The organism is Bacillus sp. KS1 (genome assembly GCF_020075515.1).
In the GTDB taxonomy this organism is placed as follows: Bacteria; Bacillota; Bacilli; order Bacillales; family Bacillaceae; genus Bacillus; species Bacillus velezensis.
This window is the reverse complement of the sequence record NZ_JACAWW010000022.1, coordinates 115,344-172,065: the sequence shown is the minus strand read 5'-3', so window position 1 is coordinate 172,065 and position 56,722 is coordinate 115,344. Positions and strand designations below refer to the sequence as shown.

Annotated in this window: 65 protein-coding genes, 1 other RNA gene and 1 pseudogene (2 of these 67 only partly in view); 7 read left to right on the top strand and 60 right to left on the bottom strand. The window is 46.5% G+C overall.

Annotated elements, in window-relative coordinates:
• Positions 1–226, bottom strand: the start of a protein-coding gene (locus tag HWY38_RS17550) for an ATP-dependent DNA helicase (protein ID WP_224182281.1). Its footprint begins 1,694 nt before the window's first position; only the first 226 of its 1,920 coding nucleotides appear in the window; its start codon is at positions 224–226; its stop codon lies off the left edge, out of view.
• Between the two features lie 103 nt (positions 227–329).
• Positions 330–521, bottom strand: coding sequence for a hypothetical protein (locus tag HWY38_RS17545; RefSeq protein WP_003153550.1), 192 nt, complete (start codon positions 519–521; stop codon positions 330–332).
• A 165-nt stretch (positions 522–686) separates the two neighbouring features.
• Between HWY38_RS17545 and HWY38_RS17540 the strand changes: the two genes are divergently transcribed.
• Positions 687–839, top strand: a complete 153-nt coding sequence (locus tag HWY38_RS17540) for a YpzG family protein (protein WP_003153548.1) — start codon at positions 687–689, stop codon at positions 837–839.
• Between the two features lie 40 nt (positions 840–879).
• Here HWY38_RS17540 and HWY38_RS17535 read toward each other — a convergent pair whose 3' ends face one another.
• The 9 genes and pseudogenes from HWY38_RS17535 to HWY38_RS17495 form a co-directional block, all read right to left on the bottom strand.
• Entirely contained in the window at positions 880–2,046 is a 1,167-nt protein-coding gene (locus tag HWY38_RS17535; protein WP_015417697.1) for a class I SAM-dependent RNA methyltransferase, read from the bottom strand.
• Positions 2,047–2,143: 97 nt separating this feature from the next.
• Positions 2,144–2,525, bottom strand: an RNA gene (rnpB, locus tag HWY38_RS17530) — RNase P RNA component class B.
• Positions 2,526–2,580: 55 nt separating this feature from the next.
• Positions 2,581–2,880 (bottom strand): cell division regulator GpsB, encoded by a 300-nt coding sequence (gene gpsB / locus HWY38_RS17525; protein ID WP_003153541.1) that lies wholly within the window; start codon positions 2,878–2,880, stop codon positions 2,581–2,583.
• 79 nt (positions 2,881–2,959) lie between these two features.
• Complete coding sequence (locus HWY38_RS17520) at positions 2,960–3,508, bottom strand: DUF1273 domain-containing protein (protein ID WP_038458945.1); 549 nt, start codon at positions 3,506–3,508, stop codon at positions 2,960–2,962.
• 88 nt (positions 3,509–3,596) lie between these two features.
• On the bottom strand, positions 3,597–3,833 hold the full coding sequence (gene cotD / locus HWY38_RS17515; protein ID WP_003153539.1) for a spore coat protein CotD: 237 nt from the start codon (positions 3,831–3,833) through the stop codon (positions 3,597–3,599).
• 83 nt (positions 3,834–3,916) lie between these two features.
• A pseudogene (locus HWY38_RS17510) lies at positions 3,917–4,024 on the bottom strand (hypothetical protein); the annotation flags it as partial.
• Positions 4,025–4,145: 121 nt separating this feature from the next.
• Positions 4,146–5,384 carry a ribonuclease H-like domain-containing protein gene (locus tag HWY38_RS17505; protein ID WP_224182280.1) on the bottom strand — a complete coding sequence of 413 codons (1,239 nt, stop codon included), beginning with the start codon at positions 5,382–5,384 and terminating at the stop codon, positions 4,146–4,148.
• Positions 5,385–5,403: 19 nt separating this feature from the next.
• Entirely contained in the window at positions 5,404–7,650 is a 2,247-nt protein-coding gene (locus HWY38_RS17500; protein ID WP_224182279.1) for a DEAD/DEAH box helicase, read from the bottom strand.
• A gap of 98 nt (positions 7,651–7,748) precedes the next feature.
• Positions 7,749–8,255, bottom strand: coding sequence for a PTS glucose transporter subunit IIA (locus tag HWY38_RS17495; protein ID WP_045208018.1), 507 nt, complete (start codon positions 8,253–8,255; stop codon positions 7,749–7,751).
• A gap of 138 nt (positions 8,256–8,393) precedes the next feature.
• Here HWY38_RS17495 and HWY38_RS17490 point away from each other — a divergent pair, with 138 nt between their 5' ends.
• Positions 8,394–8,807: an Hsp20/alpha crystallin family protein gene (locus HWY38_RS17490; RefSeq protein WP_224182278.1), complete on the top strand. Its 414-nt coding sequence runs from the start codon at positions 8,394–8,396 to the stop codon at positions 8,805–8,807.
• A 29-nt stretch (positions 8,808–8,836) separates the two neighbouring features.
• Here HWY38_RS17490 and HWY38_RS17485 read toward each other — a convergent pair whose 3' ends face one another.
• Positions 8,837–9,304, bottom strand: a complete 468-nt coding sequence (locus tag HWY38_RS17485) for a YppG family protein (RefSeq protein WP_045208019.1) — start codon at positions 9,302–9,304, stop codon at positions 8,837–8,839.
• A 186-nt stretch (positions 9,305–9,490) separates the two neighbouring features.
• Here HWY38_RS17485 and HWY38_RS17480 point away from each other — a divergent pair, with 186 nt between their 5' ends.
• Positions 9,491–9,673: a YppF family protein gene (locus HWY38_RS17480; protein WP_003153532.1), complete on the top strand. Its 183-nt coding sequence runs from the start codon at positions 9,491–9,493 to the stop codon at positions 9,671–9,673.
• Between the two features lie 38 nt (positions 9,674–9,711).
• On the opposite strand, the gene HWY38_RS17475 is transcribed toward HWY38_RS17480, so the two are convergent.
• Both HWY38_RS17475 and HWY38_RS17470 read right to left on the bottom strand, forming a co-directional pair.
• A complete protein-coding gene (locus tag HWY38_RS17475) occupies positions 9,712–10,080 on the bottom strand; it encodes a YppE family protein (RefSeq protein WP_029326132.1) in 369 nt (122 codons plus the stop codon).
• 45 nt (positions 10,081–10,125) lie between these two features.
• The gene (locus HWY38_RS17470) at positions 10,126–10,371 is read right to left on the bottom strand and encodes a DUF5446 family protein (protein WP_014418233.1); all 246 of its coding nucleotides are present in this window, start codon (positions 10,369–10,371) and stop codon (positions 10,126–10,128) included.
• A gap of 205 nt (positions 10,372–10,576) precedes the next feature.
• On the opposite strand from HWY38_RS17470, the gene sspM reads away from it, so the two are divergent.
• On the top strand, positions 10,577–10,681 hold the full coding sequence (gene sspM, locus HWY38_RS17465; RefSeq protein WP_003153525.1) for an acid-soluble spore protein SspM: 105 nt from the start codon (positions 10,577–10,579) through the stop codon (positions 10,679–10,681).
• Positions 10,682–10,724: 43 nt separating this feature from the next.
• On the opposite strand, the gene HWY38_RS17460 is transcribed toward sspM, so the two are convergent.
• A complete protein-coding gene (locus HWY38_RS17460) occupies positions 10,725–11,687 on the bottom strand; it encodes a DUF2515 domain-containing protein (protein WP_224182277.1) in 963 nt (320 codons plus the stop codon).
• Between the two features lie 41 nt (positions 11,688–11,728).
• On the opposite strand from HWY38_RS17460, the gene recU reads away from it, so the two are divergent.
• Positions 11,729–12,337 (top strand): Holliday junction resolvase RecU, encoded by a 609-nt coding sequence (gene recU, locus HWY38_RS17455; RefSeq protein WP_012117837.1) that lies wholly within the window; start codon positions 11,729–11,731, stop codon positions 12,335–12,337.
• Positions 12,338–12,375: 38 nt separating this feature from the next.
• On the top strand, positions 12,376–15,162 hold the full coding sequence (locus tag HWY38_RS17450; protein WP_224182276.1) for a PBP1A family penicillin-binding protein: 2,787 nt from the start codon (positions 12,376–12,378) through the stop codon (positions 15,160–15,162).
• 77 nt (positions 15,163–15,239) lie between these two features.
• Here the strand turns inward: HWY38_RS17450 and HWY38_RS17445 are convergent, their stop codons facing one another.
• The 18 genes from HWY38_RS17445 to HWY38_RS17360 form a co-directional block, all read right to left on the bottom strand.
• Positions 15,240–15,731: a YpoC family protein gene (locus HWY38_RS17445; protein ID WP_007612186.1), complete on the bottom strand. Its 492-nt coding sequence runs from the start codon at positions 15,729–15,731 to the stop codon at positions 15,240–15,242.
• A complete protein-coding gene (gene nth / locus HWY38_RS17440) occupies positions 15,728–16,387 on the bottom strand; it encodes an endonuclease III (protein ID WP_007612187.1) in 660 nt (219 codons plus the stop codon). The genes HWY38_RS17445 and nth overlap by 4 nt, the downstream gene beginning before the upstream one ends.
• 18 nt (positions 16,388–16,405) lie before the next feature.
• Positions 16,406–17,104 carry a DNA replication protein DnaD gene (dnaD, locus tag HWY38_RS17435; protein WP_003153516.1) on the bottom strand — a complete coding sequence of 233 codons (699 nt, stop codon included), beginning with the start codon at positions 17,102–17,104 and terminating at the stop codon, positions 16,406–16,408.
• Between the two features lie 94 nt (positions 17,105–17,198).
• Positions 17,199–18,491 carry an asparagine--tRNA ligase gene (gene asnS / locus HWY38_RS17430; protein ID WP_003153515.1) on the bottom strand — a complete coding sequence of 431 codons (1,293 nt, stop codon included), beginning with the start codon at positions 18,489–18,491 and terminating at the stop codon, positions 17,199–17,201.
• A 134-nt stretch (positions 18,492–18,625) separates the two neighbouring features.
• Positions 18,626–19,807, bottom strand: a complete 1,182-nt coding sequence (locus tag HWY38_RS17425) for a pyridoxal phosphate-dependent aminotransferase (RefSeq protein ID WP_007612190.1) — start codon at positions 19,805–19,807, stop codon at positions 18,626–18,628.
• Between the two features lie 22 nt (positions 19,808–19,829).
• On the bottom strand, positions 19,830–20,315 hold the full coding sequence (tseB, locus tag HWY38_RS17420) for a cell wall elongation/penicillin-binding protein regulator TseB (RefSeq protein WP_224182275.1): 486 nt from the start codon (positions 20,313–20,315) through the stop codon (positions 19,830–19,832).
• Between the two features lie 9 nt (positions 20,316–20,324).
• On the bottom strand, positions 20,325–20,495 hold the full coding sequence (locus HWY38_RS17415) for a YpmA family protein (RefSeq protein WP_003153512.1): 171 nt from the start codon (positions 20,493–20,495) through the stop codon (positions 20,325–20,327).
• Positions 20,496–20,642: 147 nt separating this feature from the next.
• Positions 20,643–23,429 (bottom strand): ATP-dependent DNA helicase DinG, encoded by a 2,787-nt coding sequence (gene dinG, locus HWY38_RS17410; protein WP_224182274.1) that lies wholly within the window; start codon positions 23,427–23,429, stop codon positions 20,643–20,645.
• A gap of 121 nt (positions 23,430–23,550) precedes the next feature.
• A complete protein-coding gene (gene panD / locus HWY38_RS17405; RefSeq protein WP_003153510.1) occupies positions 23,551–23,934 on the bottom strand; it encodes an aspartate 1-decarboxylase in 384 nt (127 codons plus the stop codon).
• Between the two features lies 1 nt (position 23,935).
• Complete coding sequence (panC, locus tag HWY38_RS17400; protein ID WP_061862322.1) at positions 23,936–24,796, bottom strand: pantoate--beta-alanine ligase; 861 nt, start codon at positions 24,794–24,796, stop codon at positions 23,936–23,938.
• Between the two features lie 3 nt (positions 24,797–24,799).
• A complete protein-coding gene (panB, locus tag HWY38_RS17395; protein ID WP_224182273.1) occupies positions 24,800–25,633 on the bottom strand; it encodes a 3-methyl-2-oxobutanoate hydroxymethyltransferase in 834 nt (277 codons plus the stop codon).
• A gap of 244 nt (positions 25,634–25,877) precedes the next feature.
• Complete coding sequence (locus tag HWY38_RS17390) at positions 25,878–26,855, bottom strand: biotin--[acetyl-CoA-carboxylase] ligase (protein WP_224182272.1); 978 nt, start codon at positions 26,853–26,855, stop codon at positions 25,878–25,880.
• Positions 26,840–28,030, bottom strand: a complete 1,191-nt coding sequence (locus HWY38_RS17385; RefSeq protein ID WP_224182271.1) for a CCA tRNA nucleotidyltransferase — start codon at positions 28,028–28,030, stop codon at positions 26,840–26,842. Before HWY38_RS17385 ends, HWY38_RS17390 begins: the two co-directional genes overlap by 16 nt.
• A gap of 4 nt (positions 28,031–28,034) precedes the next feature.
• Positions 28,035–29,168 carry an N-acetyl-alpha-D-glucosaminyl L-malate synthase BshA gene (bshA, locus tag HWY38_RS17380; protein ID WP_224182270.1) on the bottom strand — a complete coding sequence of 378 codons (1,134 nt, stop codon included), beginning with the start codon at positions 29,166–29,168 and terminating at the stop codon, positions 28,035–28,037.
• A complete protein-coding gene (bshB1, locus tag HWY38_RS17375; protein WP_003153501.1) occupies positions 29,165–29,878 on the bottom strand; it encodes a bacillithiol biosynthesis deacetylase BshB1 in 714 nt (237 codons plus the stop codon). The genes bshA and bshB1 overlap by 4 nt, the downstream gene beginning before the upstream one ends.
• Entirely contained in the window at positions 29,871–30,284 is a 414-nt protein-coding gene (gene mgsA / locus HWY38_RS17370) for a methylglyoxal synthase (protein ID WP_224182269.1), read from the bottom strand. The genes bshB1 and mgsA overlap by 8 nt, the downstream gene beginning before the upstream one ends.
• A gap of 23 nt (positions 30,285–30,307) precedes the next feature.
• Positions 30,308–31,111 carry a 4-hydroxy-tetrahydrodipicolinate reductase gene (dapB, locus tag HWY38_RS17365; protein WP_101669898.1) on the bottom strand — a complete coding sequence of 268 codons (804 nt, stop codon included), beginning with the start codon at positions 31,109–31,111 and terminating at the stop codon, positions 30,308–30,310.
• Between the two features lie 8 nt (positions 31,112–31,119).
• Positions 31,120–31,455, bottom strand: coding sequence for a nucleotide pyrophosphohydrolase (locus tag HWY38_RS17360; protein ID WP_003153495.1), 336 nt, complete (start codon positions 31,453–31,455; stop codon positions 31,120–31,122).
• A gap of 142 nt (positions 31,456–31,597) precedes the next feature.
• Between HWY38_RS17360 and HWY38_RS17355 the strand changes: the two genes are divergently transcribed.
• Positions 31,598–32,470 carry a YitT family protein gene (locus HWY38_RS17355; protein ID WP_003153493.1) on the top strand — a complete coding sequence of 291 codons (873 nt, stop codon included), beginning with the start codon at positions 31,598–31,600 and terminating at the stop codon, positions 32,468–32,470.
• Between the two features lie 23 nt (positions 32,471–32,493).
• Here HWY38_RS17355 and HWY38_RS17350 read toward each other — a convergent pair whose 3' ends face one another.
• The 27 genes from HWY38_RS17350 to mtrB form a co-directional block, all read right to left on the bottom strand.
• Positions 32,494–33,669: an oxalate decarboxylase family bicupin gene (locus tag HWY38_RS17350; protein WP_038458962.1), complete on the bottom strand. Its 1,176-nt coding sequence runs from the start codon at positions 33,667–33,669 to the stop codon at positions 32,494–32,496.
• 29 nt (positions 33,670–33,698) lie between these two features.
• On the bottom strand, positions 33,699–34,481 hold the full coding sequence (gene ypjB / locus HWY38_RS17345; protein WP_007612217.1) for a sporulation protein YpjB: 783 nt from the start codon (positions 34,479–34,481) through the stop codon (positions 33,699–33,701).
• 67 nt (positions 34,482–34,548) lie between these two features.
• Positions 34,549–35,142: a DUF1405 domain-containing protein gene (locus HWY38_RS17340; protein ID WP_224182268.1), complete on the bottom strand. Its 594-nt coding sequence runs from the start codon at positions 35,140–35,142 to the stop codon at positions 34,549–34,551.
• 107 nt (positions 35,143–35,249) lie between these two features.
• The gene (locus tag HWY38_RS17335) at positions 35,250–36,017 is read right to left on the bottom strand and encodes a menaquinol-cytochrome c reductase cytochrome b/c subunit (protein WP_007409471.1); all 768 of its coding nucleotides are present in this window, start codon (positions 36,015–36,017) and stop codon (positions 35,250–35,252) included.
• 31 nt (positions 36,018–36,048) lie between these two features.
• Positions 36,049–36,723, bottom strand: a complete 675-nt coding sequence (gene qcrB, locus HWY38_RS17330) for a menaquinol-cytochrome c reductase cytochrome b subunit (protein ID WP_003153485.1) — start codon at positions 36,721–36,723, stop codon at positions 36,049–36,051.
• 1 nt (position 36,724) lies between these two features.
• A complete protein-coding gene (locus HWY38_RS17325; RefSeq protein ID WP_003153484.1) occupies positions 36,725–37,228 on the bottom strand; it encodes a ubiquinol-cytochrome c reductase iron-sulfur subunit in 504 nt (167 codons plus the stop codon).
• Between the two features lie 137 nt (positions 37,229–37,365).
• Positions 37,366–37,812, bottom strand: coding sequence for a YpiF family protein (locus HWY38_RS17320; RefSeq protein WP_224182267.1), 447 nt, complete (start codon positions 37,810–37,812; stop codon positions 37,366–37,368).
• A gap of 54 nt (positions 37,813–37,866) precedes the next feature.
• Positions 37,867–38,406, bottom strand: a complete 540-nt coding sequence (locus tag HWY38_RS17315) for a ReoY family proteolytic degradation factor (protein WP_003153482.1) — start codon at positions 38,404–38,406, stop codon at positions 37,867–37,869.
• Between the two features lie 73 nt (positions 38,407–38,479).
• On the bottom strand, positions 38,480–39,751 hold the full coding sequence (locus tag HWY38_RS17310; protein ID WP_224182266.1) for a tetratricopeptide repeat protein: 1,272 nt from the start codon (positions 39,749–39,751) through the stop codon (positions 38,480–38,482).
• 316 nt (positions 39,752–40,067) lie between these two features.
• A complete protein-coding gene (aroA, locus tag HWY38_RS17305) occupies positions 40,068–41,354 on the bottom strand; it encodes a 3-phosphoshikimate 1-carboxyvinyltransferase (protein WP_224182265.1) in 1,287 nt (428 codons plus the stop codon).
• Positions 41,355–41,365: 11 nt separating this feature from the next.
• Positions 41,366–42,481 carry a prephenate dehydrogenase gene (locus tag HWY38_RS17300; protein WP_224182264.1) on the bottom strand — a complete coding sequence of 372 codons (1,116 nt, stop codon included), beginning with the start codon at positions 42,479–42,481 and terminating at the stop codon, positions 41,366–41,368.
• Positions 42,482–42,532: 51 nt separating this feature from the next.
• Positions 42,533–43,615: a histidinol-phosphate transaminase gene (gene hisC, locus HWY38_RS17295; RefSeq protein ID WP_224182263.1), complete on the bottom strand. Its 1,083-nt coding sequence runs from the start codon at positions 43,613–43,615 to the stop codon at positions 42,533–42,535.
• An 11-nt stretch (positions 43,616–43,626) separates the two neighbouring features.
• A complete protein-coding gene (gene trpA / locus HWY38_RS17290) occupies positions 43,627–44,424 on the bottom strand; it encodes a tryptophan synthase subunit alpha (protein WP_014418254.1) in 798 nt (265 codons plus the stop codon).
• Positions 44,417–45,619, bottom strand: coding sequence for a tryptophan synthase subunit beta (gene trpB / locus HWY38_RS17285; protein WP_224182262.1), 1,203 nt, complete (start codon positions 45,617–45,619; stop codon positions 44,417–44,419). The genes trpA and trpB overlap by 8 nt, the downstream gene beginning before the upstream one ends.
• Entirely contained in the window at positions 45,600–46,253 is a 654-nt protein-coding gene (locus tag HWY38_RS17280; protein ID WP_224182261.1) for a phosphoribosylanthranilate isomerase, read from the bottom strand. The genes trpB and HWY38_RS17280 overlap by 20 nt, the downstream gene beginning before the upstream one ends.
• Before the next feature lie 4 nt (positions 46,254–46,257).
• Positions 46,258–47,010 (bottom strand): indole-3-glycerol phosphate synthase TrpC, encoded by a 753-nt coding sequence (gene trpC / locus HWY38_RS17275; RefSeq protein ID WP_224182260.1) that lies wholly within the window; start codon positions 47,008–47,010, stop codon positions 46,258–46,260.
• The gene (gene trpD, locus HWY38_RS17270; protein ID WP_044802149.1) at positions 47,003–48,019 is read right to left on the bottom strand and encodes an anthranilate phosphoribosyltransferase; all 1,017 of its coding nucleotides are present in this window, start codon (positions 48,017–48,019) and stop codon (positions 47,003–47,005) included. Before trpD ends, trpC begins: the two co-directional genes overlap by 8 nt.
• A complete protein-coding gene (gene trpE / locus HWY38_RS17265) occupies positions 47,991–49,538 on the bottom strand; it encodes an anthranilate synthase component I (protein ID WP_224182259.1) in 1,548 nt (515 codons plus the stop codon). The genes trpD and trpE overlap by 29 nt, the downstream gene beginning before the upstream one ends.
• A 223-nt stretch (positions 49,539–49,761) precedes the next feature.
• Positions 49,762–50,145 carry a chorismate mutase gene (gene aroH / locus HWY38_RS17260; protein ID WP_224182258.1) on the bottom strand — a complete coding sequence of 128 codons (384 nt, stop codon included), beginning with the start codon at positions 50,143–50,145 and terminating at the stop codon, positions 49,762–49,764.
• Positions 50,142–51,230, bottom strand: coding sequence for a 3-dehydroquinate synthase (gene aroB / locus HWY38_RS17255; protein WP_224182257.1), 1,089 nt, complete (start codon positions 51,228–51,230; stop codon positions 50,142–50,144). Before aroB ends, aroH begins: the two co-directional genes overlap by 4 nt.
• Positions 51,230–52,402 carry a chorismate synthase gene (gene aroC / locus HWY38_RS17250; protein WP_224182256.1) on the bottom strand — a complete coding sequence of 391 codons (1,173 nt, stop codon included), beginning with the start codon at positions 52,400–52,402 and terminating at the stop codon, positions 51,230–51,232. Before aroC ends, aroB begins: the two co-directional genes overlap by 1 nt.
• 71 nt (positions 52,403–52,473) lie before the next feature.
• Positions 52,474–53,244 carry a protein-glutamate O-methyltransferase gene (locus HWY38_RS17245; RefSeq protein WP_224182255.1) on the bottom strand — a complete coding sequence of 257 codons (771 nt, stop codon included), beginning with the start codon at positions 53,242–53,244 and terminating at the stop codon, positions 52,474–52,476.
• A gap of 189 nt (positions 53,245–53,433) precedes the next feature.
• Entirely contained in the window at positions 53,434–53,880 is a 447-nt protein-coding gene (gene ndk, locus HWY38_RS17240) for a nucleoside-diphosphate kinase (protein ID WP_007409456.1), read from the bottom strand.
• Between the two features lie 120 nt (positions 53,881–54,000).
• Entirely contained in the window at positions 54,001–54,963 is a 963-nt protein-coding gene (hepT, locus tag HWY38_RS17235) for a heptaprenyl diphosphate synthase component II (RefSeq protein ID WP_003153454.1), read from the bottom strand.
• A 28-nt stretch (positions 54,964–54,991) separates the two neighbouring features.
• A complete protein-coding gene (gene menG, locus HWY38_RS17230; protein ID WP_003153453.1) occupies positions 54,992–55,693 on the bottom strand; it encodes a demethylmenaquinone methyltransferase in 702 nt (233 codons plus the stop codon).
• Positions 55,694–55,698: 5 nt separating this feature from the next.
• The gene (gene hepS / locus HWY38_RS17225) at positions 55,699–56,454 is read right to left on the bottom strand and encodes a heptaprenyl diphosphate synthase component 1 (protein ID WP_007409455.1); all 756 of its coding nucleotides are present in this window, start codon (positions 56,452–56,454) and stop codon (positions 55,699–55,701) included.
• A 156-nt stretch (positions 56,455–56,610) separates the two neighbouring features.
• Positions 56,611–56,722: the final stretch of a trp RNA-binding attenuation protein MtrB gene (gene mtrB / locus HWY38_RS17220; RefSeq protein WP_003153449.1), read on the bottom strand. 116 nt of this gene lie beyond the right edge of the window; only the last 112 of its 228 coding nucleotides appear in the window; its start codon lies off the right edge, out of view; it ends in the stop codon at positions 56,611–56,613.

Here is a 56,722-nt window from a genome sequence, read left to right as displayed (position 1 = left end):
GCAGATACACCAGCGTTTTCCCCGTACCGACTCCTGCCTCAGCGAACATGACCTTTTTCTCTTTAAATGCCCGTTCAAGCTGAAACGCCATAAATACCTGCTCATCCCGAAGGTCAAAGCCTTTCTCGGGAAGGATATCGTAAAACACGTCACCAATCCAATTGTTCAATTCTTCGTAAAAATTCTTTTCTTTTGTTAAAGCAAAAGGCAAACGTGATGTTGTCACCCAACTCCAACCCCTAACTATTCGGCATTCAGACCATCTATAATATCATTTAACCCTTTTCAATACAACAAAAAAACTTGGCCTCGCCAAGTTTTTGCCATTATCATTTCCGGTTAATGATATGTGTACATAGGAACGGATGGTCTGTTGAATGTGTATGTTTTACCGCATTTTCAAGTTCTTCCTGTGCGTGTGTCATGGCGGAAGGACCGAACTCCGCTCCGGCTTCCTCCAGCCGGAAAGCAGTTGCGTCTAACGCCTTTTGTATTTTACTGAAGTGCTCGCTGTTCAGCATAAAATAGATCACCTCTCAAATAGAAATAATCATCATTCTATGCCGATGCTTCACTTTCTATACATGCCATTCTGAATGATCCGCACCTGACCTGCACAAACTACAACAGATATTCGATTGAATATCCATCTTCACAAAATTATTCTATCCGGGAGTGATGGTTACATGAGTTATAAAGATCGATTAGATCAGCATTCTGAATTGTTTCATCACAATTGGACGCGGCCGAAACGCTCTAAATCGCAAGTGAACGGCCACACCGAAATGTCCCAGACCAACATTATTTTACGGAGCAACGCAAAAGCGCACCGCTGGTAATGGCAGAATAAAACGTAAAGATGCCGGAGAAGACGCTGTTTCAGGCGTCTTCTCTTTGTTGCGGCTTTTTCCGCTGCGGCCGCACTTTAGCCCAGTACTGATAATAATCCGTTTTGATAAAACCGTTAAAGAGCTTCCGTTTTTTGGTTGCTTTTCTTCCGTAGACCTCTTCAAATTGTTCATTTGACGTTAACATGTAGACAGACCATGTATCAAGAGATTCAAATGCCCGGCCCATTTCTTTATACATCTGCTCGACTTCCCTTTTTTCGCCGAGCCGTTCGCCGTACGGAGGGTTTCCGACGATTACGCCGTATTCGAGTTTCGTCGTAAAATCCTGCACCCGCATTTGTTTGCATTCGATCAGGTCACCAAGTCCCGCTTCTTCTGCGTTTTCTTTGGCGATGTTTACCATCCGGTGATCCACGTCACTGGCAAAGATCTGCAGCGGCTGATCATAGTTCGCCTTTTCTTCCACTTCAAGACGCGCCTTGTCCCACAGTTCTTTTCCGATCCATTCCCAGTCTTCTGAAACAAAATCACGGTTAAAACCGGGAGCAATGTTTTGTCCGATTAAAGCGGCTTCAATGGCGATCGTGCCGGAACCGCAGAACGGATCAACGAACGGACGGTCAGGCGTCCAGTTGGTTAACTGAATTAACGCAGCAGCGAGCGTCTCTTTAATCGGAGCTCCTCCCTGATCAACCCTGTATCCTCTTTTGTGAAGGCCTGTTCCTGATGAATCCAGTGTAAGTACGGCTTTATCTTTTAAAAGGGAAATCTCCACCTTATACTCGGGGCCCGTTTCTTCAATCCATTCATTTTGTTTTCCTGATTGAAGTTTCAGCTTTTCCGCTATCGCCTTTTTGACGATCCGCTGGCAGTCAGGCACACTGGCAAGCACTGATTTCACGGACTTTCCGATAACGGGGAACTTGGCGTTTTCCGGAATGTACGCGCGCCAGTCAATCGCTTTTGTTTTTTCAAACAGCTCATCAAACGTTTTCGCCTGAAACTCGGCGACCTGTACCTTGATGCGGTCAGCCGTCCGCAGCCATAAGTTAGCGCGGCAGATCGCAAGCGCATCTCCTTCAAAAATGACTTTTCCGTTGTCTACTTTGCATTCATAACCTAAATCACGCACTTCTTTGGCGACGATCGCTTCGATTCCCATCGGCGCCGTCGCTATTAGTGTGTACTTCTTCATCGTATCACCCTGTCTCTTTTTAAGCTTTCGTTTCATTCAAGATAAAAGCTCCCCTTTTAAGGAGAGCTCTAATTTGTCATATCAATAATGTTTAACGTTCTGTAAGCCATGTTTTGTTCCGTCGTACTGCAATCGGCTCATCACCTCGTACTCAGGCGGCAATCATCTATCTACAGAAAGTATTCTGTCCTTCTATCTGTTCAGTTCCTTCAAGAAGGTTCCCCTACCAAAATTTGGGTTTCTCGCTCGAGGGGTTTACCGCGTTCCACTCTCACCATTTCTGATGAGACTTCGTCACTGTGGCACTTTCAAGGATACTCAGCCATATCCGGAGACGTAGGCTTTTTTCCTGCCGTCAGCCTATCAAGGCTGCCCTAGCTTATTTCTTCGCTAGGCACGAACACTACGGGCATCTCAGCACCGTGCGAGCATGGACTTTCCTCTACAGATTCAAAGATCTGCAGCGATTACCCGAACGTTAAGAACACTTGTTCATTATAAAGCAACTTGTCTCATTTGACAAGTGCTTCTGCCTTATTCGTCATAAAGTTTGCTGCCGAATACATGTTTCTCAAGGTTGGACAGCCTTTTCAGAATGTCAAAGTTGGTTGTATTGGACTGCACCGGCTGTTTTTTGCTTGCTTCTTCAAGCTGTTTTTTCAGCTGCAGATTTTCTTGCTGCAGTTCTTCAATTTCTTGATGAAAGGTTTCATAATCCTTAATAATCATATCTAAAAATTTGTCAACGTCTTCTTGTCTGTAACCTCTAACGCCTGTTTTAAATTCTTTTTCCAAAATGTCTTTCGCAGAAAGCTTTACTTTATCAGCAAGCATCTTTTTCACCTCATATCGTGAATCATCATGTTATATTTTATTCAGAAACACGTCCCGTTGTCAAATATTCTCTGACGTGTTATGTAAAGAAATCTTCTTCTTCAACGGCGGCACGGAGATCATCCATCGTAATTGAATAAATCGGATATCCGTCTGTTTCACGGCGTTTTTCTGCCTGCTGCAGCATATATTTCGGCGATCCTTCCATTTCAGGGTCATATAAAAGCAAAAGCGCATCTGACTTTTCAATAAAGAACGCGTTTTTCTGCCGGAATTGGAGCGGACTTTCGTACGGCCGATGCGTCAGGCTCTCCTCATAATCTGCCTGAGCAAGCACCGCTTCATACATTTCTTTATTCGGATCCTTCCACTTTTCCTCCTGGCCGTAGAAAGGTGTGATAACGGCAACCTTTAATTCCGGATACTCTTCTCTGAGATCGTACGCCGTTTCTGCCGCCCAAAGCTCAGTCCCCAGCTGTCCGGATATGAGAATCCATTCCAAGCCTTCGTCAATAAAGCTTCTGAGTCTCGTTTCTATCGCCTTTTTTATATAAACAAGCGCCCGGTCATCCTGTTTAAAAATCCCGAGTTCAAACGGCTTGTATCCTGTTACGGCTAATACTTTCAATTGATCACCTGCTTAAAAAATGGGGCTCCCCATCGGGCCCCATTTTGATTTGCTGATATCCTAACCGATCTTGCTTAAGCGTTCAATACTAATGATCGCAGCAAGGGCTTCCGCACTGAAAATGCTGGTGAGTTGTCGGGTCAACATTTGAAAAAGTGTGCGGATAGTAATGAACGTGCTCAAAGTTGTGGTGATTTACGTTAGTTGTATGTTGCGGATGAATATGCGGCACAACCGTGTTAGAAAAGCAATGGTGTTCACAGCAATGAGTCGGATGGACAATCGGCGGCATCACGTTTGGTCTGCAACAATGATGATGAAACATGCTAAATCCCCTCTCCATTAACTTTTATTACACTGTTAGGTTATGAAGAAAAGAGGGTGCATGTTCTAATTCAATCACCCAATTTAAAAGTGCGTCAGCAAACTGTCTTTAAAATTCGAAAATACAAACGCAATCAAAAAAACCACGACAAAGAACAAGTAAAAAACACCTTTATACATACCAACTCTCCCCTATAAATAACTAACGCTATTTTACAAGATGCGGCACCATTCTACAACAAAATCGATGCGGATTCAGAAAAAAATATTTTTGGCGAAACAGCTCGGCTTTTGCGCTTTCCCGGGCAATATTTCAAGAGGAATATTTCCTCTTGAGCCGGGCAATTCTCACATGGAGCTTCTCGGCTTCTTTTTCCGATATTTCCCCGTCTTCTGCCGCCTGCTGCGCGACCTGCAGAGCTTTTTTGTAATCTTTTGCGTGATGCTCAAAATAGATCGCCAGCTCTACCGCTGATTGGTGTCTGCATATGTGAAGAGCAGAGCCCGTCAGTTTTTCCCAAAGGGGCACGGCGTCTTGCCTGCGGTTTTGTTTTTTATAAAGCATTGCTAAGTCAAAAAGGGCCCGATCCGAATCTTCAAAGGCTTTGCCTTGCAGTGCTTCCAGCTGTGAAACAGCCCGATCGGTTTCTTTATGAGCGATAAACCATTTCGCCATGGCGTATGCTTCCTGATGTTCTGACGTCTGATCAGAAGATGCAAAAATCTTTTTTGACATATGGATGTAAAGAGCGATGAGGGAAAGCACATCTTGTTCATTATGCGAGAGCACTCCCTTTAAAAGAGCCGGGTCCTCCGCCTTTAAAAATTGAAAATACAGCATCGGCGCCAAATAACCAGGTGTGTCTTCGTCCCTTTTAAAAGCAAGCTCTTCATTTTCAACCGCTGAAAGCGATACACGCTCTAATTTATGTTTCCAAAGCCGTCTCGCCCCATGCAGAAGATCAAAGTGTCCGAAATCAGGAAGTTTCGGAAGCCTGTCCCGCAGCAATGTATGCCTAGTTTTTACCTGAGGCCAGTCAAAGGCTTTTCCGTTATACGTAACAAGGGACGTAATGTCAACCTCACTTAAAAAGCTTTTGTAAAGAGCCGTCTCGTTTCCCGGTTTAGGAAGCAGATGCTGTTTAACCGCGACACGGTCTTCATACACTCTTGCATGACCGAGCAAAAAGATCATATTGCCGGCCCCGCCGCCGAGGCCGGTCGTTTCAGTATCAAAGAAGAACAGCTGGCTTTTTTCGTATCCTTCTGCTGATAAAGTATGTGTCAAACCGCCTTTATTCCATAATGCCAAGACGTCATCAAGCTCACTGAAGCTGTACCGTCCGTGACGGTGCGAAAGCGGATAGACGGTTTCGCGGATAAGACAGTATTCATCCTCAAAAAAGAAAGGCTTCACTCCGAATGCCTCCCATTCTTCTCTAAATGGGACTTGAATATCCGGGACCGAAAGTTGTGAATCTGCCGGCTTTTTTTCAGCTTCCGGCACATTCAGGTGGTTTTTCATCCGCTTTAATTTATTTTTCAAGGACATCTTTCGTCCCCCTTTTCTTTTACACGTAATTCAAGAGCCGGAGTATCGCTTTCTTTGCATCTATTCCTTCTATTTCGGAGCCGATGCAGGAAGGACATCCGTCTTGACATGGACATTGTCTGATCAGGCGCTCAGCCCCTTCATTGATTTCATCAAATCGCTTATATACTTCATCAGCAAGTCCGATTCCGCCTGGATAATGATCATACAGAAAGATTGTCGGAAGTCCGGTATGTGCGGCTTTGATTTGCGGCACGACATGCACGTCATTTCGGTCGCACATGACGTATACAGGCACGATATGCTGCAGGACGTGGGCAATGCCTAAAAGCAGCTGTTCAAGCGTTTTTTCGCCGATCTCCGAATCCGTCTCTTTCAATTCAAGCCAGGCAGCACTGGTATGCAGTTCTTCTTCTGGAAGATGAATCGGCCCTGATCCTATATTTTCAAATGTCGTCATTTTAATTTTTTTAAATATTGTCGGAAGTGCGTTCACGGTTACATCGCCGAAATGTAAGGCCGTTTTCTTTCTGCTGTCCGTTCTGTCAATGTCCAGCACTTTCAGCTGCACCGCTAAATTGGCATCTGTATAATATTCGACATCGACCTTTCGCACGTACGCTTTTTTATGATCCCAATCAAGCTTTTCAACCTGGTACTGCACCCCTTCATGAAGATAAATCGCTTCATCATGAAGAAGCGTCATCGCGCTGAAGCGGTCCATTTCTCCGATTATTTTTACATCAGCCGTCTCTGACCGGTCAACGATGACCACGTTTTCCTGTGACGCCGAACGGAGACTGATGTTGGAGGCGGGAAAAGATTCGCTCGCCCAGTGGTAGCGTTCGCGGTTTTCGTGAAGCACCCCTTCTTCCTCTAAATACTCAAGAATGTCCCTCGCATCATTTTCTCCGAATGTTTCATCGGCTCTGAAAGGCAGCTCATACGCGGCGCATTTCAGGTGATCGACCAGTATAATGAGATTATCGGGATTAATCCTTGCAGATTCAGGCGAGCGTTTAAAGAAATAATCAGGATGGCGCACAATATATTGGTCAATCGGATCAGAGTTCGCCACCATTACGATAAGCGCCTCTCCCTGCCGCCGTCCGGCCCGGCCCGCCTGCTGCCATGCGCTCGCGACACTGCCCGGGTACCCCGTCATCACGCAGACCTGAAGCTGGCCGATATCAACGCCGAGCTCCAGCGCGTTTGTGCTGACAACCCCGAGAATGCTGCCGTCTCTTAACCCCCGCTCTATTTCTCTTCTTTCTTTCGGAAGATATCCGCCGCGATAACCTCTGACAGACTTTGAGCCGATTTCTTTTTTTACGATCTCCTGAATGTGGCTTAAAATAATTTCAACCCGGACACGGCTTCTGGCAAAAACAATCGTCTGGATCTTATTTTTTAAAAAAGTTTTGGCAAGTTCGTTCACTTCCACGGTGGCGCTTTTTCGAATATGCAGCGGTTTATTTACAATCGGAGGATTGTAAAAAGCAAAGTGCTTTCTTCCGGCCGGGGCGCCGTTGTCGTCAATCAGGCGCACAGATTTCCCCGTCAGCTGCTCCGCCAACTCCCTCGGATTGGCGATTGTGGCGGATGTACAGATAAATGACGGCTTGCTTCCGTAAAAAGCGCAGATTCTCATTAAACGGCGGATGACGTTCGCCACATGGCTGCCGAATACGCCGCGGTACGTATGTAATTCATCAATGACGATATATTTCAGGTTTTCAAACAGACTCACCCATTTTGTATGGTGGGGAAGAATGGCTGAATGAAGCATATCAGGGTTTGTAATCACAATATGCCCGGCCTTTCTGACTTTCTGCCTGATGGCCGGAGACGTATCTCCGTCATAGGTGAAGCTTTTAATGTCCATACCCGTCTCGTCTATGATTTCGTTCAGCTCGCTTTTTTGGTCCTGCGCGAGCGCCTTTGTCGGAAATAAATAAAGCGCGCGGCTTGAGGCATCTTCCGCGATAGACTGAAGAACCGGAAGATTATAGCACAGTGTTTTTCCGGAGGCCGTCGGTGTGACAGCTACAATGCTTTCCCCGTTTTGAACCGTCTGAAAAGCGGAGTATTGATGTGTAAAGAGCCGCTCGATCCCCCTCTTTTCGAGAGCCGCCCGAATGTTCGGATCTACTTGCTCCGGCATCGGCATGGTTTTCGCCTCCCGCGGTTCCTCTTCATGCCAATGCACAATATTTTCATGATTTTTTAATTCCTGAATCAGTTCGTTCAGTGATTTTTTCTTCATCGTTCACACCTCTTTATGAGGTACAGTTTACCGAATATTTGTTTGCCTGGCTAGATGAAAATCCTGCACAAGAAAAAAAGCAGGGAATCAGCCCCTGCCTACTTCATTTTTATCGTAAAAAGCTCTGTTTGTCCTTTTTTCGCTTCATTTGCGCCTGCAAATTGCAAAGGTTCTGCGGCATCGCCATTCATAATCACCATAGGGATGACGGTGCTGCTTGCTTTTTCTTTTATTAAATCCAGCCGGCACGTTAAAAGCAGATCGCCTGTTTTCACTTTGTCTCCTTCTTTTACATGCGCTTCAAAGCCTTCACCGTTCATATTGACGGTATCCAAACCGACATGTATCAAAAGTTCCGCTCCGGAAAGGGTGCGGATGCCGACAGCATGTTTTGTATGGAACAGCTGAATCACTTCTCCCTCAACCGGTGAAACAATGTCTCCGTTTGCAGGCTCGACGGCAATCCCGTCCCCCATCATTTTTTGTGAAAATACGGGATCCGGCACTGAAGCCAAATCCATCACCATTCCGTCAGCCGGAGAAAAAATCACTTCCTCGGCCGGCTTTTTCCGGCTGTCTCCCAATCCGAATAATTTTTTCAGCAATGTGTTGTGCTCCCCTTCCTAAATGTGAATCCGTTACCAGTTTATTCTCCACTATTTAACCATACTTTCTTTTTTCCTTCAATTCTTAACCATACGGCATAACATCGCATAGTCTGTTTGTAAAAAGGCGGTGGTCATATGGATCAATCACAAAACGATAAACTTGATCCGCAAAGAAATGAGGACATCATCAGCCATGCGATGGACCAATTTTTTCACTCAGGTCCCTTCGCAGAATTGATGCATGGTTTTCAGCACCTTGTCAATTCGGCTTTTACTGAAGCGCAAGTGACGATTGACGTCAGAGAAGAGCCGACGGGCCTCGCGGTTGATATCGGCGTTCCCGAGACGTTCCGTGACGGGGATATGCTAGTGGAAACGAAAGGGTGCTACCTTCACGTTACAATCCGTTACGATCATAAACAGGCTCATTCATCCCATGTGTCTTCAAGCATGACAAGAACCGTTGTCCTCCCGTATAAGGTGAGTGAAGAAGATATGGAAACATCCTGGAATGAACAGACGCTTACCCTCTTTTTCCCTAAAAAATAAGCATGAATGATGGATATCATTCATGCTTTTTATTTGAAGATACTGGTGAGGCCTTTCACCAGCGATCCGACCTGATTTACGGCGCTTACCATCTGCCCCGTTGTATCCATCATTTTATTAAAGTCAAACTGTCCGTTCGTTTTTTTAAACTGGGAGAGTATGCCTGAGAATTGGGAAGACTGCTGCTGATTCGGTCTGGGAACGGGGTAAGGATTCACAAACCCCGGCTGCCCCCCGGGCATGGCTGCCTGAGGAGGAGGGGGAGCAAACGGCTGCTGCATATGACCGTATTCCTGATTCGGATAAAATTGCTGCGGGTACTGCCCTTGCTGTTGATATGGCGGAGGCTGCAATGGCTGTATCTGCTGCGGATACGGCGGCTGTAATGGCTGTATCTGCTGCGGACTCGGCTGTTGCAGCGGCTGTATCTGCTGCGGGTAGAAATATCCCGCCGGCTGCTGGTACATATTTTGATATGGCTGTGCTCTCCATTGCATATGACATTCCCCCTTGTCTCTCACTAAGTTTCTGCTATATATGTATGAATTCCGCCTTGGTTATGTGCTTTCGGAGATTCTGATCTTTGTCAAATGCTGTCGAAAGTCTTAATTTTTTAAAAACAGAAAAAAGTCGAATCGTTATGTTACCATAATCTCAACATACATGAGAGGGGATGCACCATTATGAACGTATCATACTTAAGAAAGCGTTTTGCTGAAGTGAAAAAATATGAAACAGATTGTGCAGATAAACTGATGGACTTTGCAAAATTCCTCTATATTCAAGGCCATCTCACCGCAACCGAATTTCGAAACAGTATGAAGGTTCTCGAAGCAAGTGGAGCAGAAAACCCGGCGTATGAATAACATACCCGACCCCTTTATATAAAAGAAGGCAGCCGTTTTCAGCTGCCTTCTTTTTCAATTTCATCCCTTAATATACGAAGCGTATATAAAACAGATTCAGTTAAATCCCTGTATCTTTTTTTATGAATATGATGAACATATGATTGGAGCATCAGCTCTCCGAAATTTTCTGTAACGGCCTGAATTTGTGCGTGATGAACGTATTTCGGACGGTTTTCCTGAATAAACGCAAGCGCTGCTTCTGTCCAAAGCGCGCAAAGCCGGTCTCTTTTTCCAACATCGGGTTTAATAATCTCAAAAAAATCATATGAACGGCCTGACTCTTTTCCATCCTGATACCTTTTTTCGGCTTCCAGAACCGCCTCTATCATTTGTTCTGTCAGCTCCAATAACGACTGTGTCTGCAAACGGACTCACCTCAGTACATATGGTACCAAAGTTTTTGCATAAAATCAGCTGATCCGGCAGGCTCTCGGCAAATCCTTTTTACGCCGGTCAGCCAAAAACAGGTCATCAATACAAACATGAAGCTCCCGCGCCTCTTCCTCAAGGCGGGAAAGTTTCTCCTGCCTGATTTCTTCAGCTTCCGCCTGACAGGATCTGACTGCTTGGGTAAGCGTCTTTTCAGCAGCAGAAATCCGGATTTCGATATCAGAAAGCAGACGGAGAATATCAGCCTTGCTCGTGTAAACAGACATTCATGTTCCTCCCTTTTATCACTTGCGTCTCTTTAGAATATAATTCTCGTTTTCATACCGCTCTCCTCTGCACATGACAAAACTAGAAGCAGTTCGGCAAACAAACAGAGATTATCCTAAAAGGCGTGCCTTTCGACAAAAAAGTGCCGCAAACTTTGTATGAACCGGCACGTTAATGCAAACGATACAGTTGAGGAGGTGCCGTATGAAAACGAGACCGAAAAATGCAGGTAAACAGCAAAAAACCGAAGCAAAAACGACTGATACGCTTGATAAAAAATTAGGCGGCCCAAACCGCCCTTCCACGTAACACATCAGCAGCCCGAAACCCCAGCGAACGGTTTCGGGCTTTTTCATTTCTTCAGCCACTCTTTAACTGCGAAGAGCGCATGGAGCTCCCGTCTTTTCTGGAAGTACCAGTCCGTCAGTTCAAGCTGTTTCGGCATTTTCTCCTGTAAGAAAGCCCCTTTTCTTAACCTTTTTTGAAACCAATCCGCCCTTTCGCCGTCTAATGGGTGGGCAACAATGGGATAGGTTGTCCTCAGCATCGGTGATGTTCTTTTTTTGATGCCGATCATTTTCTCCATATCAAAGCGTGAACCGGTATGAGGAACGGTATCAAGAAAACGGTAAAAAGAAGCGTGAAGATCAGGGCTGAACAGAAGGCGGGCCAGCTGTTTTCCGAGCGTAATTCTCTCTTCGGTTTTTGAAAACCGTTTAACGGAAATTCCGTATAAATGTCCGTTAAATGAAGGGAATATCACCGTATTAAAGTGAAACCAATCACTTAAATAAAAAGGAATCGTGCCAAAAACATTCTTTTTAAACGAAGGATTTTGTATAATAGGTGATTGGATAGTGTTTTGTTCATTTATAATAAGAGCATACATGAGCCGTTCCGTATCTCCGTCACGCCAAAAGCGGAACCATTCTTCCTGCATAAAAGCCGAGACGCGGAAATAAGGAAGATGACGGAATAGAGGTTCGCCGATTTGTTTTGACCACTGGTAGACCAGAAGCTGAGGATAGGCATCAGAAAAAATCAGCCAATTTGCCCTTTCATACGAAAGGAAAAACCAGTTTTTCTGACTGCTGTCAAGGCCCTCCTGATAAAGGACGCCTCTTAAATCAGTCATCGACCAGCCCGCATTGCGGGACACAAAGGATGCCAAAAGCGGCCACTTGATCTCAGGATGGCGGTCATAATATGCTTTATAGGCATTCGTCCGGGAAATATTATCGGCATTTTTTATTTTCGTCTCTTTTTCGATCAGGCGAAGAATGGCGGTTACGGTCTGTCGTTTATGCACGTTCATTCACTTCCGTCACTATTAGTTTGATAAGGAGGATGGAAAAAGTGATTCGGTACCCGAATGGAAAAACTTTTCAGCCGAACAAAACGGTTTCATCCCAAAACAGCCAGAAACGGTCTCATTCATACAGTAATCGCGGCATGACCCTCGAAGACGATCTGAATGAAACGAATAAGTATTATCTGGCTAACCAAATTGCTGTCATTCACAAAAAGCCGACACCCGTCCAGATTGTAAACGTCCACTATCCGAAAAGAAGCGCCGCAGTCATTAAGGAAGCTTATTTTAAACAGTCTTCCACAACCGACTACAACGGCATTTATAAAGGACGCTACATTGATTTTGAGGCAAAAGAAACAAAAAACAAAACGGCATTTCCCCTGCAGAATTTTCATGATCATCAGATTGAACATATGAAGCAGGTGGTCAGGCAAGACGGCATTTGTTTTGTTATTATATCCGCTTTCGGAAAGGTTTATTTCCTCGAAGCCGACAAGCTGTTTGTCTTTTGGGAGAGAAAGGAGAACAATGGCAGAAAATCAATTCGCAAAGACGAATTAGAAGATGCTTCCTTTCCGATTTCCCTTGGATACTCACCGAGAATTGATTATATTAGTATTATTGAACAGCTTTATTTTTCGCAGGAACAGTAGACTGAGCGAAAGGTTGATAAACGAAAGGTTGAGATGTTATGTCAGATCAATTTACGAGCCGTGAAGAACGCCGTAAGGCAAGGCAGACGAAAAGCACTAAGCCCTCTTCACCGAAAAAAGGCAAGAAACAGCGTAAAGGCGGTTTATTCAAAAAGATTGTGCTGTCCTTGGTTATTCTGTTTGTCCTTGGCATAGTCGGCGGAGCGGCGGCATTTGCCGTTTTGGTTTCCGGCGCGCCGTCTTTGGACGAAGCCAAGCTGAAAACGCCTTACTCTTCAACGATTTACGATAAAAACGGAAAAGAAATCGCGGAAGTGGGCGGTGAAAAACGAACCTACGTCCCGATTAAGGATATACCCGATGTTGTGAAAGAAGCATTTATCGCAACTGAAGACGCCCGTTTTTATAAGCACCACGGTATAGACCCGATCCGGATCGGAGGCGCCTTGGTCGCCAACTTTACGGATGGGTTCGGTTCAGAGGGAGGAAGCACAATCACCCAGCAGGTTGTGAAAAACTCGCTTTTGACCCATCAGAAAACGATTAAACGGAAAGCACAGGAAGTGTGGCTTTCACTGCAGCTGGAGCGCCATTATTCTAAAGATGAAATCTTAGAAATGTATTTAAACAGAATTTATTTCTCACCGCGTGCCTACGGCGTCGGTAAAGCGGCTGAAGAATTCTTCGGCGTAAAAGACTTGAGCAAGCTTACGGTTGAACAGGCGGCGACGCTTGCCGGAATGCCGCAAAGCCCGACTGGATATAACCCGGTTAAAAATCCGAAGGCTTCCGAGAAACGCCGAAACATTGTTCTCAGCTTAATGGAAAAACAAGGATTCATTTCAAATTCTGAATACCAGAAAGCAAAGAAAGTTTCCATGAAAGATGAAGGCGTCGTCAGCCAAAAAGAATACGATAAAAAGGACACAAATAAATACAGCGCTTTTGTCGAAGAAGTTATGAAAGAAATTGAGACAAAAGAAAAGAAAGACGTCGATATTTCAACTGACGGTCTAAAAATTTATACGACTCTTGATACGAAAGCACAAGATTATCTTGATCAATTGATGAACGGCGACACAGCCGGATTTACCGAAGGCATGCAAGGCGGCGTCACGCTCCTTGATACGACAAACGGAGAAATCCGCGCCATCGGAGCAGGACGGAACAGAACTACAGGCGGATTTAACTACGCGACAGATACTAAACGCCAGCCAGGTTCGACGATTAAACCGATTCTTGATTACGGCCCGGTCATTGAAAATAAAAAATGGTCGACGTATGAGCAGATTGATGACTCGGCTTATACGTACTCTGATGGCACTCCGATACATGATTGGGACAATAAATACAGAAATATGATATCAATGCGAGAGGCCCTCGCGGACTCACGTAATATTCCTGCTTTAAAAGCATACCAAGCAGCAGGGAAAGATAATGCCGTCGACTTCGCAAATGACTTAGGATTGGGATTAAACAAAGATAGTGTAACGGAATCTTATTCGATCGGCGGTTTTGGAGCTGATAATCCGGGGGTTTCTCCAATGACAATGGCGGGCGCCTACAGTGCTTTCGGAAATAACGGTACGTACAATGAACCGCACGCGGTCACATCGATTGAATTTAATGACGGCACTAAGCTTGATTTAACACCAAAGCCGAAAAGTGCTATGAGCGACTACACGGCGTTCATGGTTACAGATATGCTCAAATCAGCTGTCGAATCAGGAACAGGTAAACTGGCCCAAGTACCGAACGTGGAAGTCGCCGGTAAAACGGGTACGACAAACTTTACTAAAGGTGATATTCAAAAATATAACATTGCTCCGGGCGGAGTCCCAGACTCATGGTTTGTCGGATACACCCCTCAATATACAGCGGCGGTTTGGACCGGAGTTGAGTCTGGCAACAAAGCAGGCAAGAAATCACTGTCTTCTGCTGACCAGCAAGTCGCAAAACGGATTTTCCAAAAGCTGATCTCATACGTTGATGACGGTAAAGGAAGCTTCAAGCAGCCTGACAGCGTCGTCAAAGAAACGGTTGAGAAAGGCTCGAACCCTGCCGCTTTAGCCGGACCGAATACACCGGATGATAAAAAAGTGACGGAGTACTTCGTGAAAGGAACGCAGCCAACTGCCGTTTCTAAAACGTACACGAAAGAAAAAGCCGATAAACCGACAGGATTGCAAGTGAAATACGACAAAGATAAAAAATCATTAACCTTAAGCTGGAATTATGACGGTGATGCAACATTCAATGTCAAACAATCCGTTGACGGCGGAAGCTACAGTGACATTCAAAACAGTTCGGCAAAAGAAGCCGTCGTCTCAGATGTCACACCAGGCTCCACATACAGCTTCCAGGTGACAGCGGAAAACGATGACGGAAAAAGCGATACGGCATCAGCTTCTTTCAAAGTCCCGAAAGATGAAGAAGATGATGCGGATAAAGATAAAGCGACTGACGATGAACAGAAGTCTGATGAAGATAAAGACAAAAAAGACAAGACGCAAACTGATGATTCAAACACAGATGACAATCAGACAGATACGTCCGACGGATCGGATCAAACACCAACTGAGGACCCGGATAAAAATCAGGATCAATCCGATAAGGATCAAACAGATAACAACAATCAGAATCAGCCCGGTAACGGGACCGATAACAACGGACAGCAAGATAACGGCTCTGATAATGATTCCGATTCCGGTTCAGACGGCTCAAATAAACCTGACAGCGGTCAAACGGACAAAAACAAAGACTCATCTTCAAATATCAACGGGCAGTCCAATTCGTCAACCATCCAGTCAAATTCCGCTCATTAGCGGACGAAATCCTTCACCTCAAACAGGTGAAGGATTTTTTTCATACAAAAAAACCTCCTTATCAGAAAAGGAGGTTTTTAACATTTGTTCATGGCTTCATATTTATGATATTGTTTCTTCATCTCCGTCATCAATTCATCAAGCTGAATAAACGAGTGATATTGAGTCGGTTTTGTTAAAATAAACGCCATTCGCTCCGCCCAATTGATCGGTTCGGCGGGAAAATGCTTTGTTTCAAGCACAGACCAATCAAGTGATGTGACCCGCTCCCCTGCCGTCCAGTGAAAAGCGGCAATCAGACAGGCAATTCCCTTCAGCATGTCATTTTGATCACATCTCGATTTTCTTGTTTGAAAAACGGGAAGCAGCGTTTCTTTCGTTTCGTTCCAAATCTGAAATAGAAACGGGACATATTCGCCTCTTTCCCTCCATGGCTGCACGGTTGGCTGACCGCTGAAATCCATATACAGCGGATGGCGGCGCAGCGCCGTTTTGATCTCAAGGCTTTCCAAGTCCGTAAGGCTGCGCAGGTATGTTTCATAGCCTGCCAGAATGTCAATCGCCGTCACCGTTTCACCAGCCCTTTTTTGTCACGTTTCTGCCCTTCTCTGCATAGCGGAAGCAAAGGACATTCCGCACAGCGGGGAGATTGCGCTTTACAATGATACCTGCCGAAAAATATTAATCTGTGGTGCGTAACAGACCAATCCTCTTTCGGCACTTTTTTCATTAATGTTTTCTCTACTTCCAAAACAGAGTCCTTCCAGCGGCAGATACCGAGCCGTTTAGAGACCCGCTCCACATGAGTATCTACTGCAATCGCAGGTACGCCGAAAGCAACAGACACGACCACATTTGCCGTTTTCCGTCCGACACCCGGCAGATTCACAAGCTCATCCCGGTCTTTCGGCACTTCTCCGCCGTACTCTTCGATGATCATTTTGCTCAGCTTTTGAATATTTTTGGCTTTATTACGGTACAGGCCGATTGATTTAATATCCTGCTGGAGTTCTTCCAGCGATACGGCAAGATAATCTTCGGGCCGTTTATATTTTTGAAATAGCGTTTTTGTCACTCTGTTGACGAGAGCATCCGTACATTGCGCGGATAATGCGACTGCCACAACCAATTCGAAAGGATTTGAATGGACAAGTTCACATTCTGCGTGCGGAAACATATCGCCGATTTTTTCAAGACAATATTCAATCTGCTTTAAATTTAACACGTTTCTCCCCTTCTCATGTTATTGTTCCAGCCAATTGTAAAAAGGCACCTGCCTCGTATACTCTTTTTGCGGATCATTTTGTTTCGTTTGAACTCGCCGGAATTTTTGGCTGTGCGCCTTCGCCTGCTCAACCGTTTTGAAGCCGTTCTTTTTCCATTCAAATAAAATCCGGTCAATATAGCGAAAACTGAGTTTTCCCGATAAAACGGCTTCTTTTAAGGCGTGTTTAATCAGAATCGCATCATGCTGATCCTGATCCTGCCATATGGCCAGCGTCTCGCATTCAAGGGGCGACAGCGGTCTTCCGAACTCTTCTTCAAAGATGGTATACAGGCTTTTTTGTTCTCTTTCTGACGTTCTTTCCTGCGTTTCATTTTGAGAATGCTGCATGTAATCATACAGCTTCGCCCATAACGGCTGCAGAGAATATTTTTCAAACTTTATGCCGTTATGGTCTTCACATTCTTCAATAAACAGAAAACCTTTTTGAATAAACATTCTCAGACAGCTTGTACATTCTTCAGCAGAGATGGACATGCCTGATTGAAGTTCAAACGGCGTCGGAAAATAAGAGCCCTTTTCCAAATGCATTTTAATCTTCAAAAGCAGAATCAATTCGGTTTCATTCAGCCCGAGCTGCCGGTAATGTGTCAGCAGCAGGTTGGGAATGCTTGAAATGCCGAGTTCCTGCATATCTATAAATTGCTGTTTTTTCATCCTTACACCTCTTACTGTAAAAGGTTATCTCCGGGAGCTTTCCCCTTTACTTAGAAAAAGTCTCCCTTGCAGGAGACTTCGTTTTTTAAAACTATTACGGATACAGACGGTTCAGAAGTCTCGGGAATGGAATCGTTTCACGCACGTGAGGCGCTCCGCTGATCCAAGCCACTGTCCGCTCAAGTCCAAGGCCGAAGCCGGAGTGCGGAACAGAACCGTATTGTCTGAGTTCAGCATACCATTTGTAAGCATCTGAATCCAGACCGTGTTCTTTTAATCTTTCTTCCAATAAATCCATATCATGAACGCGTTCTGAACCGCCGATGATTTCCCCGTAGCCTTCAGGAGCAATTAAGTCGGCACATAACACGACATCGTCACGATCTTTGGCAGGCTGCATATAAAACGGTTTTAATGACGTCGGGTAATGAGTGATAAACACAGGTTTGTCATAGCTTTCTGCGATCGCTGTTTCATGCGGCGCACCGAAGTCATCTCCCCACTCAATATCGTCAAAGCCTTTTTCTTTCAGGAATTCGATCGCTTTATCGTACGTAATGCGCGGGAATGGCGCTTTGATTTGTTCAAGCTTCGATGTGTCTCTTCCTAATGTGTTCAGCTCGATCTTACAATGTTCCAGCACACTTTGTACGATGTATGCAACATAATTCTCCTGAACTTCAAGGTTTTCTTCAAATTCAACAAATGCCATTTCAGGCTCAATCATCCAGAATTCAATGAGATGGCGTTTCGTTTTCGATTTTTCCGCTCTGAACGTCGGTCCGAAAGAGAATACTTTTCCGAGCGCCATTGCAGCTGCTTCCATATACAGCTGGCCGCTTTGAGACAGGAAGGCGTCTTCATCAAAATATTTCGTCGCGAACAGTTCAGTCGTGCCTTCCGGAGCGCTTCCCGTCAAAATCGGCGGATCAACTTTCACGAAGCCTTCTTTGTTGAAAAATTCATAAGTCGCACGAATGATTTCGTTGCGGATTTTCATAATTGCGTGCTGGCGTTTCGAACGGAGCCATAAATGTCTGTGATCCATTAAGAATTCCGTACCGTGCTCTTTAGGCGTAATCGGATAATCAGTCGCTTCATGAATGACTTCAATGGATGTAACAGCAAGCTCATAGCCGAGCGGTGAACGCTCGTCCTCTTTCACAATTCCTTTTACATAAAGTGACGTTTCCTGTGTCACTGATTTCGCGATTTGGAAGATGTCTTCTTCTACTTCAGCTTTAACGACAACTCCCTGAATGAAGCCTGTACCGTCTCTCAGCTGTAAAAATGCGATTTTACCGCTTGAGCGTTTATTAGCGACCCAAGCTCCAATCGTTACTTCCTCGCCTGTGTGTTTATACACTTGGTTGATTGTTGTTTTCAAACTCTTTCCCTCCAGAACAAGAAAGACATTCAGGAATCTGCCTGAATCTCTTTTTTCATCACTTTATTATACCCGTTCTACTCTAACGGGGTCAATGCAAGTGAAAAGCGGCTTTAAAAGCCGCTTTTTCAGAATCAGCTGTGTTTTTCCGTGAAGCGGCGGATTCTTTCGACCGCTTCTTCTAAAAGATCAAGTGACGTTGCGTAAGATAAGCGGACGTTGTCCGGTGAACCGAAACCCGAACCCGGCACGATGGCGACTTTTTCTTCTTCCAGAAGCGCCTTGACGTATTCATCGACATCTTTGAATCCGCAGTTTTCTGCGGCCGCTTTGGCGTTAGGAAACAAGTAAAACGCCCCTTCAGGCTTGACACAGGTGAATCCGGGAATTTCACTGAGCTGAGCGTAAATGGTGTTCAGTCTGTGCTCAAATGCCTGTCTCATCTCTTCCAGCGGCTCAGCCGGCCCGTTATAGGCCGCAATGGCGCCGTATTGAGCGATAGACGTCGGATTTGATGTGCTGTGGCTCGCAAGGCTCGTCATCGCTTTAATAATCGTCTCCGAACCCGCCGCATAGCCGATCCTCCAGCCCGTCATGCTGTGAGATTTCGACACGCCGTTAATGATGATCGTCTGCTCTTTCAATTCATCTGAAAGCTGTGCGATTGAGACGTGTTTTTTTCCTCCGTATGTAAGCTTCTCATAAATCTCGTCAGAAACGATCAGAATGCCGTGCTCCAGACACACTTTTCCGAGTTCCGCAAGCTCTTCTTTCGTATACATAACACCTGTCGGGTTGCTCGGTGAATTGATAATGAGCGCTTTTGTTTTCTCGGTGATAGCCTGCTTCAGCTGCTCCGGTGAAATTTTAAACTGATTGGATTCCAGCCCTTCTGCATAGACGGGACGCCCCCCTGCCAGTTTCACCTGCTCAGGGTAGCTGACCCAGTAAGGAGTCGGTATAATCACTTCGTCCCCTTCATCGAGAATGACCTGAAATAATGTATACAGAGCGTGTTTCGCTCCGGTGCAGACAATGATTTCTGACGGCTTATATTCAATCCCCTGGTCGTTTTTGAATTTTTTTGCGATACTGTCTTTCAGCGCCGGCAGACCGCCTGAAGGCGTATATTTCGTATGGCCTTCATTCATGGAACGCACCGCGGCATCTATAATGTGCTGAGGCGTATTAAAATCCGGTTCTCCTGCTCCGAGGCCGATGACATCATGGCCTTCTGCTTTCAGCTCTTTCGCTTTTGCAGTAATTGCTAGTGTTGCAGACGGTGTTAATGCGGATACTCTTTTTGCCAATTTCAACTTGAACTCCCCCTAATACGTCTCACGGTGTGATGTTTTTGAGAATCTTGCCGCTTGTAAAGTCCACATAGCTGAAGCTATATTGCCCGCTTTTGTTGATATAGGTCACTTCCCATAACGGAACATTGTTTTCTCTCGCCGGGTGAACGCCATTCAGCTTGGAAACAAGCCCTTCGTCCCGAACGATCTTGGCAGCCTTGCCGCTTGAAATGCCGTCACTGGCTTTTTTTGAGAGAATTTTTGCTTTTTTGTCGGCCGGAACCCATACATACATATCTTTTCCATGTTTATCCGTTCCGGTAACAACATAATATTTCTGTTTGCCGACAAAGGTCTCCACTTTCTCAGCATCTGTCAGCTCCGTTTTTTCTTTAGCGGCTGCGGCAGCTGTTTCGTGGCCTTCTTCTTTTTGGGCCATTGCAGATTTAAAAATGCTGGCCGAAAATAAAAGAACTGCTAAAAAAATAATACCAAATACGGCTGTAAATATTAATGCTTTTTTTCTCATCTTTTTCACCTATGTGCGATAAATGGTGAAGACCGCTTCATTTTGATTTTCTTCGTCTAGCGCAAGGCCGAACATCAGATTGTCCCGTTTCAAAGTCCGGTTTAATGTATCGACAATTTTATATAAATCATCTGAATGCTCCACATTAATCGTTGACAGAATTTCAATTTTGCTTTCCATTTTTATACCCTCCATCGGTCGAACAAATTTTGTTAGTCATAACGGGATGCGCCCGCGGCATAATAAAATCACAAGGCGGCATGAACCCGCTTTTACTATAAAAACAATTCCTCATCCCACACCACGAAAGCCGCGTTTATGCGGCTTTTATTCCGTTTGGCTGACATAAGCCGCCATTTCGGCATCCGTCAGTTCCAAAAGAGATGAAGTCGGGAGCGCTTCAAGAAACAGCCGTCCGTATCCCGCCGTTTTTACACGCTGATCTAAAAGAACGATTGTTCCCTTGTCTCCCGCCGTACGGAGCAGGCGCCCGATCCCCTGTCTGAACGTTAACACGGCCTCAGGCAGGGAAATCGTCTGAAACGGATTTTTCCCCTGCTTCTTGGCAAATTCGCATTTTGCGGCATGAAGCGGATTGTCAGGCGCCCTGAAAGGAAGTCTTGCGATCATGACGGTTGACAATTCATCCCCCGGAAAATCAACGCCTTCCCAGAAATGATTCGTCCCAAGCAAAATCGCCCGGCTTGCCGTTTTAAAGGTTTTCATTAATTTACCGGGACTCCCGCCCGAAATACCTTGGGCGAGAAGCTGAATGCCTGATATCTCCATACTGAGTTTCAGTTCCTGATACACTTTTTTCAGCATATCATGAGACGTAAACAGGACAAGGATCTTCGGCTGTTTTCCCTTTGACATGATTTCTGCATACTTGGCAATATGCTCAATGACTTCCCGCTCTCCGTCATATTTAACGGATTTCATCTCTTTCGGAATGATGACGTTCATCTGATCATCGTAAGAAAAAGGAGACGGGATGCTTTTGGTGCGCGGATAAAAATCCGCAAGTCCGAGCCTTTCAATCATAAATTGAAAAGACTGCTCCACCATTAAGGTCGCTGATGTGAGCACAACGCTTTTTTTGCGGGCGAAAAATTGGTCTGCCAGCATTTCACCGGGCTCCAAAGGCTGCGCATAGATGCTGACTGCATTTTTTGCGCCCTTCGCATCAATTTCAACCCAAACGGCTTCTTTCTCATCATTTTCAAACAGCAGCCTGCTGAACGTATCGCGATATTCTTTCAGCCCCCTGATACACTTTACATATTCGGCCGCTAAAAAAGCCGCTCCGCTTTTCATCTGTTCAAGCTTTTGATGTAACAATTTCTCCTGTACTGAAAACATGTCAAGCAGCTGATCCAGCATCGCGCAAAGCCGCTCCGCTCCGTCCGTTATCATGTGAAACCCTTTATCCTGGCTTTTATGATTGAGACTATAGACGAGACGGTTCAGATCGTCTTTAGGTTTTCTTCGTTTGACAAAAGAATGCACTGAACTGAAAAATGCGTCGCTTTCCGATTGAATATGCTTCATCCACTCATCGGCGTCAAAAAAACTTTCCGCCGGCAGTTCATACGTATAAAACAGTTTTCTCATCCGCTTTAACAGTCCGTGTTCCTTTAAGGTGCCGATTCGGCTGAGCTTTGTGTGCAGTCCGATATATGAAGCTCTCTTCCCCAGGTGCTCGCTGGCGGCGCGTTCGAAATGATGCGCTTCATCAATGATGATCGTTCCGCTTGCAGGCAGTTTTTTCGTTTCACTGCTTTGATCTGAAAACAGCAAAGCATGGTTTGTGATAATCAGATCTGCGGCCTGCGCTTTTTCTTTAGCCCGTTCATAAAACCCGGCAGCCGAGTCCTTCCCTTTTTTAAAAAAAGAATTCTCATCGTAAGCCATGCGCTCCCACAGCAATCTGCCGCCTGATGGAAGATTCAGCTCAGCGGCGTCGCCCGTTTCAGTCTCCGTCAGCCAGACGAGAAGCTGCGCTTTCGTCAAAACCGCATCATAGTTGTCATCTTCCTCATGCAGAATATGTTCAAACTTAGGCAGGCACAGATAATGTGATTTCCCTTTTAAAATAGCGGCTTTGACCGGCCAAGGAAACATACGCTCCAAAAGCGGAAGATCTTTAGACACGATCTGCTGCTGCAAAAGAGTAGAGTACGTGCTGATAATCACGGGAGTCTGCTCCGCTTTGGCAAATAAAACAGCCGGAACGAGATAACCGATCGTTTTTCCGATGCCGGGTGCCGCTTCAATCAGCGCATGCTCCCGATTGCGGAAGGCGCCAAGCACTTCATCCATCATCGAAAGCTGCCCTTTCCGCTTTTCATAGCGGGGGATGATGCCGGATAAGATCTGTTCTTTTTCTTCGTTCCACTTTTCAAGGTCAATGGCCGCATTCACCGGACGGGAAACCGGAATGTGATCGGGCTCTTTAATTGAAAAAGAGGCGTATGGAATGCAGCTCTTTTCTTCCGCCAGCCTGCTTTCATGTATAAAAGAATCCAAAAGCAGCGTCAAATCGCTGATAAAATGCTGTGAAAGCCTTTTAAGCTGCTTTAATGTCGGTAAAGGCAAATGTTTCAGTTTATGTAAAATGTCTAAAAAGACCAGTCCCGTAACCTCCGCATCGCTGTCTGCGCGGTGAGGGCGGTCATGAACAATATTCAGCTCCGCGCACAACTCACCGAGCTTATATCCTTCAAACCCCGGGAAAACAATACGCGAAAGCTCAACCGTATCAAGCACTTCACAATCCGGCAGCTCATAGCCCGCTTCGCTCAGTTCATGCCGGACAAATCCGAGGTCGAAATGAATATTGTGGGCAACAAAATACGCGCCGTCAAGCAGATGAAAAATCTCCTCTGCGACCGCTTCAAACGGCAGTTCATTTTCAACCATTCCGGACGAAATTCCGGTCAGCTGTTCAATAAACGGCGGAATGACCTGATTCGGATTGATATATTTTGAAAACCGCTCAGTTATTTGTCCATTTTCAATGACAACCGCTGCGATTTGAATGATTTTATCGCCCTTTTTCGGCGAATTTCCTGTTGTTTCGACATCTATGACAACGAACCGTTGTTTGTTCATTAAAATGGACACCTCAATTCTTGCATACGAGAAAAGTGTAACACGTTTTGTTGAGAAATGGAGCGGAAAAACAGCTTTTGCCCCCAAATCTTAAAAGAAAACCCCCATGAAGGGGGCTCTTTTACAAAATCGTGTGTGCCGGCTCCTGGCCCAGCATCTGCTCGATTTTATTCTGATCATCCAGAACAGCCACCTTCGGCTGATGGCTTTTTGCTTCCTGATCAGACATCATTTGATAAGAAATAATAATGACTTTATCTCCTTCTTGGACGAGACGGGCGGCTGCTCCGTTTAAACAGATGACGCCGCTCCCCCGCTTACCGGGAATAATATACGTTTCAAGTCTCGCTCCGTTGTTATTATTCACAATCTGAACTTTTTCATTAGCGAGCATTCCGACGGCATCTAAAAGATCTTCATCAATCGTAATGCTGCCGACATAGTTTAAATTGGCTTCCGTCACGGTAGCTCGGTGCAGTTTTCCGGCCATCATAGTGCGGTACATATTATGATCTCTCCCATTCATCAATATCAATAATGATATTATCAATCAGTCTGGCTTTAGAAAATTGGACGGCGCAGGCCAGAATGACCTTGCCGTTTAATGTTTTAAGCGGAGTCAGCTCCGGATAAGCGTACAGTTCGGCATAATCAATGACGCCGCTTGTGTTTTCGATGATATCGGTGACGGTTTTTATAACGGTTTCCGGATTTCTTTCACCGTCTCTGATCAGTTCGGCACCTTGCTGCAATGCTTTATAGATCATCGGCGCTTCTTTGCGTTCCTGCTCTGTCAGATAGACGTTGCGAGAGCTTTTGGCAAGTCCGTCTTCTTCTCTGACCGTGTCAACTGCAACCAATTCGATATCCATAAAGAAATCCTCAATCAATCCGTCCACAACCGCTGCCTGCTGGGCATCTTTCAGGCCGAAGTAGGCGCGGGTCGGTTTAACGAGATTGAAAAACTTCGTCAGGACAGTGGCCACTCCGTCAAAATGGCCGACGCGGGAGGCGCCGCACAACACGTCAGTTCTCCTTTTCACTTGCACGGCAACATTTTGCTCGCCTTTATACATGTCACTTGGAGACGGCGTAAACAAAACATTTGCCCCCGCCTGTTCTGCAAGCCGGGCATCGCGCTTTAAATCCCGCGGATATGCTTCGTAATCCTCGCCCGGTCCGAATTGAGTCGGATTGACAAAGATGCTCATCACGACAATATCGTTTTCTTTGCTTGCTTTTTCAACCAGCGTCAGATGTCCTTCATGAAGAAAACCCATTGTCGGGACGAATCCGATCGTCCGGCCTTCTGAGCGGTATTGTGCAATCAATTCTTTCAGCTGTTGAGTTTCTGTCAGTTGTTTCATCGCTTACTTTCCTCCGTACAAGCCTTGCAGCACAGTTTGATTTATCTGAAAGGAATGCTTTTCTTCCGGGAAAACCCGTTCTTTCACATCACTGACGTAATCGCTGAGGGCCGACTCAATCGTGCCGTCGATTTTGGCGTATTGCTTCACGAACTTCGGTGTTCTGTCCACGCCGTGGCCGACGACGTCATGATAGACAAGGACTTGGCCGTCCGCTTTTGAACCGGCTCCGATTCCGATGACGGGAATGGATACTTCTTCTTTTATTTTAGCAGTCAGTTCAGCAGGCACGCATTCAAGCACGAGCATCATTGCTCCCGCCTGTTCGCATTTGATGCTGTCTTCAATGAGCTTTTTCGCGCTTTGCTCATCTTTCCCCTGCACTTTATATCCGCCTAATACGCCGACAGACTGCGGTGTGAGGCCTAAATGGCTGACGACGGGAATTCCGCCGAGAGTCAGAGCGCGGATGGATTCGAAAACGCCGTCTCCGCCTTCCAGCTTTAACGCGTCCGCGCCGCTTTCCTGAATAATGGCCGCGGCGTTTTTCATTGTATCTTCTTTTGAAAGGTGGTAAGACATAAACGGCATGTCAGTTACGATAAACGTATTTTTCGCACCGCGTTTTACCGCTTTTGTATGGTGAATCATGTCACTGACCGTTACGCCGACTGTTGAATCGAGTCCGAGCACGACCATTCCGAGCGAATCCCCGACTAAAATCATGTCGACTCCCGCCTGTTCCGCAAGCTTTGCCTGCGGATAATCGTAAGCGGTCAGCATCACGATCGGCTCTCCGTTTTCCTTCATTTTCATGAAATCCAGTTTTGTTTTCATTCTGTTTCTCCTCCTCTAAACGGTGAGGAGATGAGCCGCCAATTCTTCGCAAGCAAAAAAGCCTTCTGTAAAATAAGAAGGATCCCCACTTGTTTAACGTTCGGCGAATGTCATCCCTCTGTCCCAGTCCTTTTTTGGATCAAGGCAGACTTTTCGTAATCTCTGTTCTGCTGATCAGGTGCAGTTCATTATGATACTGCCCATAGGAAGTATACCAAATTCACGAGGCTTGTACCAACTAAGATTAATTGAGCTCAATATCGGCAGAATATATCTTCTTTATGCCGTCTTTCGTTTCCAAGAGAAGAACTCCCTCATCATCAATGCCGAGCGATTTCCCGTAAAACGTCCCTTGCAGCGTTCTCGCTCTGAGCTCGTTCCCCAGTCCGACCGCATAGCTTTCCCATAACAGCTTGATCGGTGTAAAGCCGTGGTTCAAGTAATCCTGATAGCGTTTTTCAAAAGTCAGCAAAATCTCTTGTATCAGACCCGCTCTGTCAATTTTTTCGCCGGCTTCCATGCTGAGGCTTGTCGCAATGTCCTGAAGCTCGCCGGGAAAATCTTTTTCCTGCTGGTTCACGTTGATGCCGATCCCGAGAATAACCGAACGGACACGGTCTTCTTCCGCCTGCAGCTCAGTTAAAATCCCGACGGCTTTTTTGCCGTGAATCATTAAATCATTCGGCCATTTAATGGCGGGCTGTACACCTGTAAAAGCCTCGATGGCCTGTACGACCGCAACGGCGGATAACAGGGTGAGCTGCGGCGTTTTTTGCAAAGGAACGTCGGGTCTCAGAATGAGGCTCATCCAAATCCCGTTTCCCTCCTGTGAATGCCATACTCTGGCCATTCTTCCTCTGCCTGCCGTTTGTTTATCGGCGACTACGAGCGTTCCTTCCGGCGCGCCGTCATTGGCAAGTTCATGAGCGGTTTTTTGGGTGGATGGCAGGACGTCCCGGTAATGAAGCTGTTTGCCCAAAACCTCTGTTTTCAGCCCGAAACGGATTTCGGATTCACTGAGTTTCCCCGGTTTTTTAATGAGCCTGTACCCTTTTCGTCTGACCGCCTCAACCTCATAGCCCTCTTTGCGGAGCTCCTCTATATGTTTCCAAACGGCGGTTCTCGAGCAGCCGAGCGCGTCACTAATTTTCTGCCCGGAGATAAAGCCGTCACCCGCCTCAGAAAATAAATCAATTAATCGGGTTCTTAATGTTGATCCCATGATGCGAGCCACTCCTTTATGTCATGTTTTCGGTTAGGGAGCTTCCCTGCCAATACCGCTTCTTCAATCCGGCGAAGTTCTTCGGCCACCCATTTACCCGCGCGGCGGTTTCTGAGCTCAATCAGATCAGCACCTGAAATGTCGAGGTCTCGAAGACTTTTGATCGGCAGCTGCTCATACAGGCTCTGAACCTCTTTCAGCTTTTGTTCATCAACCGTCTTATGCTTTTTCAGCATTTCGATTTTAATGGCTGAAAACAGCGCATCTCCAGCCCGGTACATCGCCTGGGCTTCAAGCTGCGCCGGATAAACGCTTATGATCTGCACTGCTTTTTTTATGACTTTCCCCGGCAGTTTCCATTGTTTTAAAAACGGTTCGACGCTTTTCGGACAAAGACCGAGAAATAATAACAGCGCTGCCCAGCGTTCTTCGCGTGCATCTAAAGAAGAAAACGGAAATCCGCTTGCTTCAAGCATTTGCTGCTCATAACCGGAAAGGCCGGGCAGCTCTTGTATCAGACCTGTTTGCACCATCGTTTGAATCGCTTCTTGTGAGGAAACGCCCTGCAGCAGCTTTTCAAACTCGACGGTCTTTCGTTCTACTGATACATGTGCCAAAAGCTCCCTGTCTTTCATGATGGCCTCTCTTGTTTCTTTTTCTAACAGAAAACCGAGCTGACTCATAAAGCGGACGGCTCTCATCATCCGCAGAGCGTCTTCCCGAAAACGGTCTTCAGGGTTACCCACCGTTCGGATCAGCTTTTGTCCGATATCATGTGCGCCTCCGAAATAATCAAGCAGCTCTCCTTCGGCAGACATCGCCATCGCATTAATCGTTAAGTCTCTCCGCTTTAAGTCTTCTGATAAAGAAGTGATGAACCGCACAGCTTCAGGGCGCCGGTAATCCTTATATTCTGATTCGGCACGAAAAGTGGTGACTTCATAGGTTTCATCTTCCCACAGGACGATGACGGTGCCGTGCTCTTTTCCTACATCGACAGTCCGCTTAAAGAGACGCTCCACCTCATTCGGCGAAGCGCTGGTTGCGATGTCCACATCACCTATTTTTCGTTTCATATAGCTGTCTCTGACGGCTCCCCCGACAAAGTACGCCTGATGGCCCGCCTTCATCAGATGATGAAGGATGGGGAGGGCTTTGACAAATTCCTGTTCCATAAGATCACTCCGGTCCTGCCAATTCGTCATAAATCCGTTCATACTGACTGACGATTCTTTGCGAAGAAAAGGCGGTCTCCGCCATTTTCAGCGCATGATCAGTCAATCGTTTGCTGAGCTGTTTATCTTCTAAAACGGCAAGCGCTTTTTCAGATGCCGCCTGAATATCGCCGACTTCCACCAGAAAACCGCTTACTTGATCTTTAATCACTTCCGGGATTCCGCCGATATTTGTTCCGATGCACGGCACGCCGCAGGCCATCGCTTCAAGGAGGACGAGTCCGAAACTTTCTTTTTCAGACAGAAGAAGCTTAAGATCGCTGATGGAATACAGCTCTTCCACCCTGTCCTGATTTCCGAGGAGCAGCACTTGATTCTGCAGTCCGTATTTTTCGACAAGCTGCCAAGCGACGCACTTTTCCGGCCCGTCGCCGACAAGCAGGAGCTTCGCCTTTGTTTTGGCTGCGATATTACGGAAAACGCGGATGACATCTGTAACACGTTTTACCTTTCTGAAGTTCGAGACATGGATGACGACTTTTTCATCCGGCAAAATACCATGTTTCTCTTTTATACTTTCTGTATTTTTCTTAAGATAAACACGTTCATCAATAAAGTTGTAGATGGTCTCAATTTTTTTATCCGGCTTGATTAAGTCATAAGTTTCTCCGGCAAGCGCGGTTGATACCGCAGTCACTCTGTCAGACGCTTCGATGGCAAAACGGATTAAATCTTTTAATGACGGATCATATCCTAAAACGGTGATGTCTGTACCGTGAAGCGTCGTCACGATGCCGATGTCGCGCTTGAGCATCTGTTTGGCGAGATAAGCGCATACCGCATGCGGCAGCGCATAATGCGCGTGAATGATATCAAGATTTTCCCTTGCGGCAACCTCGGCGATTTTGCTCGCCAGCGTAAGGTCATAAGGCGGATATTTAAATACCGCGTATTGGTTGACTTCCACCTCATGAAAATGAATATTCGGATGATATGTATTTAATCTGAACGGGATGCTTGATGTGATGAAATGAACCTGGTGCCCTTTTTCCGCAAGCAGCTTGCCGAGTTCCGTCGCAATAATACCCGAGCCTCCGACACTCGGGTAGCATGTAATCCCTATTTTTAATGGTCTCATTGTCCGCCCCCAAAAACATCATCATTCAAAACGGGAAGCTGTTTTGAAAAGAAGCCTTCGGCATACCCCGTCCCGGCTTCTTTGCCATACAGTCTTTCCCGCGCTTCCACCATTTCGATATAACCGTTGGTCAGCGGTGTGTTCACTGACTGCGCCGTAGGAATAAACTGGCTTTGATAGGCGTGCAGGCTTTCTTTTTTCAGATCGATGGTTTCCGTTATGTCGATTACAAAGTCCGGACGGTGAAACCCGTTGATCATATAATAGTATACGCGCTGAGCCTTATGTGCCGGCAGTTCCTGGTGATCTCTGTATTTATGAATTCCCGCCGAGAACACCGCTTCTTCGACCAAAGCCGCCGCATTGCCGTGATCAGGATGGCGGTCTTTCGGATAAGGCATGAAAACGGTTTTCGGCCGGCAGGCTCTGATGACACTGACAATCCGGCGGATGCCGTCCTCACTTTTCAAAAGCCCGCGGTCGGGAAGCGTAAGCTGGATTCTCTCTTTTACGCCGAGAATTCGTGCCGCCTCTGCCGCTTCTTCTTTTCTTATCCCTACCGTTCCGTTGGATGATAGTTCGGCCTCGGTCAAATCGCATATCACCGCGGTTTTTCCTTGAGCCGTAAATTTTGCGATCGTGCCGCCCATACCGATCTCGACATCATCACTATGGGCGCCGAACGCCAGAATATCAACGTGTTCAGACATTCGGCTCTCCTCCGCGCACAAGATTGCGGAAATCAAATGCCCCGCCGTCCAGCGTCCGGACGAGGATTTCCGCTGTCCCCATATTTGTAGCGAGCGGGATCGCGTATACGTCACACAGCCGGATCAGCGCCGAGACATCCGGTTCGTGAGGCTGCGCAGTTAATGGATCGCGCAGAAAAATGACGAGATCCAGGGCATTTGCTGCAATCAATGCGCCGATTTGCTGATCTCCGCCGAGCGGGCCGGATTGAAAACGTTCAACAGACAATCCGGTCGCTTCCTGGATTTTCAGGCCCGTCGTACCTGTCGCGTATAACTCATGATGGTTCAGTATATCTTTATATGCGGTCGTAAACTGAACCATATCCTGCTTTTTTTTATCGTGAGCAATCAAAGCGATTTTCATTTGATGTTCTCCCCCTTGCCGATTCAGTCGATAATATTTTCGAGTCCGTATACAAGCTGGTCGATTTTCATCACTTGCTCCACTGACAGCTTCACTCCTGACATAAAGGAAGCCCGGTTATAGGAGTCGTGGCGCAGTTTCAGCGTCTGGCCGTCCATGCCGAACATGACTTCCTGGTGGGCGATAAGGCCTGGCAGACGCACGCTGTGAAGGCGGATGCCGTTTAATTCAGCACCGCGGGCGCCCGGCAGAATTTCTTTTTCATCAGGATGGCCCTGCTGCTTTTCTGTACGGACGCTTGAGATCATTTCCGCTGTTTTCAGCGCCGTTCCGCTCGGGGCATCCAGCTTTTGATCGTGATGAAGCTCAATGATTTCTACATCTTCAAAATAGTTGGCGGCCATTTGTGAGAACTTCATCATCAGCACCGCGCCCAATGCAAAGTTCGGAGCGATGATGGCGCCGATTCCTTTCTCTTCAGTCAAGCCTTGAAGTTCCTCTAAATCGGCTTCAGAAAATCCGGTCGTTCCCACAACGGGGCGGACGCCGTGTTCAAGAGCGGCTTTCGTATGTTTTTTGCCGATTTCAGGCGTTGTCAAATCGATCAGCACATCCGGTTTTGTTTGTTGGAAACATGCGCGGATATCCGTATAAATAAGAGCGTCTGAATCAGCTGACATCACTTCCCGCAATGTTTGCTGATCGTATGTATGGTCAATGGCGCCGACAAGCTCAAAATGAGGCGTGCGGACGGCAAGTTTTACGGCCTCCTGGCCCATTCTGCCTCTCGGTCCGGCAATGACGACTTTAATGGTTTCATTTGACATGGTTTCTCCTACTTTCCTTCTTCTTTTCTAGTCCAGCGGTCTTTATCACGTGTATTAAATTTATGCATGACGCGGTTATGAGCTTCCTCCAATGAAATATCAAGGGAGTTGGCGAGGCAGATCAGGACGAACAGCACATCGCCCATTTCCTCTTCCATGCTTTTCTCATTTTCCGTCGTTTTCTTCGGCTTTTCCCCATAATAATGGTTGACTTCTCTTGCAAGTTCGCCCAGTTCTTCCGTGAGACGGGCCATCATGGCAAGCGGGCTGAAATAGCCTTCTTTGAATTGGCCGATATATTCATCGACCTCAGCTTGTAAGTCTTTCATCGTTTTGTCACTCACTGTGCGAATACCTCCTGTCATCTCTTCCATGTTAGCTAATTCAAGTACATTTGACAAATGTTAAAAACGGCAGTTTGCTGTTTTCTTTTGTATCCACTATAATATTTACGCAATCTTATGGAAGGAAAAGGGGTTTGATGCAATGCTTGGAGAAATCAGAATCAAAAACATTTGCTTTATTTTAATCGGCGCCGCTGTTTTTTCATTCGGACTGGTTCACTTTAATATGCAGAACAATTTGGCGGAAGGCGGATTTACCGGCATTACGCTGCTTTTATATGCGTTATTCCACATCAGCCCTTCTATTTCCAACCTGGTATTAAACATTCCTATCTTTTTCATCGGCTGGCGTATGCTCGGCCGGACGATGTTTGTCTATACCCTGATCGGCACCGTCTCACTTTCTGTTTTTCTGAGTGTTTTTCAGCGCTACGAAATTCATATGCCGCTGTCCCATGATTTAGCGCTGGCCGCCTTATTCGCCGGTGTATTTATCGGCGCGGGTCTCGGCATTATTTTTAAATACGGCGGCACGACGGGCGGGGTCGATATCATCGCCAGGCTGATCAACAAATTTTTCGGAATCCCGATGGGCCGGACGATGTTTGCCTTTGACGCCTGTGTCATTTTGCTTTCTTTGTTTACGTATCTTTCTTACAAGGAAGCGATGTACACGCTTGTAGCCGTTTTTGTCGCTGCGAGATTGATTGATTTTATCCAGGAAGGCGGCTATGCCGCAAAAGGGGCAACGATTATTTCTTCGAAAAACGATTTGATTCAGCAAAAAATCATTGAAGAGATGGAGCGCGGCGTCACCGTTTTAAAAGGACAGGGATCATATACAAAAGAAGACAGGGACGTTCTTTACTGCGTCGTTCCGAAAAACGAAATTGTGCTTTTGAAAAGCGTCATCACTTCCGTTGACCCGCACGCCTTTGTTGCAGTAAGCGACGTCCATGATGTGCTCGGCGAAGGATTTACGCTTGACGAAAATAAAAATCCGATCAGACGATAATAAAAAGGCGGCTTTTGCCGCCTTTACTGTTCGTGTTTCCATTTGACAACCGGTGATTTTTTCTTTTTCAATCGGCGGGCGAATGCCGGACTGACATTGAGCGTCTGCTCGACGAAGCGCTGCGGCGTCAGTGCCAGCCATTGGTTTAAAGAGACGTCTTCGAAACGGTCGCTTTTGAAGATTTCCAGAAAGCGAAGCACGGTGTCACCGGTATTCTGAACATAATGTCCCATTGCAAAAGGAACATATCCTACGTCACCTGCTTGATAGTTAAATGTCCGCGCTCTTCCTTCCGCCGCAAACACCGTCATTTTCGCTTCTCCTGAAAGATAATACTGCCACTCATCCGTATTCGGATGCCAATGCAATTCTCTCATGCCTCCGGGTTCGACTTCCACAAGAGCTGCGGCAATCGTTTTTGACACCTTAAACGTTTTTGAATCGACAATCTTTACTCTTCCCCCGCTGGTAACAAGAGGCTCCTGCCGGGAAAGCTTGTAGCTGAACGGCTCCAAAACGGTGCCTTCCGGGGAAGAAACTGCTGACTGTTCAATCGGGGGAGGCGGTTCCAGCTGAAACATGTAACGCTCTTTCTTGTGAATGTAGGCCAAGTCATATCCGGGAACACCGAAGTTCGCCTCCAGCACGCTGCGCGGGGTATGGGCAAACCAGTCCGTTACTGAAAAGGTGCTGTTTTCTGAAAAAGAGCCGTCATCAAAGACAAGCAAAAACTCACTGCCCCGTTCCATCCCTTGAATGGAATGAGGAATGCCGGAAGGAAAATACCACAGATCCCCTTCACTTACGTTATCAATAAAATTCCGCCCATTTTGATCAACCGCAGTTAAACGGACTTCTCCGTTAATCACATATCCCCATTCGGCTTCTTTATGCCAATGAAGCTCCCGCACAGCTCCCGGTTTCAGTCTCATGTTCACCGCCGCGATGTTTTTGGATACCGGCAGTTCCCTGACCGTCACCTCTCTGGACCATCCGCCGTCTTCAAGCCTCATATGCGTATCAGAAAATGAGAATTTCAAGTTTTGAACCGTTCCTGCATCCGTTGAGGGCGGAACGAGCATGTCAGGATTCTGGAAGTCACGCGCGAGGTTTCGCGGTCCTTCGTCAGTCGCCCCTTTTCTGCCTCTGATCGGCTGCGGGAGGTGTTTTGAAGCCAATTGCTGGATGAGTTTTTTCACTGACTTAGCTCCTTTACAGCAATTTCTGTTTATTTAGACTTAGGATACTCACGCTTTTTCTCTTTCTTTTTTTCCGCTCTGTATTTTCGGTAGCCGACATATGTCAGCGCAGTAATAATGATACCGCCTGTTGTCAGAATGACCCAGAGCAGCGAAGGGTCAGCGTCATCCCGCTCCACCTTGTCAAAAACCCGCTTTAAATCCTGCTGCAGGAGCGTCAGACGCTCAAGCTTTGTTCCTTTTGTCATCTGCTGAAACCCGTCCTGCTCAATCACCTCGATATGTTTCGCCACCGTATCAAGCTGGCCGGCCGACACATCCATTGTCAGGCTGGGATAAATTAAATCATATAATGATATAAATTCATTCCACTTTTCATTGAAATTTTCACTTCCGTTTCCGCTGACATCTTCTTTTAAGGCGCTGAATGTCGCCATAATCGGTCTTTCAAGCGACCCCCACAGCGGATCGGAGTGGTCTTCCATCGCATCCATTACCAACCTGAACTGGGCGGCAGCCCGGATTTTTTCGGTATCTGAGGCGTCTGCCTGTTTCAGAACGCGCACTAAATCATTGAAACCCAGAGTCACCTGCCTGACTTCGGCGCCGCTCAGTGAGTTTACGTGTGTCATTTTTTTCTTAAAGTAGCCAAGCACTTGCAGAGCCTCATCATACTGCGAATGCCGCGTCATCTGGAAAACGGTATCCGAAAGGTCGTTCAGTTCCTTGAGACCGCCCTCATCTTCAGCTTTGGCAGTTGTGATGAAACACATAAGAGCAAGTAAAAGACAGATTGTCAGCTTTCGTTTCATAGAGGTCCCTCCCACTCCTTCTCTTTACAGAATATGAGGAGCGGGACAAGGTTAGACCAAGATTCTATCAGTGTAAGTCAAGCTTTATCCGTCTTTTGGAAATCACCAAATAGTATGCAAGGCCGAGTGAAAATATGCTCAGCCAGAATGTAGCATAGCCGATCTCTTGCATATAGTCATTGAGCATTGAGTAGCGGGGCATCATGCCGAAAAGATAATCAATGACATCATTATGAAGCGTCCAAACAGCGGCAACGGCAAGATGCCATAACCGGAACCGAAAATACGGGCTGTATAAAACGCCTTGAACGGCCATGGCAAAATGTGAAGCAATCAGCATGTACCCTTCCCAAGGCATCTGCCCCATTTTGACCAGCACAAAGACATTCATTCCGACCGCCCACAGCCCGTATTTTACAAGGGTTACAAGAGCCAGCGCTTCAAACAGCGGCGCGTTTCTTCCCATGAGAAATGCCAGAAGCACGAACAGGAAAAAAAACGTCGCCGTCGGGCTGTCAGGCACAAATATCAGAAATCGGAACGGCGTGTCCGCAAGCTGCGGCAAATACCAATAATAGCCGTACACCGTACCGATAAAATTAACGGCAAGAACAAGCAGAAGCATGCCGCGCAACCCTAAAAGATAAGAAATCCACCTCATACCATCAACTCTCAGTCCGTAAAAAGTATGTATCATGCAAAAAAAGCTGACATCCGGTCAGCTCTTTTCATAAAAGTATATCCTGCTATTGTCTGCTTCACAATACGTTATTTCGCTGTCGTTTCAGAAATGAACTTCGCCAGCTGATCAAGCTGTTTGTCATTCCCTTTAAAAATACCGGCTGGCATCTGCCCTTTCCCTTTGACGGCGATTTTTTTAATTTCTTCCGGGCTCAGCCCGTTATCGACCAGGGACGGACCGGCGCTTCCGCCTTGAAGATTATCCCCGTGACAGGAAATACAGCCTTGTTCTTTAAATACCTTATAACCGTCTGATTCAGTATCAATGGCGGCTTCTTTTTTAATTTTCCCTTGCTCCTCCGCCTTCGCCCAGTCATGCGTCGCGACTGACTGCCACGTTAAAAAGACCGTAGCGCAAAGCGCCAAAAGCATCATCCCGACCGCAACCGGACGCTTCCACGGCCTTCTTTCAGACCCCCTGTCGAGAAACGGAGCCAAAAGCAGCGACCCGAAGGCAAGACCCGGTATAATCATCGCGCCGATAACGGTGTAGCTTCCTGCGGCATATTCATATTTTAATAGCTGGTATAAAAATAGAAAATACCAATCCGGCAGCGGAATATACCCTGTATCCGTCGGGTCCGCCACCCGTTCCAAAGGCGGCTCGTGCACAATCGTTAAAACGAGAAATCCGACGAGGAAAACGGCCCCGACCATCCATTCTTTCAGCAGGAAGTTCGGCCAAAACGCCTCTGTCTTTCCAGGATACTCTGAATAGTCTTTCGGTATATTCGGTTTTTTTTCAGCCGGTATCCTTGAATCTCCTACAAACTTCATTCCTTTCCCCCGGTGCATGTCATCCCCTCCCTTTTATATCAGATTTGTATTAAAGCGGTCCTGAAATTCCCTGCTTGCGGATCATGACAAAGTGGGCGCCCATGAGCGCAAACAAAGCGGCAGGGAGAAAAAATACGTGAATCGCAAAAAATCTCGTCAGCGTTTGGGCGCCGACAATATCGTGGTGGCCGGCAAGAAGAGTTTTCACCTGCGCTCCGATCAATGGCGTGGCCTCCGCAATCTGAAGACCTACCTTTGTCGCAAACAGCGCCTTCATATCCCATGGAAGCAGATACCCTGTAAAACCGAGACCGAGCATCACAAAAAAGATCAGAACACCGACGATCCAGTTCAATTCCCGAGGCTTTTTATAAGCTCCCTGAAAGAAAACCCGCAGCGTATGTAAAAACATCATCACAATGACTAAACTTGCGCCCCAATGGTGCATACCCCTTACAATCTGACCGAAAGCGACTTCATTCTGCAAATAATACACAGATTCCCACGCGTTTTTTATATCCGGCACATAATACATCGTTAAAAACATCCCGGACAGCACTTGGATAACGGTTACAAAAAACGTCAAACCGCCGAAACAATAGACAAAAGCCGAGAAATGGTGAGCGGGATTTACATGTTCCGGCACTTCATGGTCGGCGATATCCCGCCACATCGGCGTAATATCGAGACGTTCATCCACCCAGTCATAAATTTTATTCAGCATGTCACCCTTCCCCCCTAGGCTTTGCTTTTCCAAGATACAAAAAGCCGTCCTTTACTTTTTGCTCATAACGGTCAAGAGGCGCGAGCGGCGGCGTGCCCGGAACGTTCGTGCCGTCTTTTTCATACAGCCCGTAATGGCAGGGACAAAAGAATTTGTTCGGATTTTTAGGATCATTGTTCCAGTTTACGGTGCAGCCCAAATGTTTACAGATCGGAGAAAGCGCTATAATTTCATCCCCATGTTTGTAAACCCAGGCTGACCTGGATTCTTCCGATTCGTACCAGGCGTCGACTTGATGAATTTTAAAGTCAAACCGCTTCGGCTCCTTCGTCAGCTCATCCACACTGACAACCTGCACCATTTTTTGATCTCCCGTCGGTTTTAATACCGGGTCCAGCGCAAAACGGACCATGGGCATAAGCGCACTGGCGGCCATAAATCCCCCCACGCCGGTGAGCGCATAGTTTAAAAATTGTCTTCTTGATATATCTTGTTTTCCGCCCATCTCTTCCCCCCCTAAAGATTGACCAAAAATTAACTAAAATAGAAAATAATTCAGAGATTTGACACCCTCATAATATATGAATCTTTCAGCAAGGTCAACAGAGGCAAAACGGGTGTTTTGCGGGATGTATGGAGTTTTTAAGAATTGTTCCACTTCTGTAACAAAACGTTCAAAATTTCTCCGCACTTGTCATCCGCTATTTTTCTCTTTAAAGAGTCTTTCATATGTTCAAACGGAACGGCAGGTATGTATATGACATCAGACCCTATTTCAGAATCCTTCCATTTTTCGTCTGCCGTCAGGAACAAGGTGTGCCGGAAGTTGGTCATCACCTCTTCTTTGAGTTTTTGAAGCAGGGCGATTTGTGATTGGTCTATATCAACATATGTATAAGAGGGGAATAAATATACCCGTCCCTTCAATTGGCGCTCAAGCTCTTCAGAAAGCAATTGAGTGCTTTCCCCCTGTTCAACGGCCTCTTTTAAGCCTCCTGAAGACGTTATGGAAATTAACGGAATGACAGCGGTATCAATGTAATCCGCAGATTGTAAATAGACATCGGCATCAGCGGCCCTCCATCTCATGTCTCGTTCCTCCTCTTTACGCAACAAGCCTTGCAGAATATGCAAGGCTGTCATTTATGTGAGCTGATTCAATTGGCGAGAAAGCTTTTCAAATGTTTCTTTGTCGTGGCGGTCCAGCGCCTCGTCGATATCTTTAAGCAGCTTTTCCCGCTGGAAAGTGGAAATGGCATGTTCTAATATTTTTTCGGCCATCCCCTGATCCTGTTTATTTTCAAACAGGTCTTTCGGCAGATGCGGATTTGATTCAAGAACAGCGGCATATTCCGGCGAGCTGTAGGCCGAACGGAAATTCAGCTGGATAAATAAATCCTGCTGTTTATTTAACCGGATGTCGTGAAAAGATTTTTCCGCGTCCGTGGTCATGACATTTTCTTTGTAAAACCTAAACGGCACCTCATCAACGCAATGAGTAGACATGATAATGCCTCTCGGGCAAAATTCGGCTTGTTCTACAAAATGGACTTTTTCCATTAATGAATCATGACTCATTAAATAATTTAAAATCCAGACGCACTCCCGGCGTTTAAGCTGATAATGATTTAAAAACCAACGGATAAAATCCTTTTTTTCATTGACAGAAACAGGGGTCTGCATGTAATTCCCTCCTCTATCGATCGTATAATCTGACATCACTTATACATTCAGCAAGCATGGTCCAAAATCCTGCTTATCTTAAAAATTCATCCTCTATCCGTAAGATTGTTTCTTCAAGCTCTTCGTTTGTTCCATCCATTGAAAGCACTTGTTTTAAAAGCGGCAGCGCTTCTTTCTGGAGACCCTCTTCCAATAAGAAGTGAGCGTATTCATATAAGAAATCCCGATCATCCTGATAATGGAGATACGCAGCTTCGAAGCTTTTTTTCGCTTCAGCGTATTGCTCAAGGCCTGTATAGGCACCCGCCAAATACCAATTGTATTTCGGATCTTCTTCTCCGTAGCCGCGGACTTCCTGAATCAGATCAATAATCTCTTCAAAGCTTTCTTCTTTATGATAGACGGCTAAAAGCGTATGGAGCGCTTCTACGTAACCCGGATCGAGCGCCAGCGCTTCCTGAAGAAGCTTTTTGCCTTCTTCTGCGTTGCCGAGCTTTAACGCCATTTTCGCCGCATAGAGAAAGAGCTCTTTATTGTATTCATCGTAAGTAATACCTTCTTTAGCGGTTTTTAATGCTTCTTCATACATGCCTTCTGCCTCGTAGCTTTTTGCAAGCGGCATATAAAGCGATGAATAGGAAGGATCAATCCCTTTTAAATCAGACAGCTGCTTGATGGCTGTTTTGACCATTCCCGCCTGATAGGCTGTGAACCCGTACCCGAAAATCGTATTCGGTTCTGTATGTTCTGCCGCCGCTTTTTCATACCATGAAATCGCTTCCTCAAATTCACCCGCCGCGCTCAATGACTCAGCCAGCCTCTGATGAACATTTACGCCGCCGATTTCGTGCCGTTCTTTTGCCGTCTCTTCATAGTAAGGAACGGCTTTTGCGTATGATCCCTGAGTGAAGTATAATTCCCCCAGAGCGAAATCAATAACAGGTTCATCTTGTAACATCGCTTTCGCCTGTAACAGCTTTTGCTCACTTACTTCAAATAAGCCCTGCATCTGATACAGATCAGCCATTAAAAGAAGGCTTTCCGCGTAAGACGGATCTTCCGGAGAAATTGTCTCCAGCACCTCAAGAGCTTTTTCTTCTTCATCAATATCTATTAACAATTCGGCGTAAAAATTCGTCAGCTCAGACTCATCCGGATAAAGGTCATGCAGATCACTGATCAGCGCTAACGCTTTTTCGGCGTTTCCCCATTCATAGTAGAGCTGGGCTGCAATGGCTTTGTCTTCGTCATGAAGCTCTGTTTCAGCTTTTGAAAGCGCTTTGAGTCCCTTTTCGGTTTCACCTGCTTCAACTAATTTTATGGCTTCTTGAATCAATGTATTCAAATCAGACCGGTCCTTTCTTTTCCTATACCTCATCAACCAATGAAAAGGGTTTTTATTCGGGTTATTCTTATCATAATTCAGACAGAGCCTGCCCGCAAATAAGATGCTTCACCCGGCATTATAGTTTATCAGAAAATAGTTAAGAGGAAAACGGCAAAAAAGGGGACGGCATCTTTATACGCAGACAGCACAATTTGTTCCGGCTGTTACTGTAACGAAAACGCATTCCCCCTTTCTGTTATTTCCTGTTTAAGACAAGCTATGTCAATGCCCAAGATTTTATGACACATGAAGAAAAAAGCCCGAAGAATCGTCTTCAGGCTTTTTTGGCTAATTGATCTAAATGCTCAAAAAATGTCGGATATGAGACATGGATCGCCTCAGTATCACGGATATCAATCGGCTCTTCTGTCAGGCATGAAGCGATACCGAGCATCATGCCGATGCGGTGGTCGCCGTGGCTTGACACATCGGCTCCGCCCGCAAGCGTTTTTTTGCCGTGTATTTTCATGCCGTCTTCAGTCGGTTCAATGTCTGCGCCGATTTTCCGGAGCTCTGATACGACGGTGTCGATCCGGTTCGTTTCCTTCACCTTCAGCTCCGCAGCGTCTTTAATGACAGTTGTGCCTTCAGCCTGCGTTGCCAAAAGGGCGATAATCGGGATCTCGTCAATTAAACGGGGAATGATTTCTCCGCCGATTTCTGCCGCTTTCAGATCTGAAGTTTCAATAACCAGGTCTCCGTAAGGCTCCGCGCTGTCCGCTTCTGAAGGAATCACTTCAAGTGAAGCCCCCATTTGCTTTAAGACATCAATCATTCCCGTGCGTGTCGGGTTCAGGCCGACGTTTTTCAGCACAATCCGGCTTCCGGGAACGACAGCGCCTGCCGCGAGGAAAAAGGCCGCTGAAGAAATATCGCCGGGCACGAAAATATCAGCTCCCCGGAGCTTCTGACCGCCCGTTACGGAAGCGCTCGTCTCCGTTTCCGCAAGCTCGGCGCCAAAAGCGTTCAGCATCCGTTCCGTATGGTCTCTTGATTTATGAGGCTCAGTGACGGTCGTCGTCCCTTCAGCCTGCAATCCGGCAAGCAGCACGGCGGATTTGATCTGCGCGCTTGCAACAGGGGAGACGTAATCAATGCCTTTCAATTGTCCGCCTCTTACGGATAAAGGCGTAAATCCTCCGTCCGCTCTTCCGTCAATCGCGGCTCCCATCTGTTTTAAAGGCTCCGTCACCCTCTTCATCGGGCGCTTTGCAATACTTTCGTCGCCCGCTACCGTACTGTGAAATGGGCGTCCGGCTAAAATGCCGAGCATCAGGCGGATGGTCGTGCCGGAATTTCCGACATCAAGAAGGCTGTCAGGCTCACAAAGTGCGTCAATGCCCTTCCCGTATATCGTTACATCACTTCCGTTTTGTTCAATGGAGACACCCATTTTTTTGAAGCAGGCAATGGTGCTCAGACAATCGGCTCCGGGCAAAAAGTTTTTTACCGTTGTCGTTCCTTCCGCAAGCGCTCCGAACATAACAGAACGGTGGGAGACGGATTTATCCCCCGGAATATGAATTTCACCGTTTAAAGACGTCACTTTTTCTCTTTTCAATGTTTTCCACCTCAGTCAGCGTAAAATGTGTCATATTTGGCGCGGGATTGAATGCAGGTTTCCGCGCGTTTCCGGTCATCATCAGTCTGGAAACTGATTCTGAGAATTCCGTTAATATCTTCTCTTGTTTCGATAATGCGGATGTTGGTGATACTGATTTTTTCTTCTGCCAATATTGCCGTAATTTCCGAAATGACCCCCGGATGATCGGGAACATCGACATAAAGGTCATAAAAGGACGGGATCGCTCCTTTTTGACGGAGCGGCAGACCGTCGCGATAATCTTTCGCTTTTTTAAAATATCCGAACAGGCTGTCCGCATCTTCATTTTCTACATAAGATTCGATCGTGTCAATCTCCCGTTTCCATTCTTTGAAGCGGTCAAGCAGTTTATCTTTGTTATGAAGAAGTATGTCCCTCCACATCGCCGGACTGCTTGAGGCGATCCTGGTGATGTCCCGAAAACCGCCGGCTGCGAAACGTTTCAAATACGGATAATCTTCTTCAGCATGATGAGCCTGATGTACGAGGCTTGTAGCAACGATATGAGGGAAATGGCTGATGACGCTCGTTACGCCGTCATGCTCCTCTGGGGTCATCTCCACAAAGTGGGCGTTTGCCGCTTTTAAGAGTTCCTTCAGATGCGTTACTGACTCTTTAGAAGTCGATTTTCCGGGTGTTAGAATGTAAAACGCATTTTCGAATAAAAATTCTTTCGCGGCAGCGGCTCCGGATTTATGAGATCCCGCCATCGGATGGCCGCCGACAAATTGATAGTGAGCCGGAAGCACTTTGTCGGCGTAGCTGACGACTTTCTGTTTCGTGCTGCCCACATCCGTAATCAGGAGTTCATGGGTGATGTCTGATGCGGCCAGCACATCGAGCATTTTCAGCGTTTGGGCGACAGGCGTGGCGATAATGACAACAGACGCTTGCTGCGCCCCTTCCGTAAATGAACCGGCCCGCTCGTCAATAATTCCGAGCTTCAGCGCGGCAGTGAGCTGTTCTTCCGAAATATCCACACCGATAATCCGTTTATGCGGATGCTCCTTTTTGATGGCCAATGCGATCGATCCGCCGATCAGCCCGATCCCCGCAAGCAATATAGTATCCTTCATTTCACTCATTTCCTTTTTCAACTATTTTAATAGAGCAAAGAGGTGATGCTTGATCACCTCTTATAATATTTCAGCTAAAATTGTGAGAATTTCCTCATTCTGCTCTTTCGTACCGACCGTAATCCTTAACGCTGTCGGAAATCCGAGCGCCTGTCCTGAGCGGACGATATATCCTTTTTCCAACAGGGCTTGGAACAGTTCATCCGCCGGGCGGTTGAAATCAATGAGCACAAAGTTGGTTTGTGAAGGATAACAAGTTAATCCGTGAGTTTCTGCAAAATCATAATACTGCTTAAGGCCTGCTTGATTTTTCTCGACGCATTCCTGAATAAATGTCTGGTCATCAAGCGCTGCCAGTGCCGAAGCCTGACCGATTCTGCTCGTATTGAACGGCTCTCTCGCCGGTTCAATCTGGCGGATCAGCGCTTCGTCCGCAATGCCGTATCCGACGCGCAGCGCGGCAAGTCCGTACGCTTTAGAGAAGGTGCGGAGGATCATGACATTCGCATATTGCTTTAAAAGGGGAATGCTTTCTGGGTAATCTTCCGCCGTGACATACTCGTAGTACGCTTCATCAAGTACAACGAGTATATGCTCGGGAACTCTGTTTAAAAAGGCGATTAGCTCTTGCTCAGAAGTATATGTCCCCGTCGGATTATTGGGGTTGCATACCCATATGACTTTCGTCTTGCCGTCAATTGCTTCCAGCATCCCATCCAAATCATGAGCGCCGTCACTGCGGAGCGGCACCTCGCGCACCTCAGCGCCTTCAATCACCGCATTGTGTCTGTATTGCGGGAAAGTCGGGGCGGCGGTAATCGTGTTTGCCTGATCATTTAATAAAGAACGGCAGATAATCTGCACAAGCTCATCAGAGCCGTTGCCGAAAATGATAGAAGATTCACTGACCTGCAGATGCTCACTGAGCCGCGTTCTCAAAGCGGCACTGTAACCGTCGGGATACAGCGCAAGCTGCTCAATCTCCTGATGCAGCGCATCTTTAGCGGCCTGTGAACAGCCGAACGGATTTTCGTTAGAAGCGAGTTTTACTACTTTCTCAAGCCCGTATTCCATTTTCACTTCTTCTATTGGTTTGCCCGGCTGATACGGTTTCAGCTGCCGCAGCTGTTCTTTAATCTGCAAATCCAGTCACCTCATTTTACACTGTACAGTCGTCCGAACGTCTTTGCGTATTCTTCAAATTCAAGAAGCGCATCAGCTCTTGTTCCGGGATTCACAAGCTTTGTTTTAAGCTCTTCAACTTTTTTGACAAGCGCGCTGCCGACAACGACACCGTCAGATATTTCATTCATCCCGTCAACCTGTTTGCGGTTTGAAATGCCAAAACCGACCGCCACCGGAACAGAGCTGAATTCTTTCACCTTACGAATGAAAGAGTATACAGACGGATCGAATTCGCTGCGTACGCCCGTCACTCCTAAAGAGGATACACAATACACAAAGCCGCTGGCCTGTTCAGTAATTATTTTCAAACGGTCTTCACTTGTCGGCGCAACCAGTGAGATATAAGCGATGTTCTCCTTTTTGCATGTCATTTGCAAAAGGGCGCTTTCCTCTAATGGAAGGTCGGGTACAAGCAGACCGTCTATGTCGTTTTCCCGCAGTAAAGCGAAAAAGTATTCTTTTTCTAATTGTAACACAGGATTATAATACGTAAAGAGGATAATTGGAATATGAACGCCGTTTTTTTTCATTTTGCCGCCAAGTTCAATTGCTTTTACGATATTCATTCCGTTTTCCAGAGCCCGTTTTGAAGCCCGTTGTATGACGGGTCCGTCCGCAAGCGGATCTGTGTAAGGAACGCCGATTTCAAGGGCAGAAGCGCCTGCATTCTGCAATGATATTGCCAGCTCAACAGAAATGTCAGGAAGCGGATCGCCAGCTGTAATAAAAGGGATAAATAATTTTTCAGAATCTCGCAGATTAAACATGTGTCTCCACCCCGTTTTCCAAAACATTCATCAGCGTATGAACATCTTTATCTCCTCTTCCCGACAAACTGACGAGAATGATTTTGTCTTTATCCATGTCTTTTGCCATTTCAAACGCTTTTGCCAGAGCGTGGGCAGATTCAATAGCCGGAAGAATACCTTCTGTTTCAGAAAGCAGACGTAACGCGGCAATCGCTTCATCGTCTGTCACGCTTTCGTACGTTACACGGCCGCTTTTATGCAGATAGGCGTGCTCAGGGCCGATCCCCGGGTAATCAAGTCCTGCTGAAATGGAATACGGTTCGATAATCTGCCCGTATTGATCTTGTATTAAATAGGTCATTGAACCGTGAATCACCCCGAGCGTCCCTTTTGCGATCGTTGCCGCATGCAGCGGTGTATCAATTCCTTTTCCGGCAGCCTCGGCGCCGATCAGCTCAGTATCTTCGTCTAAAAAGGCCTGAAAAATGCCCATCGCATTGCTTCCGCCGCCGACACATGCAACAACCTTATCCGGGAGCGTTCCTTCAACCCGGCGAAGCTGTTCTTTCGCTTCCTCGCCGATGATTTTCTGAAATTCGCGAACGATATACGGATATGGGTGCGGACCCACTACAGAACCGATAAGATAGAAATGATCTTCACAATGCTGGACCCAATACCTGATCGCCTCATTCGTCGCATCTTTCAGCGTGCCGTTTCCGCTTGTGACCGGCACCACTTCCGCGCCGAGCAGTTTCATCCGGAATACGTTCAGCGACTGGCGCGCAACGTCTTCTTCGCCCATAAAAACCGTACACTTAAAACCGAATTTTGCGGCGGCTGTCGCGGCAGCCACACCGTGCTGTCCCGCACCGGTTTCGGCGATGATTTTCGTTTTGCCCATCTTTTTGGCAAGCAGAATCTGGCCTAACGCGTTGTTAATTTTATGGGAGCCGGTATGGTTTAAATCTTCTCTTTTCAGATAGATTTTCGCCCCTCCCAAATACTCTGACACCCTGTCTGCGAACGTTAATGCGGTCGGTCTTCCGGAGTAATCAAACAGTAGTTTTTTATATTCGGCATGAAAAACGGGATCATTCTTTAATTCTGTGAAAGCCGTTTCGATTTCCTCAAGGGGCCGCATCAATGTTTCAGGGACAAATTTGCCGCCGAATTCGCCGTATCTTCCGATTTCATTTGGATATGGATACATAGTGGTTCATCCTTTCTTCTAAAAGCCGGATCAGTGTTTGATCCTTTTGTCCGTTTTTTTCAATTCCGCTGGCAAGATCTATACCGCACGGACGCGATCTCAGTAAGCCGGTAATCGTTCCAGGATTAACGCCGCCCGCGATAAAACAGCGCTTGTTTGCATTTTGAGCCTGCTTTCGGTACAAGGGGACACGGGCCCATGAAAACGCGATTCCCGTGCCGCCTCTCATTCCTTTTACTGAAGAATCAATGACATAGCCGTCGACAGCAGGTGCAAATTGAGTCATCTGACGAAGCGTCCCTTCCCCGTGATGGAGCGCTTTCCATATCTCCGAGCGCACAAGCGGACGGAGACGGAGGGCATGCTCAGGCGATTCATCACCGTGAAGCTGGATGGCGTCAAGTGCCAGATCAGAGGCGATTTGCGCGATGTTTTCTATCGTTTCATTTACAAATACTCCGACATGTTTCTTGTCTGTCCGGACCTGCTCTTTCCATTTCCGAACCTCATCCGGCGTTACTCTCCGTTTGCTTGCGGCAAAAATAAATCCCAGATAATCCGCTCCTGAAGCTGCCGCAAGTTCGTAATCACGCTTCGAGCGTATTCCGCAGTACTTTAACTCAGGCTTTTTCATACCGTCACTCCCCGAACAGTCCGCGGATCGCCTTTTGCTGCGAATCCTCTCTCATTAAGGATTCTCCGACCAATACAGCCTGCGCCCCGCGCTTGTTGACGAATTGCAGGTCAGCGAAAGAACCGATGCCGCTTTCACTGACCAGCAGGCAGCCGTCCGGTACAAGCTGCGCTATTTTTTCCGTTTGCGAAACAGAAGTACGGAACGTTTTTAAGTCCCGGTTGTTTATGCCGAGAATGTCCGGCTGAAACACTTGTAAAATCCGTTCAAGCACAGTTTCATCATGGATTTCAACGAGAACGTCCATGCCCTTCTCGCGGGCTTCCAGATAAAGCTCATGAAGCTCTGAAGGTTCCAGCGCTTCCCCGATCAGCAAAATGGCATCGGCGCCGATCCTGAACGATTCCTCCACCTGAAGGGAATCAATAATAAAATCTTTTCTCAGCACGGGAAGAGACACGGTTTGTTTAACATCAGTCAGAAATTGATTTCTCCCCTGAAAAAAACGGGTATCCGTGAGAACCGAAAGGGCGTCGGCTTTAGCCGCTTCATAATCCGCCGCAATCGTTTCCGGAACAAAATGCTCTTTAATCAATCCTTTAGACGGCGAAGCTTTTTTCACTTCGGCAATCAGCCCGATAAAACGGTTCGGGTTCAGGAGCGCTTTTTTAAAGGATCTCCGTTCAATTTGACAGGTTTCCGGCAGCACGATGGATTTGATTTCTTCTTTTTTCTGCTGAATGATTTGATCAAGCATACATTTCTTCCTCTTTCTGTTTCAGACGTTCGAGCTGCCTTTTGGCATCTCCGTTTTGAATCGCTTCTAAGGCGGTTTTCGTTCCTTCTTTCAGATCGTTTGCAAGACCTGCCGTATAAATGGCCGCGCCCGCATTTAAGGCGGTAATATGCAGAGCGGATGACGGAGCTTTATTTGCAAAAATATTCTGAATGAGGAGCGCGCTTTCTTCCGATGAACTCACTTGAATATCCTTTAGTGAACCTTCTGTAAAACCGAATTGTTCAGGTGAAACAGAATATTCCAGACGTTCACCGTTTTTCAGTTCAATGATATCGGTCGGTGCCGTGATGGACAATTCATCTAATCCGTCACGGGCCGACACAAGCATGACGTGTCTGACATCAAATTGTTCCAGAGCGCTTGCCATCAGGCGCGCTTTATCAAATGAATAGACGCCGATCACCTGCCGCTTCACCTGCAGCGGGTTGCTGAGCGGGCCCAGCAGATTAAATACGGTTCGGAAGCCAAGCTCTTTTCTTGCGGCGGCGACGTGCTTCATTGACGAATGAAACAGCGGCGCAAACAAAAACCCCATTTGTTTCATTTCAATGCTGCGTTTGACGCTGTCTGGAGTGGCTTGAATGGAAACCCCCAGCTTTTCCAGCACATCCGCGCTGCCGCTTTTAGACGAAACGGAACGATTTCCGTGCTTGGCAACTTTAGCTCCGGCGGCAGAAGCTGTAATTGCCGCTGCCGTGGATATGTTAAACGTAGAAATCCCGTCTCCGCCTGTTCCGCACGTATCAACGACATCCGCCAAGCCACCTGATGTCTGTGCCCGCGCCCGCATCACTTTTACAAATCCGGCAAGCTCCTCCGCCGTTTCACCTCGGTGGGCTAATACCGATAAAATCCCGCCGATCTCAGACTGCGACATGTCCCCGTTCATCATCATCTCCATCAGCTTTTCGGCTTCTCCGGTTTTCAGCGTATGGCCATTAACGCACGATTGCAGAAATTTGTTCATCCGTCTTCTCCTCCCCGCCAGAAAAGATGTCTTCTGCAATTTGAATCGTTTTTAAAAGCGCCCCCGCTTTATTACAGCTCTCTTCATATTCGGCTTCCGGGACGGAATCGGCGACTATTCCCGCGCCCGCCTGCACCGACGCCGTACCGTTTTTGACACTCATGGTGCGGATGGTAATACACGAATCAATTGACCCGTCAAATCCGATATAAGCGATACATCCGCCGTAGGTTTCTCTGGAAGTCGGTTCTAATTCATTTAAAAGCTGCATCGCGCGGATTTTCGGAGCGCCCGTGAGTGTTCCTGCCGGGAATGCCGACATCAGCGCGTCAACGGGATGGACGCCCTGCTTTAAACGGCCGGTTACAACAGAGATGATGTGCATCACATGTGAAAAAGAAACGACCTTTGTGAATTCCGGAACGGCTACGGAACCGTACTCCGCAACTCTGCCGATGTCATTGCGCGCAAGATCGACGAGCATGTAATGTTCAGCTTTTTCTTTTTCGTCATTCATCAGCTCTTTTTTCAGGCGTTCGTCCTCTTCTTTTCCGGCGCCCCTTCTTCTCGTTCCGGCAATCGGATGAATTTCCAGGTGCCTGTCATGCACGCGGATCAGACGTTCAGGCGAACTCCCGACAATGTCTCTGTCAGGCAGTTTGATATAGTACATATAAGGTGAAGGATTGACGATGCGGAGCACCCTGTACAGCTCAAATGAATGCCTGGATACCGGAATGTCAAACTTTTGCGAAAGCACCCCTTGAAAAATGTCTCCCGCTTTTATATATTCTTTCAGTTTATTAACACCGGCCATAAACTCTTCTTTCGTATAATTGGATGTCACATCGGCAAAACTTGGCGTGTCAAACGTTTCTTTAGAAAAAAACGGCTCTTTCATATCTTTCGATTCTGTCAAAATACCGATAAGCTTACGAAGCTCCGCGCAATTTTCTTTAAAAACGGCCCGCTTTTCTTCCTCCGTCTCCCGGCCATTAAGCTCCGCATACTGAATGAAATGCACTTGTTTCGTTTCGTGGTCGTACGCGATGATTTTCCGGCAGACAAACAGCATGCATTTTTCGAAATCTGTTACTTTCGCGTGGCTTGGCACGGAAGGCTCAATCAAAGGAATCATGTCATAGCTCAGATAACCGACCGCCCCTCCCGCAAATGGGATATCAAGCTCGGGTGTTTTAATGCGGAAGCTTTCATTCATCCAGTCAAGCACGGCTTTTAATTCTCCGCCTTCAAACAGCGTATGCCCATTTGGATCAGCGGCAGTGAATGTGTTATGACTCTCTTTAATCGTGATAAAAGGATCGAGGCCGATAAAAGAGTATCTCGACCAGCTTGACGACTCATCCTTGCTTTCTAAAAGATACGTAATGTTTCTGTCCAGTTTTTCAACCATCTGAATGGGTGTGATCGTGTCGACCGTAAAAGTCTCTGCGATTGGAATGGTGCGGTGTGTCAGACTGTCCTTTAAAAATAAAGAAACATCCGATTGTAAATTCATGATTCTCCTCCTTACGGTAAGGAGAATGAGATGAAGAGTGAGAGGAGTCTTGCGTATAAGAAATAAACCCAAAAGAAAGGCTTCTTTTGGGCAGAATAAAAACGTGTTTATCTCAGCTCAGCTAAACTCATTCTCTGCTACCCTATTCTAAACTCAACTGTTCAATATCTTACTTACCAGCTCTATACACACTCTTGTGTATTTCTAAGCTTTGTTTATCGTATTACATGTCAGTATTTTTTGTCAATGATAAATCCGGCCTTAACACAACGGCTTTTTCTAAATAGACATGCTTGATTTCATCCTGAGGCGTATCCGTCTGAACCGTCATCAGGACACGGATACACTTTTGCAGAGCGCCGGTGACATCCATTTCCTGCATGCACGTCACCGGGACGTACTGCCACCCGGAAAGGCGGCGGACCGCTTTTGCCGGAAATACGGAATGGATATCAGGCGTGGCGGATAACAGGATCTGTACAACGTCTTCCGGATTGCATCCATTTTGTTCAATGATTTTTTCAAGCAGCTGCTGTGTTTTTTCTAAAATTTCTTGTTCGGTGTCTTGTTCCACCGTTGTTGCTCCGCGAATGCCGCGTATCATCATGCTGTTTCCTCCATTCGCCATTTGTTCAGCAAATTTTCGAGCTCATCTTTTGAAAGCATGCAGTCCCGCGCTTCGCCTAATTCCTTTAACACGATGAACTGTGTCATGCCTCCGCGCGTTTTTTTATCATTCATCATCCGGGCGGAGAGGACCGGCGTTTCAATATCTTGTCTGATGCTTCCCGGGTAGCCGAGCCCAATCAGCCATTGTGTGAGTTCTTTCCTGTTCATCTTGCAACCCGCAACCTGTTCACTCACGTAAAGGGCAAACTGCATGCCGAGGGCGACCGCATCTCCATGTGTAATCCGGCCGTAGCCGTATTCCGCCTCAACGGCATGGCCGAGCGTATGGCCGAAATTCAGAAAAGCTCTTATCCCCTCTTCCTTTTCGTCCTCATGCACGACGGCCGATTTGATTGAAATTCCTTTATAAATCATTTCATTCAGCTCAGCGCTTGTCAGTCCTTGCAACGTGTCAAACGTGAGAAGTTTTTCTAAAAAAGCATGATCGGCGATAAACGCGTGTTTGATCACTTCAGCCATGCCCGATCTCAGCTCTTCTTCCGGCAGGGTTTTCAGAAGCTCCGTATCGTAAATCACCGCTTTCGGCTGATAAAACGCGCCGATTAAGTTCTTTCCGAGTTTATGGTTGACGGCCACCTTGCCGCCGACCGCGCTGTCATGGGCAAGCAGTGTCGTCGGCATTTGAATGAAATCAATTCCGCGCATAAAAGTTGCTGCGCAAAAGCCGGCCAAATCACCCGTCACGCCGCCTCCGAAGGCGATCATACATGAGGAGCGGTCCATATGGAAAGCGATCGCTTCCGTTTGAATCCGTTCATATTCTATTAGAGACTTCGCTTCTTCTCCGCTTGGAACGATCACTTTTTTCACGGGCCATGTTTCGTTTAAAAGCCGGAACATCTCATCACCATAAAGCCGGTCAACTTCAGCATCGATGATGAGAAGGATCTTTGTCAGCGGCCTGTTCAGTGAAGACAAAAGGGCAGCGGCCTGTTTCCTTATGCCTTCACCGATATACACGGGATATGCGGAGGAAGCTGTCCGAACCTCAAGCTCTTTCATCAGAATTCCCTCGATAGTTTTTTCATGTTTTCAACATTTTCTTTAATGCGGTCGATCTGGTCAAGCCCGAATTGTTCGACGACGGCATTTGCGATTTCCCAGGCCACTGCTGCTTCAGCCACTACGCTTGCTGCAGGAACCGCGCAGCTGTCTGAACGTTCAATGCTCGCTGTAAACGGTTCTTTCGTTTCAATGTCGACGCTTTTCAGCGGCTTGTACAAAGTAGGGATCGGTTTCATAACGCCGCGGACGACAATCGGCATTCCCGTCGTCATACCGCCTTCTAATCCTCCGAGCCTGTTTGTGGCTCGTGTATAGCCTTTCTCTTCATCCCATACGATTTCATCATGAACTTCACTGCCGTTTTTGCCGGCCGCTTCAAAACCGATGCCGAACTCTACGCCTTTAAACGCGTTAATCGACAGAACGGCAGCAGCGAGCTTGCTGTCCAGCTTACGGTCATAGTGGACATAGCTTCCGACACCGACCGGCATGCCTTCGACGATCACTTCAACGATTCCGCCGATCGAGTCGCCGTTTGCCTTCGCTTCATCAATGGCTGCCATCATTTGACGGCCTGCTTCTTCATCGTAGCATCTGACCGGTGATTCTTCCGTTTCCCGTTTGAGATCCTCAATGGATGTGTAATCGGTTTTCTCTGCTTTTACGCTGCCGATTTGCAGGACATGCCCGGCGACTTTAATGCCAAGCTCCGCTAAAATCTTTTTAGCGACGGCTCCGGCAGCCACGCGAACCGTTGTCTCACGCGCGGAAGATCGTTCTAACACATTTCTCATATCACGGTGATTATACTTAATAGCACCGTTCAAATCTGCGTGCCCCGGTCTCGGCCTTGAAATCTGGCGTTTCATTTCACTTTCTTCTTCTTCTGTAATCGGTGCGGCGCCCATGATTTTTGTCCAGTGAGTCCAATCTTTATTTTCTACAACGAGCGCGATGGGTGAACCGAGTGTCCGGGCATGCCGCACGCCGCTTGTGATCTTCGCTCTGTCCGTTTCAATCTGCATGCGGCGTCCGCGGCCGTGCCCTTTTTGACGTCTGGCAAGCTCAAAATTAATGTCTTCTTCAGTTATATAAAGCCCCGCAGGCACACCTTCTATAATTGTCGTCAGCTGCGGACCGTGTGATTCTCCGGCTGTTAAGTATCTCATTTCTTTCTTCTCCCTTCATCGCATTAACGCTTTTAAGTAAAACTATACCACAAGTTTTCATTAAATGTCTTCTATCTTTTTTGATAAAAAAATGTATCAGTGCTCTCAAGGCCGAATTTTTCCGGGCTGAAAATTTGTTCTGTACTGCCGACAAACAGAATTCCGTTCTTTTTCAGACTGCCCGCCATTTTCACATACAGCTCTTCTTTTGCTTTTTCAGTAAAATAAATAAAGACGTTGCGGCAGACGATCAGATCAAAATCCTGTTCATAGCTGTCGGCAAGCAGGTTGTGCCGCTTAAACCGGATGTTGTTCTGAATCTCTTGTTTTACTTGATAACTGTTGTCAGCCTGCTTGGTGAAATAACGGCTTTTCACGGAAGCCGGCACCTCTTGCAGCGAGCGTTCCTGATAGATGCCCCGCTTGGCTTTGCTTAGCGCCTTTTCATCAATATCCGTCGCCAATATATCAAATCCGGCCAGTCCCGTCTGCTGATTGAGAATCATAGCCAAAGTATAAGGCTCCTCTCCCGTTGAACAGGCCGCACTCCATATTTTTAACGGTTTGTTATGCTTTATTAACGGAAGAATTGAGGTTTCAAGAACTTCCCACCGTTTATAATTTCGGTAAAATTCAGAAACATTGATCGTCATTCTGTCCAATGTTTCGTTTAATAAAAGCTTGTCCTCTTCCAAAGCGGCGGCAAATTCCTGAAAATCTCTGAACCCCTTCTTTTCATAAAGGGACGTCAGCCGCCTTTTCATCTGTGCTTCTTTGTATAAAGATAAATCAACGCCGGTTATTTGTTTCCACTTGGTGATAAAAATTTCGTAAGGCTCCATTGCTTCTCTCCCAATCTCGCTGTCTTTTGTCCTAGTATAGCCTGTTTTCTGTCGAAATTGTACGATTTCAATAAAAAAATCAGCCCGCAGGCTGATTTGTGAGAAACGAAAAGACAGGGCAACGCAGCCTCTGTCTTTTTTAAATGATGTAAACCTTTTCATAATACGAGAAAAAGAAAGGCTGACGGTTTAGTACACCCAGTCGGCCATTAATTTTTGATACGGTACAAGCTCTTCCTGTTTAAAGAAAATGTGAATTTCCCTCTCAGCGCTTTCTAAGGAGTCTGAACCGTGAATGATATTTTTGCCGACAAACATGCCGTAGTCACCGCGGATTGTGCCCGGCAGTGCATCTTTCGGGTTCGTTTTTCCGATCAGCTGTCTTGTGATCTCTACTACATTTTCCCCTTCCCATACCATTGCAAATACGGGTCCTGATGTAATGAATTCCACAAGCTCGCCGAAAAACGGCTTCCCTTTATGTTCAGCATAATGGTTTTCAGCCATCTGTTCTGAAACTTGCATTAGCTTGGCTCCTGCCAATTGTAAGCCCTTACGCTCAAATCTGGATAAAATCTCTCCGATCAGCTGGCGCTGTACGCCGTCCGGTTTTACCATGATAAAAGTTTTTTCCATAAGATTCTCCACCCCATCATTATGTATAGGCTTTCAAGTTGCACACCGAAATCGTAACATCTTTCTGACAATTAATCAATCCAGGGCGGAGAATGTTCACATCTTGTTCGTAAAAGGAATTTAAAATTTCCGTTTGCCGATATATTTGGCGATGGCGGCCAATGATGAGCGCGCACGTCCTCTCGGCAGTGTATTCAGTTTTTCAAACGCTTTTTTTAAGTACCTGTCACTGACGGCCATTGATTTTTCAATCGCGTCTGTGCGTTTAATATTTTCAATAATGGGGGCGAGCTGCTCCTGTGTTGTTTCACTGTTAATTAATTTCAGCTGATTTTTCAATTCAGGCTGACGTAGCGCGTACAAAACGGGCAGAGTGACATTTCCTTGCAGCAGATCCCCTCCGACCGGTTTTCCCAGTTCCTCTTCCGTTGAAGTGAAATCAAGAATGTCGTCAATAATCTGATAGGACATGCCCACGTAATAACCGAACCAATATAATGCCTTGTGAATCTTCTCATCAGCTCCCGAAGCGATGGCGCCGAGCTGACAGCTGACGGCAATGAGAAGAGCCGTTTTCCGTTTGATGCGGCGCAAATAGGTTCTGAGGTTTTGCTCCATATTGTATTTATCTCTGATCTGTTCAATTTCTCCGAGGCATACTTCTACGATGGTTTTGGACAGGATCCGGTGGGCTTTCGGCTCATCCAATCTCGTCATCATCTCAAGTGAGCCCGCAAGCATATAATCACCGGTATACATGGCGATGCGGTTGTCCCACTTGGCTTTGATGGTCGGTTTTCCCCTCCGCAGCTCGGCGTCATCAATGACGTCGTCATGCACGAGGGACGCCATATGAATCATTTCCAGCGTCACCGCAACATATTTTATTTTATTAATGTCATAGTCGCCGAACATGCCGGAAAGCAATACGAAAACAGGGCGGATCCGCTTGCCGCCCGCCTGGAGCAGATGGAGCCCGGCTTCACTCAGCAAGGGATAGTCTGACCGCACCGTTTGCTCAAGCTCCCTTTCGATCACATCAATATCGTCATTTAAAAAAGAATAGGCCATTTTAAATTTCATATCATTCACCCAAACATCTGTATATTCATCATTTCCAACCGATATGCGTAGCGGCCACTCCGCCGGTAAACGAATGGTATTTGACATTCGTCAGGCCCGCTTCTTCAAACAGACGCGCAAGTTCTTTCATACCGGGAAATTCTCTTGCCGATTCTTGAAGCCAAGAATATTCTTTATAGCTCTTCGCAAACATTTTTCCGAAGAAAGGCATGATGTATTTAAAATAAAGAAAATATGCCTGTCTGAATCCGAACATTTCCGGCTGGGATGTTTCCAGACATACGACCTGCCCGCCCGGTTTGACGACCCGCCGCATTTCTTTCAGCACGGTCAGATAATCGGGAACGTTTCGCAGCCCGAAGCCGATGGTGACAAAATCAAAAGAATCATCAGCGAAAGGAAGCTCCATCGCATTTCCGTGCAAAAGCTCAATTTGGCTGTAACCGCCCTCTTTCACTTTTTTCTCACCGATGCTCAGCATATTTTTGCTGAAATCCAGTCCTTTGATTTCGCCGCTTTTTCCGGCCGCTTCTGCGAGGGCAATCGTCCAGTCAGCCGTTCCGCAGCAGACATCAAGCGCTTTTGCGCCTTCTTTTACATTCATGATCTGCATCGTTTTATCGCGCCACTTTTTATGCTGCTGAAAACTGATAACAGAGTTCATTTGGTCATAATTTTTATAAATTTTTTCAAACACGCCGTGTACGCGCTGTTCTTTTGACTCCTGCATGTTGATTACCCTTCTTCCACTTTCTGATGATATGTTTTGTCCTGGCTGATCGCTTTAAGCCGGTTCAGCATGAGGTTTTGGATTGGTGAATTGAGCGGCAGCAGCGTTTCAATGCTTTGCTTTGCCTTTCGGAAGCTATCTTCCATTATGTCAGCCTTTGATTTCCCTGACTTTACAATATTACCGATGACATCGAGAAATATAGCATTGCCGTTCATCAGCCGCTTATATACAAAAAAATCACTCGCCAGCTCTTTCCAGCGCGGAAGATTAAAGTGGTCTGACACTCTGTGAAACAGGGCCGCTTCCACAATCGCCATGCTTTCGATCAATTGATTCAAGTCATTGACAGACCGATCGTACAGACGGATTTTATGCTCATTGATTTCTTTAATTGCCGTAGCGAGCGTCCGAATCATATAGATATCCTTCATTTCAGATAAAAGCGAATAATACAGTCCGCTGAAATAGTCACCGGCAAGCACGGTGAGCTGCCGGTTTTTATTTTCGTCTCGCTTTAACGCTCTGGCTGTTGTCACTTCATCGTGGGTATCAAGGGCGCTTTGGACAAGCATCGCAGTTACTATGTAATTTTCTCTGTCGTTGTTCTTAATGTCCGCCTCTTCAAACAAAGCGTGAAAAAGAAGAAGCTTATCCTCATCGATTTTAGGCGCAGAAATATGTTTCGCTAAATAAGGATGAGACAGCTTTTGTTTTAATTTCGTATTTAGATTCGCTAAAGTTCCGTAGATGTCTTGCAAAAATATCACCCTTGTCCCCAAATTCACATTTATTCTAATATGTATGAGATTTACTCGTCATTATTATACGCAGGTATCATTATAGCATAAAAAAAAGAAATTGGCTGTATTCTCCCGCCGTTTGCGGGCATTTGGCAAAAGCGGGAAACAGCCGGCTTATTTTTTTTCGCTGTTCATTTCTCCGTAAGCGGTCTGGATGAGGGCGTTGCCTCTCACTTTGATGGCAGAGGTATGCTCAGTAAACTGAGCGATAATCACTTCGCCTTTG

Bases quoted from the DNA above. Each gene is read 5' to 3' on its own strand.
- tseB (WP_224182275.1), bottom strand. From the start codon at position 20,315: ATGAGAAAAAAAGCATTAATATTTACAGCCGTATTTGGTATTATTTTT.
- panB (WP_224182273.1), bottom strand. From the start codon at position 25,633: ATGAAAACAAAACTGGATTTCATGAAAATGAAGGAAAACGGAGAGCCG.
- HWY38_RS17280 (WP_224182261.1), bottom strand. From the start codon at position 46,253: ATGAAAAAGCCTGAGTTAAAGTACTGCGGAATACGCTCGAAGCGTGAT.
- HWY38_RS17315 (WP_003153482.1), bottom strand. From the start codon at position 38,406: ATGCAGACCCCTGTTTCTGTCAATGAAAAAAAGGATTTTATCCGTTGG.
- mgsA (WP_224182269.1), bottom strand. From the start codon at position 30,284: ATGAAAATCGCTTTGATTGCTCACGATAAAAAAAAGCAGGATATGGTT.
- HWY38_RS17490 (WP_224182278.1), top strand. From the start codon at position 8,394: ATGGATCAATCACAAAACGATAAACTTGATCCGCAAAGAAATGAGGAC.
- dapB (WP_101669898.1), bottom strand. From the start codon at position 31,111: ATGTCAAATGAAACCATTAAAGTCGTCATTGCCGGACCGAGAGGCAGA.
- HWY38_RS17480 (WP_003153532.1), top strand. From the start codon at position 9,491: ATGAACGTATCATACTTAAGAAAGCGTTTTGCTGAAGTGAAAAAATAT.
- ypjB (WP_007612217.1), bottom strand. From the start codon at position 34,481: ATGAAACGAAAGCTGACAATCTGTCTTTTACTTGCTCTTATGTGTTTC.
- panC (WP_061862322.1), bottom strand. From the start codon at position 24,796: ATGAAACAACTGACAGAAACTCAACAGCTGAAAGAATTGATTGCACAA.
- bshB1 (WP_003153501.1), bottom strand. From the start codon at position 29,878: ATGTCTGAACACGTTGATATTCTGGCGTTCGGCGCCCATAGTGATGAT.
- trpE (WP_224182259.1), bottom strand. From the start codon at position 49,538: ATGAATTTACAATCGGATGTTTCTTTATTTTTAAAGGACAGTCTGACA.
- HWY38_RS17335 (WP_007409471.1), bottom strand. From the start codon at position 36,017: ATGCACCGGGGGAAAGGAATGAAGTTTGTAGGAGATTCAAGGATACCG.
- HWY38_RS17540 (WP_003153548.1), top strand. From the start codon at position 687: ATGAGTTATAAAGATCGATTAGATCAGCATTCTGAATTGTTTCATCAC.
- HWY38_RS17450 (WP_224182276.1), top strand. From the start codon at position 12,376: ATGTCAGATCAATTTACGAGCCGTGAAGAACGCCGTAAGGCAAGGCAG.
- dnaD (WP_003153516.1), bottom strand. From the start codon at position 17,104: ATGAAAAAACAGCAATTTATAGATATGCAGGAACTCGGCATTTCAAGC.
- cotD (WP_003153539.1), bottom strand. From the start codon at position 3,833: ATGTTTCATCATCATTGTTGCAGACCAAACGTGATGCCGCCGATTGTC.
- trpD (WP_044802149.1), bottom strand. From the start codon at position 48,019: ATGAACAAATTTCTGCAATCGTGCGTTAATGGCCATACGCTGAAAACC.
- HWY38_RS17535 (WP_015417697.1), bottom strand. From the start codon at position 2,046: ATGAAGAAGTACACACTAATAGCGACGGCGCCGATGGGAATCGAAGCG.
- HWY38_RS17545 (WP_003153550.1), bottom strand. From the start codon at position 521: ATGCTGAACAGCGAGCACTTCAGTAAAATACAAAAGGCGTTAGACGCA.
- HWY38_RS17340 (WP_224182268.1), bottom strand. From the start codon at position 35,142: ATGAGGTGGATTTCTTATCTTTTAGGGTTGCGCGGCATGCTTCTGCTT.
- HWY38_RS17390 (WP_224182272.1), bottom strand. From the start codon at position 26,855: ATGGGATCAACATTAAGAACCCGATTAATTGATTTATTTTCTGAGGCG.
- HWY38_RS17245 (WP_224182255.1), bottom strand. From the start codon at position 53,244: ATGGAGCCTTACGAAATTTTTATCACCAAGTGGAAACAAATAACCGGC.
- bshA (WP_224182270.1), bottom strand. From the start codon at position 29,168: ATGAGACCATTAAAAATAGGGATTACATGCTACCCGAGTGTCGGAGGC.
- HWY38_RS17470 (WP_014418233.1), bottom strand. From the start codon at position 10,371: ATGTCTGTTTACACGAGCAAGGCTGATATTCTCCGTCTGCTTTCTGAT.
- gpsB (WP_003153541.1), bottom strand. From the start codon at position 2,880: ATGCTTGCTGATAAAGTAAAGCTTTCTGCGAAAGACATTTTGGAAAAA.
- trpC (WP_224182260.1), bottom strand. From the start codon at position 47,010: ATGCTTGATCAAATCATTCAGCAGAAAAAAGAAGAAATCAAATCCATC.
- HWY38_RS17485 (WP_045208019.1), bottom strand. From the start codon at position 9,304: ATGCAATGGAGAGCACAGCCATATCAAAATATGTACCAGCAGCCGGCG.
- HWY38_RS17500 (WP_224182279.1), bottom strand. From the start codon at position 7,650: ATGAAGAAAAAATCACTGAACGAACTGATTCAGGAATTAAAAAATCAT.
- panD (WP_003153510.1), bottom strand. From the start codon at position 23,934: ATGTACCGCACTATGATGGCCGGAAAACTGCACCGAGCTACCGTGACG.
- HWY38_RS17415 (WP_003153512.1), bottom strand. From the start codon at position 20,495: ATGGAAAGCAAAATTGAAATTCTGTCAACGATTAATGTGGAGCATTCA.
- aroB (WP_224182257.1), bottom strand. From the start codon at position 51,230: ATGAAAGAGCTTGAGGTTCGGACAGCTTCCTCCGCATATCCCGTGTAT.
- qcrB (WP_003153485.1), bottom strand. From the start codon at position 36,723: ATGCTGAATAAAATTTATGACTGGGTGGATGAACGTCTCGATATTACG.
- HWY38_RS17320 (WP_224182267.1), bottom strand. From the start codon at position 37,812: ATGAGATGGAGGGCCGCTGATGCCGATGTCTATTTACAATCTGCGGAT.
- HWY38_RS17505 (WP_224182280.1), bottom strand. From the start codon at position 5,384: ATGTCCTTGAAAAATAAATTAAAGCGGATGAAAAACCACCTGAATGTG.
- trpB (WP_224182262.1), bottom strand. From the start codon at position 45,619: ATGTATCCATATCCAAATGAAATCGGAAGATACGGCGAATTCGGCGGC.
- HWY38_RS17460 (WP_224182277.1), bottom strand. From the start codon at position 11,687: ATGAACGTGCATAAACGACAGACCGTAACCGCCATTCTTCGCCTGATC.
- hepT (WP_003153454.1), bottom strand. From the start codon at position 54,963: ATGAAATTTAAAATGGCCTATTCTTTTTTAAATGACGATATTGATGTG.
- HWY38_RS17325 (WP_003153484.1), bottom strand. From the start codon at position 37,228: ATGGGCGGAAAACAAGATATATCAAGAAGACAATTTTTAAACTATGCG.
- sspM (WP_003153525.1), top strand. From the start codon at position 10,577: ATGAAAACGAGACCGAAAAATGCAGGTAAACAGCAAAAAACCGAAGCA.
- aroC (WP_224182256.1), bottom strand. From the start codon at position 52,402: ATGAGATACTTAACAGCCGGAGAATCACACGGTCCGCAGCTGACGACA.
- ndk (WP_007409456.1), bottom strand. From the start codon at position 53,880: ATGGAAAAAACTTTTATCATGGTAAAACCGGACGGCGTACAGCGCCAG.
- HWY38_RS17355 (WP_003153493.1), top strand. From the start codon at position 31,598: ATGCTTGGAGAAATCAGAATCAAAAACATTTGCTTTATTTTAATCGGC.
- HWY38_RS17300 (WP_224182264.1), bottom strand. From the start codon at position 42,481: ATGAGTGAAATGAAGGATACTATATTGCTTGCGGGGATCGGGCTGATC.
- trpA (WP_014418254.1), bottom strand. From the start codon at position 44,424: ATGTTTAATCTGCGAGATTCTGAAAAATTATTTATCCCTTTTATTACA.
- aroH (WP_224182258.1), bottom strand. From the start codon at position 50,145: ATGATGATACGCGGCATTCGCGGAGCAACAACGGTGGAACAAGACACC.
- menG (WP_003153453.1), bottom strand. From the start codon at position 55,693: ATGCAGGAGTCAAAAGAACAGCGCGTACACGGCGTGTTTGAAAAAATT.
- dinG (WP_224182274.1), bottom strand. From the start codon at position 23,429: ATGAACAAACAACGGTTCGTTGTCATAGATGTCGAAACAACAGGAAAT.
- HWY38_RS17385 (WP_224182271.1), bottom strand. From the start codon at position 28,030: ATGGAACAGGAATTTGTCAAAGCCCTCCCCATCCTTCATCATCTGATG.